This is a genomic window from Paraburkholderia phymatum (genome assembly GCF_038900715.1).
Classification (GTDB): Bacteria; Pseudomonadota; Gammaproteobacteria; order Burkholderiales; family Burkholderiaceae; genus Paraburkholderia; species Paraburkholderia phymatum_A.
The window spans coordinates 1-56,432 of the sequence record NZ_JAYMRZ010000017.1; the positions used below are offsets into that span (position 1 = coordinate 1).

General features: G+C 60.5%; 51 protein-coding genes and 5 pseudogenes (1 of these 56 running past the window's edge). 22 read left to right on the top strand and 34 right to left on the bottom strand.

Going from position 1 to position 56,432, the window contains the following annotated elements; translation table 11 throughout:
• Positions 1–127 (top strand): annotated as a pseudogene (locus tag VSR68_RS27210) (IS630 family transposase); the annotation flags it as partial.
• Between the two features lie 27 nt (positions 128–154).
• Here VSR68_RS27210 and VSR68_RS27215 read toward each other — a convergent pair.
• The 5 genes from VSR68_RS27215 to dsbD form a co-directional block, all read right to left on the bottom strand.
• The gene (locus tag VSR68_RS27215; protein ID WP_342933276.1) at positions 155–1,459 is read right to left on the bottom strand and encodes a cytochrome c; all 1,305 of its coding nucleotides are present in this window, start codon (positions 1,457–1,459) and stop codon (positions 155–157) included.
• Between the two features lie 32 nt (positions 1,460–1,491).
• The gene (locus VSR68_RS27220) at positions 1,492–3,270 is read right to left on the bottom strand and encodes a GMC family oxidoreductase (protein WP_342942816.1); all 1,779 of its coding nucleotides are present in this window, start codon (positions 3,268–3,270) and stop codon (positions 1,492–1,494) included.
• Positions 3,271–3,275: 5 nt separating this feature from the next.
• A complete protein-coding gene (locus tag VSR68_RS27225; protein WP_342933274.1) occupies positions 3,276–4,019 on the bottom strand; it encodes a gluconate 2-dehydrogenase subunit 3 family protein in 744 nt (247 codons plus the stop codon).
• Between the two features lie 218 nt (positions 4,020–4,237).
• Positions 4,238–5,098: a thiol:disulfide interchange protein DsbG gene (gene dsbG, locus VSR68_RS27230; protein WP_342942817.1), complete on the bottom strand. Its 861-nt coding sequence runs from the start codon at positions 5,096–5,098 to the stop codon at positions 4,238–4,240.
• Between the two features lie 74 nt (positions 5,099–5,172).
• Positions 5,173–7,050: a protein-disulfide reductase DsbD gene (dsbD, locus tag VSR68_RS27235; protein ID WP_342942818.1), complete on the bottom strand. Its 1,878-nt coding sequence runs from the start codon at positions 7,048–7,050 to the stop codon at positions 5,173–5,175.
• A gap of 187 nt (positions 7,051–7,237) precedes the next feature.
• Here dsbD and VSR68_RS27240 point away from each other — a divergent pair, with 187 nt between their 5' ends.
• Genes VSR68_RS27240 through VSR68_RS27250 form a run of 3 tightly spaced genes read left to right on the top strand, consistent with a single transcriptional unit; the run spans position 7,238 to position 10,153 of the window.
• The gene (locus VSR68_RS27240) at positions 7,238–7,903 is read left to right on the top strand and encodes a response regulator (protein ID WP_342942819.1); all 666 of its coding nucleotides are present in this window, start codon (positions 7,238–7,240) and stop codon (positions 7,901–7,903) included.
• The gene (locus VSR68_RS27245; RefSeq protein ID WP_342942820.1) at positions 7,903–9,339 is read left to right on the top strand and encodes an ATP-binding protein; all 1,437 of its coding nucleotides are present in this window, start codon (positions 7,903–7,905) and stop codon (positions 9,337–9,339) included. The genes VSR68_RS27240 and VSR68_RS27245 overlap by 1 nt, the downstream gene beginning before the upstream one ends.
• A gap of 10 nt (positions 9,340–9,349) precedes the next feature.
• Complete coding sequence (locus VSR68_RS27250) at positions 9,350–10,153, top strand: TlpA disulfide reductase family protein (RefSeq protein ID WP_342942821.1); 804 nt, start codon at positions 9,350–9,352, stop codon at positions 10,151–10,153.
• Positions 10,154–10,168: 15 nt separating this feature from the next.
• Here VSR68_RS27250 and VSR68_RS27255 read toward each other — a convergent pair whose 3' ends face one another.
• From VSR68_RS27255 to VSR68_RS27275, 5 genes are all read right to left on the bottom strand, one after another.
• Complete coding sequence (locus VSR68_RS27255) at positions 10,169–10,597, bottom strand: nuclear transport factor 2 family protein (RefSeq protein ID WP_342933268.1); 429 nt, start codon at positions 10,595–10,597, stop codon at positions 10,169–10,171.
• Positions 10,598–10,677: 80 nt separating this feature from the next.
• On the bottom strand, positions 10,678–12,243 hold the full coding sequence (locus VSR68_RS27260) for an MFS transporter (RefSeq protein ID WP_342942822.1): 1,566 nt from the start codon (positions 12,241–12,243) through the stop codon (positions 10,678–10,680).
• A gap of 56 nt (positions 12,244–12,299) precedes the next feature.
• Complete coding sequence (locus tag VSR68_RS27265; protein ID WP_342942823.1) at positions 12,300–13,613, bottom strand: MFS transporter; 1,314 nt, start codon at positions 13,611–13,613, stop codon at positions 12,300–12,302.
• Between the two features lie 76 nt (positions 13,614–13,689).
• The gene (locus VSR68_RS27270) at positions 13,690–14,613 is read right to left on the bottom strand and encodes a hydroxyacid dehydrogenase (protein WP_342933265.1); all 924 of its coding nucleotides are present in this window, start codon (positions 14,611–14,613) and stop codon (positions 13,690–13,692) included.
• Positions 14,614–14,635: 22 nt separating this feature from the next.
• Positions 14,636–15,835, bottom strand: coding sequence for a mandelate racemase/muconate lactonizing enzyme family protein (locus VSR68_RS27275; protein WP_342942824.1), 1,200 nt, complete (start codon positions 15,833–15,835; stop codon positions 14,636–14,638).
• Between the two features lie 405 nt (positions 15,836–16,240).
• Between VSR68_RS27275 and VSR68_RS27280 the strand changes: the two genes are divergently transcribed.
• Positions 16,241–17,185, top strand: a complete 945-nt coding sequence (locus VSR68_RS27280) for a LysR family transcriptional regulator (RefSeq protein WP_342942825.1) — start codon at positions 16,241–16,243, stop codon at positions 17,183–17,185.
• Here VSR68_RS27280 and VSR68_RS27285 read toward each other — a convergent pair.
• From VSR68_RS27285 to VSR68_RS27330, 10 genes and pseudogenes are all read right to left on the bottom strand, one after another.
• Positions 17,151–18,086: an amidohydrolase family protein gene (locus VSR68_RS27285; protein ID WP_342942826.1), complete on the bottom strand. Its 936-nt coding sequence runs from the start codon at positions 18,084–18,086 to the stop codon at positions 17,151–17,153. The genes VSR68_RS27280 and VSR68_RS27285 overlap by 35 nt on opposite strands.
• Positions 18,086–19,408, bottom strand: coding sequence for an MFS transporter (locus VSR68_RS27290; RefSeq protein ID WP_342942827.1), 1,323 nt, complete (start codon positions 19,406–19,408; stop codon positions 18,086–18,088). Before VSR68_RS27290 ends, VSR68_RS27285 begins: the two co-directional genes overlap by 1 nt.
• A gap of 201 nt (positions 19,409–19,609) precedes the next feature.
• Positions 19,610–20,023: pseudogene (locus VSR68_RS27295) on the bottom strand (MFS transporter); the annotation flags it as partial.
• Positions 20,020–21,300, bottom strand: coding sequence for an MFS transporter (locus tag VSR68_RS27300; RefSeq protein WP_342942829.1), 1,281 nt, complete (start codon positions 21,298–21,300; stop codon positions 20,020–20,022). The pseudogene VSR68_RS27295 and the gene VSR68_RS27300, both read right to left, overlap by 4 nt.
• Positions 21,297–22,343, bottom strand: a complete 1,047-nt coding sequence (locus VSR68_RS27305) for an amidohydrolase family protein (protein WP_342942830.1) — start codon at positions 22,341–22,343, stop codon at positions 21,297–21,299. Before VSR68_RS27305 ends, VSR68_RS27300 begins: the two co-directional genes overlap by 4 nt.
• Positions 22,344–22,355: 12 nt before the next feature.
• Positions 22,356–23,507: a porin gene (locus VSR68_RS27310; protein ID WP_342942831.1), complete on the bottom strand. Its 1,152-nt coding sequence runs from the start codon at positions 23,505–23,507 to the stop codon at positions 22,356–22,358.
• A gap of 44 nt (positions 23,508–23,551) precedes the next feature.
• Complete coding sequence (locus VSR68_RS27315; protein WP_342942832.1) at positions 23,552–24,931, bottom strand: MFS transporter; 1,380 nt, start codon at positions 24,929–24,931, stop codon at positions 23,552–23,554.
• Between the two features lie 55 nt (positions 24,932–24,986).
• Positions 24,987–25,913 (bottom strand): SMP-30/gluconolactonase/LRE family protein, encoded by a 927-nt coding sequence (locus VSR68_RS27320; protein WP_342942833.1) that lies wholly within the window; start codon positions 25,911–25,913, stop codon positions 24,987–24,989.
• Positions 25,914–25,935: 22 nt separating this feature from the next.
• A complete protein-coding gene (locus VSR68_RS27325) occupies positions 25,936–26,883 on the bottom strand; it encodes an NAD(P)-dependent oxidoreductase (protein ID WP_342942834.1) in 948 nt (315 codons plus the stop codon).
• A complete protein-coding gene (locus tag VSR68_RS27330) occupies positions 26,883–27,581 on the bottom strand; it encodes an RraA family protein (protein WP_342933255.1) in 699 nt (232 codons plus the stop codon). Before VSR68_RS27330 ends, VSR68_RS27325 begins: the two co-directional genes overlap by 1 nt.
• Before the next feature lie 166 nt (positions 27,582–27,747).
• On the opposite strand from VSR68_RS27330, the gene VSR68_RS27335 reads away from it, so the two are divergent.
• From VSR68_RS27335 to VSR68_RS27345, 3 genes and pseudogenes are all read left to right on the top strand, one after another.
• Positions 27,748–28,458 carry an IclR family transcriptional regulator gene (locus VSR68_RS27335; RefSeq protein WP_342942835.1) on the top strand — a complete coding sequence of 237 codons (711 nt, stop codon included), beginning with the start codon at positions 27,748–27,750 and terminating at the stop codon, positions 28,456–28,458.
• Between the two features lie 143 nt (positions 28,459–28,601).
• Positions 28,602–28,772: pseudogene (locus VSR68_RS42890) on the top strand (IS66-like element accessory protein TnpA); the annotation flags it as partial.
• 843 nt (positions 28,773–29,615) lie between these two features.
• A complete protein-coding gene (locus tag VSR68_RS27345) occupies positions 29,616–29,900 on the top strand; it encodes a helix-turn-helix transcriptional regulator (RefSeq protein ID WP_342943007.1) in 285 nt (94 codons plus the stop codon).
• Here VSR68_RS27345 and VSR68_RS27350 read toward each other — a convergent pair.
• Together VSR68_RS27350 and ribA are read right to left on the bottom strand one after the other, a co-directional pair.
• Positions 29,842–31,119, bottom strand: coding sequence for a tyrosine-type recombinase/integrase (locus VSR68_RS27350; protein ID WP_342942837.1), 1,278 nt, complete (start codon positions 31,117–31,119; stop codon positions 29,842–29,844). The genes VSR68_RS27345 and VSR68_RS27350 overlap by 59 nt on opposite strands.
• A gap of 221 nt (positions 31,120–31,340) precedes the next feature.
• The gene (gene ribA, locus VSR68_RS27355; RefSeq protein WP_342942838.1) at positions 31,341–31,982 is read right to left on the bottom strand and encodes a GTP cyclohydrolase II; all 642 of its coding nucleotides are present in this window, start codon (positions 31,980–31,982) and stop codon (positions 31,341–31,343) included.
• Between the two features lie 395 nt (positions 31,983–32,377).
• On the opposite strand from ribA, the gene VSR68_RS27360 reads away from it, so the two are divergent.
• Complete coding sequence (locus VSR68_RS27360) at positions 32,378–32,812, top strand: CBS domain-containing protein (RefSeq protein WP_342942839.1); 435 nt, start codon at positions 32,378–32,380, stop codon at positions 32,810–32,812.
• A gap of 346 nt (positions 32,813–33,158) precedes the next feature.
• On the opposite strand, the gene VSR68_RS27365 is transcribed toward VSR68_RS27360, so the two are convergent.
• Together VSR68_RS27365 and VSR68_RS27370 are read right to left on the bottom strand one after the other, a co-directional pair.
• Positions 33,159–33,488, bottom strand: a complete 330-nt coding sequence (locus VSR68_RS27365) for a DUF4148 domain-containing protein (RefSeq protein ID WP_342942840.1) — start codon at positions 33,486–33,488, stop codon at positions 33,159–33,161.
• 312 nt (positions 33,489–33,800) lie between these two features.
• A complete protein-coding gene (locus tag VSR68_RS27370) occupies positions 33,801–34,418 on the bottom strand; it encodes a DNA-3-methyladenine glycosylase (RefSeq protein ID WP_342942841.1) in 618 nt (205 codons plus the stop codon).
• A 404-nt stretch (positions 34,419–34,822) separates the two neighbouring features.
• On the opposite strand from VSR68_RS27370, the gene VSR68_RS27375 reads away from it, so the two are divergent.
• Both VSR68_RS27375 and VSR68_RS27380 read left to right on the top strand, forming a co-directional pair.
• Entirely contained in the window at positions 34,823–35,179 is a 357-nt protein-coding gene (locus VSR68_RS27375; protein WP_342942842.1) for a BON domain-containing protein, read from the top strand.
• 219 nt (positions 35,180–35,398) lie between these two features.
• On the top strand, positions 35,399–36,484 hold the full coding sequence (locus VSR68_RS27380) for an ionic transporter y4hA (RefSeq protein WP_342942843.1): 1,086 nt from the start codon (positions 35,399–35,401) through the stop codon (positions 36,482–36,484).
• Positions 36,485–36,551: 67 nt separating this feature from the next.
• On the opposite strand, the gene VSR68_RS27385 is transcribed toward VSR68_RS27380, so the two are convergent.
• The gene (locus VSR68_RS27385) at positions 36,552–37,427 is read right to left on the bottom strand and encodes a LysR substrate-binding domain-containing protein (protein ID WP_342942844.1); all 876 of its coding nucleotides are present in this window, start codon (positions 37,425–37,427) and stop codon (positions 36,552–36,554) included.
• Positions 37,428–37,701: 274 nt separating this feature from the next.
• Between VSR68_RS27385 and VSR68_RS27390 the strand changes: the two genes are divergently transcribed.
• The 3 genes from VSR68_RS27390 (at position 37,702) to VSR68_RS27400 (ending at position 39,988) form a co-directional block, all read left to right on the top strand.
• Positions 37,702–38,511 carry a transporter substrate-binding domain-containing protein gene (locus tag VSR68_RS27390; protein ID WP_342942845.1) on the top strand — a complete coding sequence of 270 codons (810 nt, stop codon included), beginning with the start codon at positions 37,702–37,704 and terminating at the stop codon, positions 38,509–38,511.
• 68 nt (positions 38,512–38,579) lie between these two features.
• Positions 38,580–39,335, top strand: coding sequence for an amino acid ABC transporter permease (locus VSR68_RS27395; RefSeq protein WP_342942846.1), 756 nt, complete (start codon positions 38,580–38,582; stop codon positions 39,333–39,335).
• Entirely contained in the window at positions 39,332–39,988 is a 657-nt protein-coding gene (locus VSR68_RS27400; RefSeq protein WP_342942847.1) for an amino acid ABC transporter permease, read from the top strand. Before VSR68_RS27395 ends, VSR68_RS27400 begins: the two co-directional genes overlap by 4 nt.
• 86 nt (positions 39,989–40,074) lie before the next feature.
• On the opposite strand, the pseudogene VSR68_RS27405 reads toward VSR68_RS27400, so the two are convergent.
• A pseudogene (locus VSR68_RS27405) lies at positions 40,075–40,221 on the bottom strand (helix-turn-helix domain-containing protein); the annotation flags it as partial.
• A gap of 232 nt (positions 40,222–40,453) precedes the next feature.
• Between VSR68_RS27405 and VSR68_RS27410 the strand changes: the two are divergent.
• Together VSR68_RS27410 and VSR68_RS27415 are read left to right on the top strand one after the other, a co-directional pair.
• Positions 40,454–40,852 carry a hypothetical protein gene (locus VSR68_RS27410; protein WP_342942848.1) on the top strand — a complete coding sequence of 133 codons (399 nt, stop codon included), beginning with the start codon at positions 40,454–40,456 and terminating at the stop codon, positions 40,850–40,852.
• 82 nt (positions 40,853–40,934) lie between these two features.
• On the top strand, positions 40,935–41,753 hold the full coding sequence (locus tag VSR68_RS27415) for an alpha/beta hydrolase (protein ID WP_342942849.1): 819 nt from the start codon (positions 40,935–40,937) through the stop codon (positions 41,751–41,753).
• Positions 41,754–41,843: 90 nt separating this feature from the next.
• Here VSR68_RS27415 and VSR68_RS27420 read toward each other — a convergent pair whose 3' ends face one another.
• Positions 41,844–42,797 (bottom strand): peptidoglycan DD-metalloendopeptidase family protein, encoded by a 954-nt coding sequence (locus VSR68_RS27420; protein ID WP_342942850.1) that lies wholly within the window; start codon positions 42,795–42,797, stop codon positions 41,844–41,846.
• A gap of 446 nt (positions 42,798–43,243) precedes the next feature.
• Here VSR68_RS27420 and VSR68_RS27425 point away from each other — a divergent pair, with 446 nt between their 5' ends.
• Positions 43,244–43,651 carry an SRPBCC family protein gene (locus VSR68_RS27425; protein ID WP_342942851.1) on the top strand — a complete coding sequence of 136 codons (408 nt, stop codon included), beginning with the start codon at positions 43,244–43,246 and terminating at the stop codon, positions 43,649–43,651.
• Positions 43,652–43,667: 16 nt separating this feature from the next.
• On the opposite strand, the gene VSR68_RS27430 is transcribed toward VSR68_RS27425, so the two are convergent.
• Positions 43,668–44,510 carry a DeoR/GlpR family DNA-binding transcription regulator gene (locus tag VSR68_RS27430; RefSeq protein WP_342942852.1) on the bottom strand — a complete coding sequence of 281 codons (843 nt, stop codon included), beginning with the start codon at positions 44,508–44,510 and terminating at the stop codon, positions 43,668–43,670.
• Positions 44,511–44,599: 89 nt separating this feature from the next.
• Here VSR68_RS27430 and VSR68_RS27435 point away from each other — a divergent pair, with 89 nt between their 5' ends.
• Complete coding sequence (locus VSR68_RS27435) at positions 44,600–45,187, top strand: NUDIX domain-containing protein (RefSeq protein WP_342942853.1); 588 nt, start codon at positions 44,600–44,602, stop codon at positions 45,185–45,187.
• 113 nt (positions 45,188–45,300) lie between these two features.
• Here VSR68_RS27435 and VSR68_RS27440 read toward each other — a convergent pair whose 3' ends face one another.
• Positions 45,301–46,452, bottom strand: a complete 1,152-nt coding sequence (locus VSR68_RS27440) for a porin (RefSeq protein WP_342942854.1) — start codon at positions 46,450–46,452, stop codon at positions 45,301–45,303.
• Positions 46,453–46,918: 466 nt separating this feature from the next.
• On the opposite strand from VSR68_RS27440, the gene VSR68_RS27445 reads away from it, so the two are divergent.
• The 3 genes and pseudogenes from VSR68_RS27445 to VSR68_RS27455 form a co-directional block, all read left to right on the top strand.
• On the top strand, positions 46,919–47,914 hold the full coding sequence (locus tag VSR68_RS27445) for a helix-turn-helix domain-containing protein (RefSeq protein ID WP_342942855.1): 996 nt from the start codon (positions 46,919–46,921) through the stop codon (positions 47,912–47,914).
• A gap of 55 nt (positions 47,915–47,969) precedes the next feature.
• The gene (locus VSR68_RS27450; protein WP_342942856.1) at positions 47,970–49,340 is read left to right on the top strand and encodes an undecaprenyl-phosphate glucose phosphotransferase; all 1,371 of its coding nucleotides are present in this window, start codon (positions 47,970–47,972) and stop codon (positions 49,338–49,340) included.
• 391 nt (positions 49,341–49,731) lie between these two features.
• Positions 49,732–50,154, top strand: a pseudogene (locus VSR68_RS27455) (transposase); the annotation flags it as partial.
• A 17-nt stretch (positions 50,155–50,171) separates the two neighbouring features.
• Here VSR68_RS27455 and VSR68_RS27460 read toward each other — a convergent pair.
• Positions 50,172–51,292 (bottom strand): IS3 family transposase gene (locus VSR68_RS27460; RefSeq protein ID WP_428983596.1). Its coding sequence is split into 2 segments (ribosomal slippage): positions 50,172–51,052 and positions 51,052–51,292, totalling 1,122 coding nucleotides; the frame shifts between segments, so codons are not numbered across the junction.
• A 131-nt stretch (positions 51,293–51,423) separates the two neighbouring features.
• Between VSR68_RS27460 and VSR68_RS27465 the strand changes: the two genes are divergently transcribed.
• A protein-coding gene (locus VSR68_RS27465; RefSeq protein ID WP_342942857.1) for an IS5 family transposase occupies positions 51,424–52,241 on the top strand; the annotation gives its coding sequence in 2 pieces (ribosomal slippage) (positions 51,424–51,772 and positions 51,772–52,241; 819 coding nt in all).
• Here the strand turns inward: VSR68_RS27465 and VSR68_RS27470 are convergent.
• The 4 genes in view from VSR68_RS27470 to VSR68_RS27485 are tightly spaced (at most 12 nt apart) and all read right to left on the bottom strand, a layout consistent with a single transcriptional unit that may run on beyond the window.
• Positions 52,236–53,489, bottom strand: coding sequence for a glucose-6-phosphate isomerase (locus VSR68_RS27470; protein WP_342942858.1), 1,254 nt, complete (start codon positions 53,487–53,489; stop codon positions 52,236–52,238). The two genes, VSR68_RS27465 and VSR68_RS27470, sit on opposite strands and share 6 nt — an antisense overlap.
• 3 nt (positions 53,490–53,492) lie before the next feature.
• Positions 53,493–54,710 carry a glycosyltransferase family 4 protein gene (locus VSR68_RS27475; RefSeq protein ID WP_342942859.1) on the bottom strand — a complete coding sequence of 406 codons (1,218 nt, stop codon included), beginning with the start codon at positions 54,708–54,710 and terminating at the stop codon, positions 53,493–53,495.
• The gene (locus tag VSR68_RS27480) at positions 54,707–55,675 is read right to left on the bottom strand and encodes a glycosyltransferase family 2 protein (RefSeq protein ID WP_342942860.1); all 969 of its coding nucleotides are present in this window, start codon (positions 55,673–55,675) and stop codon (positions 54,707–54,709) included. The genes VSR68_RS27475 and VSR68_RS27480 overlap by 4 nt, the downstream gene beginning before the upstream one ends.
• A 12-nt stretch (positions 55,676–55,687) precedes the next feature.
• Positions 55,688–56,432, bottom strand: the 3' end of a protein-coding gene (locus VSR68_RS27485; RefSeq protein ID WP_342942861.1) for a polysaccharide biosynthesis tyrosine autokinase. Its footprint extends 1,481 nt past the window's final position; 745 of the gene's 2,226 nt are visible here — the last part of the coding sequence; the start codon falls outside the window, past its right edge; it ends in the stop codon at positions 55,688–55,690.

Here is a 56,432-nt window from a genome sequence, read left to right on the forward strand (position 1 = left end):
ACGTATCGATCAATTTGTCTCCCACTACAACCAAAACTGCGAGCCATTCATGTGGACTGCTACCGCTGATTCCATCCTCGCCAAGCTACAAAGACTTTGTACGCGAATCAGCGGAACGACACACTAGTTTTTCGATTCACCGGATAACCCGATGTCATTTAATCGCCTTACGTACCTTGGTAACCTGCGCCTCGGTCACCGCGGGCGCTTGATTGCCCCAACTCGAACGCACGAAAGTCAAGACATCGGCGACATCTCGATCGCTTAGGCGCCAACCGAATCCCGGCATCGCGAAATGCGCTGGAGCCGCCTTCGTCCAAGGCATTTCATCTCCCTCCAGAACAATATGTATCAGCGACGTAGGATCACGCGAGTTGACAACGCTGGACAATGCAAGCGTCGGGAAGGTACCGTCGTAGCCGCTACCGCTCGTGCGGTGGCAGGCCGCGCAATTGTCGACGAATGTGTGTGCGCCGTTGCTGTGATCGGTACCCAAGCGCAGCGCTTGATATGCGGCGCGGTCGGCCGTCAGTGCCGTGCTCGAACCGTCGGCGGGTTTTAGTGTCTTCAGATACGCGGCGATCGCCTGTAGGTCCGCATCGGTCATATGCTGCGTGCTATCCTGTACAACCTGAGCCATGCCGCCAAAGGCCGCCGAGTGCGCAGTGCGGCCGCTTTTCAGAAACGCGACGATCTCCGCTTCCGTCCAGTTCCCGAGGCCGTCCCTCTGATCCCCCCGGAGACTCTTCGCGAGATAGCCATCGATCACGCCGCCCGAGAGGAATGTCTTACCGTCGTCAGTCAGCACCTTTTCTTGCAGACCGAAACCCCGTGGCGTATGGCATGCGCTGCAGTGCCCCAGTCCTTCGACCAGATAGCGGCCACGCAAAATGGGATCGTTCGAGACAGGCGCATCATCGCTGATCGCATCGGGGGCAAACGCCATGCGCCAAAAGCGCAGCGGCCAGCGCATTGACAACGGCCATGGAATGTCTGCCGGCTTATTCACCTGCGACACAGGCTGCACACCGTTCATGAAGTATGCATAGAGCGCCTTCACATCGGATGGCTTGACCTTCGAGTACGACACGTACGGCATGGCCGGATACAAACTCCCACCGTCTTTCGCAATGCCACGACGCACCGCATTGTCGAAGTCTTGGAATGTGTAACTGCCGATACCCGTTCGTTTATCGGGCGTGATATTGGTCGAATAGATTTTGCCGATAGGTGAATCAATCGCCAGACCGCCCGAGAACGGCTTGCCGCCCTTCGACGTGTGACATGCAATACAGTCCCCGGCGGCTGCAAGATAACGACCTCGCTCGATCAGCGCACGGTCGGCGCTCGTATCCAGCGGCTTCGCAATCTCTGTGTTTGCAGCCGGCGCGGACGTTGGCTCCTGCGCAAACGCAACCCATGCAGCACCCGCCAACACAACAGACGACACGACGGTCATCGTCACTCTCATCATTGTCATCGCGGTGCTCTTCAGGTTTGAACCAGCGCAGCGCCGGGATTTTTGAGGTATTGTTCGCGGATCGCCTTCGCCGAGTGATAAGCGAGCGCAACCACCACTCCCGTCGGGTTGTAGCCCATGTTCTGCGGAAATGCAGACGCACCCAGCACGAACACGTTCGGCACATCCCAGCTTTGCAAATATTTGTTCACTACACTGGTCTGGGGAGATGAACCCATGACTGCGCCGCCCGTCGTGTGCGTCGATTGGTATACGCGGGTGTCGTAACGCTGTCCCTTCTTGCGAATTGCACGGAAATACTTCTCCGGTTTCATCGCCTTGGCTACTTCCTCCATGCGTGTACCGATGTGGTCCAGCATCGCGTATTCATTGTCGTGCCAGTCGAACGTCATGCGCAGAAGCGGTTGCCCATACTTGTCGCGATAGGTCGGGTCCAAATCCAGGTACGCGTCGCGGTACGGCATCACCGAACCCGCAATGGCGATCGTCATATAACGCTGATAGGCGTCGCTGACCCCTGCCTTCCAGGCGCTACCCCATGTCGGAGTGCCCGGAACCGTCGGCGCCTGCTTGATCGGGCGCCCTCCCGTCCGGACATGACGAATGCTGGCGCCGCCTAGAAAGCCAAGCGGACCGTGATCGAACTGATCACCGTTCAGATCATCCATGCTGACGCCACCCGCGCCGGCGCCGACGAATGGGTTCAATTGCGTCCCCTTCGGCAGCAAAACGTTGATGCCGCCGTTCATTTGGTACGCATAGTTTCGGCCGACTACGCCTTCTCCCGTCTTCGGGTCGTAGGGCTTGCCGATACCGGAAAGCAGCAACAAACGCACGTTGTGCATCTGGAACGCAGCAAGGATCACCATGTCCGCCGGCTGCTCCACTTCCCGGCCTTGCGCGTCGATGTAGACCACGCCTGTCGCACGCTTCTTGTCCGCGGTGAGCAGCACCTTCGTCACCTGCGCCTTCGTACGCAACTCGAAGTTCGGCTTTTTCAGCAAGACCGGAAGAATCGTGGTCTGCGGCGACGCCTTCGAGTACATATAACAACCGAAGTCTTCGCAAAAGCCGCAGAAGTTGCACGGCCCGAGACGGACGCCATATGGGTTCGTATACGGCTGCGATGCGTTGGCAGCCGGCGCCGGATAGGGATGGAAGCCGACTTCGCGGGCAGCCTTTTCGAACAGGGACGCACCGAGTCCATTCTTGAGCGGCGGCGTCACGTATTCACTGCTTCGCACGCCCTCAAGGGGATTGCCGCCGGCTTGCAGCTTGCCGTTCAGATTGCCCGCCTTGCCGGACGTGCCGAATACCTTTTCGGCGAAATCGAAGAACGGCTCCAACTCCTCGTACGTCACACCGAAGTCCTGCACTTGCATTCCTTCGGGAATGAACTTCTTGCCGTAGCGCTGTTCATAGCGCGTGCGCAATTGAAGCTCTTCCGGCAATATCCGGTAGTGCATGCCGTTCCAGTGGAATCCGGAACCGCCCACTCCGGTACCCAGCAGGAACGAACCGTGTTGACGGTAGGGCACCGCCAGATCGTCAACGCCGTGGCGGACCGTCACCGTCTCCGCGGAAAGATCCTGAAAGAGCTCGCCACGCACCGCATACTTGAGTTCGTCGATGACCTTGGGATAGTTCGCGTCGGTAGGCGTATCGCGCATGGCGCCACGCTCCAGCGCGACAACGTTGAGTCCTGCGGCCGTCAATTCCTGCCCAAGAATCGCACCCGTCCATCCAAACCCCACAATGACGCAATCGACCTTATCTTTCTTGATTGCCACCGCATTTACCCCCGCCTACCATCGATCGACACAGGACCATACGGGTACTTGACCCCCGGCTGCTCGATCCAATCCGCAAAGTCGGCACGCGCCCCCGGAAATCCGACCAGTTTCCAGCCGATCATGTCCTTGTTCCCGCCGTAAATCGGGTCTGCCAGAAAACCTTCCTTCGTATTACCGAGTAGCAGCGAGAAGAAAGTTCGAGCCGGCACCGTATCGAAATGCACCTTGTTGTGCTCGATATCGAGGAGCACCGCGTCCTGCAGCTTGGTCTCGAGTTGAGAGAACGTCTTGCCGCCGTACCGTTTAGCGCAGTAGCCGTCGCATTCCTTGATGCCGTGACGATAGATGTCACGCGGCGTCATATTCATCTGATAACCCAGTTCTGGGGGCTGGTCAGGATGAAACGGGCCTTGCATGTACCAGAGTTTTCCGTGCCCATAGGCAGTCTCCATCTGGCGATCAATGTACTCGGGCACTCCGGCCTTCAATGCACCAGGGCCAAGGCCATCTTCGGGAATCAGACGGTCGACTGCCGATTGGACGAATGCCCATTCGGCATCGGCAAAAAAGGTGGGATGGTAGGCTGCCGAGTTCTGGCCGGCGCCTGAAACAGGCGCAGACGAAGCGTGATCGTTGTTTTCACTACATGCGGTTTGAAGGGTTGCGCCGGTCGCAACTGTCGCCGCGGGAACAATGGCCAACACTTGTCGCAAGAAGCGACGGCGCGGCTCCTCCTGGTGAGACATGGTCTATACACCTGATATTGGAATTGAACGCAAGACGCCCCGCAGCCTCGTATCAGTTCAACCAGCCCCAACTGCGCGCGAGTTCCACCTCGCGGCCTAGCAATCCGAGAAAAACTGGCGGCGCGCGACTATCCGACTGGTGCGCATTGTCCGAGATCTCTCCTTGGCAAACAAACCAGAAAAACTTTAAACAACAGATAGAAAAGCTTCCTCATCCACTACTGCGCTCCAAAAATGGCAGCAAGCTGAGAAGACGGCGCGCCCAAAGACGTCTGCAGCAGCCCGTGCGCGTCTTCCCAATAGAGCGCGGGCGTGGCGTCCGCGCCCAGTGCGGCCATTAGTTGCCCGTTCTCGTCCAGTTTCCGCTTCGTCGCGGCATCGATGGTCGCGAGCGGAGCAATCCCCGTCGAATCGAGCGACTTCATGTGCCCCGGAGCGTTGTTCGCATTGACGTTGTATTGCGTCGCCTCGTGATCGCGGAACGCTTGCTCCGGGTGCTGGGCAGCCAATAGCGCAGCTGCCTTTCCATAGCTCGTCGGCGTCAGGATGCCAACGATAATGTTGCGCACCTGGACCTTGCCCGCTTTCACCCACGGCTGCGAATCCGCCCACAAGCGACTGCAGTACGGACAATTCGGATCGGTGAACACGTAGACGATACGTTGGGCGGCCGGATTGCCGTCGACGATCCAATGACTGTGCTCGAGCTGCCCCCATACGCCACCGCTCAACCGTGTCCCGACCGCCTTCTCCAGCGGAGACTTCGTCAAATCGTTGGCTTGCGCATCGATCATCGTACCGACGATCACATACTTTCCATCGTCGGTGCTGTAGAACGCGAGGGGCTGCTGCCCTTTGAACGCCGCCCACCCTTTCATTCCGGGCAGCGCCGGTAACGTCGGTCCGACGATCTGCATGCCGGTTTCCTTGCTTAGCGTTTGGAGTGCAGCCGGAATCGACGTTCCGCCCGGGGGCCCGTTGCGGCCGCGCTCCGCGCCCATTGCCACCAAGGCCGAGGCCGCCGCAGTCAGCGTCAGAGCGCTCGCTGCATACATGATGAATTTGGTTCGCGAAGTCATAGTTTCCTTTTCGGTTCGTGGACGTTGGTCGTTAGGCGAATCTGCCGTCCCGCGCAAGCTAGCTGCGAGACGATTCATGAACCTGCTGAAAGTGCGGAAAGCAGTTGAGCGGTATCGGCTTCGCCCACTAGCCTGGATCGGCGACGCTCCTGCCCGTCCGGATCGAAGAACACCAAGGTCGGTGGTCCCACAACATCGAATGTCTTCATCAGCGCTTGTGCATCGGCATCCGGTTGAGTCACATCCGCCTTGATCAGCGCGATCGACCCGAGCGCGTCAATCGCCTTGGGATCGGTGAAGACCGTGCGATCGATGGTCTTGCATGAGGTGCACCAGTCCGCCGTGAAATCGACCATCACGCCGTTCCCTTTCCTTCTAGCATCGGCAAGCGCCGCTTGCATCGCGGGCAAACTTCGGACGGTTGTAAAATGCAGCTCATCGGCTGTGCCAGCAACGTGTGATGCGCGAGCCGATGGCGCGAAAACGGCGAGAGGTTGAAAAAGGCTCGTTGCACCCGCCAATGCGCCGACGAGCGCGGCACCCCCCCAAATCCCGCTGAACGCTGCCCCACTTCGACACAGTACCGCCGCCGCGATCGATCGCATCGATGCACGCGCGAGCGTCGCAGCAACGGCGAGCAGCCATGCTCCCCATGCCGCGAGAGCGACTTGTTCGGGCAGCACGCGATCGATGATCGTGAGGGAAGTAGCAAGCAAGGCAAAACCCATCGCGACATTCACGCGATTCATCCACGCACCGGGACGAGGCATGTATCGCGCACCCAAGGTGCCGACGACAAGAAGCGGAATGCCCAGCCCGATTCCGAGCGTCAGCAGCAAAAGCGCGCCCCAGCCGATATCGCCCGATCGCGCGATGTAAAGCAACGTTCCGGCGAGCGGCGCTGTCATGCACGGCCCCACCAGCAACGCGGAAAATATGCCGCTGACCGCGGCGCCGACTACTGTGCCCGGTTTCGCGCTGCCGCCACCCTTGGTTAACTTGTCGCGAATGCGCCCCGGCAACTGCAACGTATAGAATCCAAACGTCGACAGTGCCAACGCGGCCAAAACGACAGCGAACAACGTGTTGATCCACCACTGCTGCAGCAAGACTTGCACGTTGTGCCCCGCCAGTGCCGCAATCAGCCCGAGTCCCGCATATACGAGCGCCATTGCTGTCACGAATGTCGAACAGAGCACGAATCCCCTGCCCCGCGTGGCGCGCGCGCCGACCACGAGCGAAGTGACGATAGGCAGCATCGGCAGCATGCAGGGCGTGAATGCCATCGCTAACCCGAGCGCGAAAAATACGGCGATAGCGGCGGCAGGACTCAGGTGGTGCAATGCGTTATCGATTGAGGCGTCCGTCGCACCCAGCGTCGATTGAAGCGCCGACTTGAATCCAACGTTCTGCGCTGATGGTGTTTCGCCCGCGGAGTCGACGTGCGGGACCGCATCGTTGCCCGCGTTTTCGTTCGCGACGTTCGCATGTACCGCATCTTGTCTACCCGCCACGTCGATTTCGCGGGTCTGCGGCGGAAAGCACACGCCTGCTTCGGCGCAACCTTGCCACGTCACGCGGATACGGCGCGCCCCACCGATATCGACGCGCGCTTCCTTCGCGCCGTGGTAGATCTCGACCACCCCGAAATTCGGATCAGCCTTCTTCTCGCCTGGTTCGGACTCGGTCTTGAGCGCGGCTCCATCTCGAGCATCCACCGCCGCGATACGGTCCCGATACAAGTAATAGCCTGGCGCGATATTGAAGTCGAGCACGAGCGACCGGGAATCCGTGCGATCCATGGAAGTTGACAGCGCAAACGCCTTGTCAGGGGACAAGAGCGTGTTCGGATCGACGGCATGAGCGGCGATAGGCACGAAACCAGCAAAGCCGGCCGCACCGGCAAAGAGTCCGCGGGTAACCAGCTTTTGCAGCATTCCAGCGATTTTCATCCAATATCGTCAGTCGAGAACCAAGTGGAGAGATCGAAAGGCCAGCAGGCCGGTCACGGAAGCACGGCCCCTCGGCGAAGCTCGAGACGAGCCGACGATACGGCGACAGAGTTAACAGTGGGTTAACGCGCGATCCGTTACCATTGGCGGCTACTATCCAGTGCGGCCGTTGGTATAGACACATCCGATGTTTCGTATTCTCCTCGTCGAAGACGACCCTTCACTCGCTGTCGGCATCAGTGCAGGCCTACGCATGGCTGGTTTTTCCGTCGAGCGCGTAGGCTCCGGCGCGCGCTCGCATATTGCGATGGGGGAGAAGCACTTCGACCTCGTGCTGCTCGACCTTGGCCTGCCGGACCAAGACGGACTCGAAGTGCTGAAGACTTGGCGCGCGCGGGAAATCGTCACCCCCGTTCTCGTCGTAACCGCGCGCGACTCCATCGAACATCGCATTGAAGGCTTGACGTCCGGAGCCGATGACTACGTAATCAAACCATTCGACCTTGGCGAACTCATCGCACGCGTGCATGCGCTCATTCGGCGGGCGACGGCAGTTGGCATGGATACGCTGCAGCACGGGCGGTTGCGCTTTTCTCTATCGACCGGTGCCGCCTGGCTCGATGACGAGCCCGTCGCGCTGTCGCGCCGGGAGACGGTGCTCCTAAGTGTGCTATTGAGGCAACCACAAGCGGTATATAGTGTTGACCAGTTGCGCGCCTATCTCTACGGTTCGGACGACTGCATCGAAAGCAATGCACTCAGCGTTCACATTCACCACCTCCGGCGCAAGCTCGGCATGCAAGTGATCGAGACAGTGCGAGGTATCGGTTACCGCCTAGGGAACTTGAACTGATGCCCGATCTCGGAAGTCTACGATTTAGACTGCTCGCCATCATCGGCATCTCGACCGTGCTACTGACCGGCGCGACGAGCCTATGGATGTTCCGCGCGGTACAGACCGAGCTGACTCACACGCTCGACAGCCGCCTGACAGCGTCAGCACGCATGGTCGCCGGCATGCTGGCCACGCAACTGCAAGGCCCCCAAAGCCAGTTCGATAAGAGCGCGGCTGCAGCGTCGCCCGCTGCCGCGCCCGTCACCGATAGCTTGGCCTGCGAAATCAGCGTGATGAGCGGCGGCAAGGCCCTGCGTACGATCGCGCGCACCGTCAATGGCCCGAGCTGGGGCGACCTCGGGCCGGGATTCTCAACAGAAACGTTTTCCGGCGAACGCTGGCGCACCTATTCGCTTCTGGTCGGCAATTTGCGAGTCACGACCGCCGATCGCATGTCAGTGCGTTCCATGCTGCAGCGCGACCTGGCGTTTACGGCGCTCCTGCCGTTCTCGATAGCCTTTCTCGGCGTGATGGCGATGATCTGGATGGGCGTTTCTCGCGGTTTGGCACCACTCGAACGGATCCGGAAGATCGTGGCGGCGCGCAGCCCCGGCGACGATAATCCGATTTCGTTTCCGAATGTGCCGTCGGAGCTCGTGCCGCTCACCGACACCATTCAGCAGTTGGTATCGCGTATGTCGGCCGCCATGGCGCGCGAGCGCCAATTCACCGACGCCGCTGCACACGAACTTCGTACACCGCTTGCCGGCGTCAAGCTGCATCTACAGGTGCTGCGAATGGCCATCGATATCCGCTCCAGCCCCGCCGAGGTCGGTACCTCGCTCGATCTCGCGCAATCCGATGTCAGGCGGATGCAGCATGTCTTGGATCAGTTGCTTCGGCTCGCTCGAGTGGAGACATCGGCAAGCTCCGATTCGATCGAGGATCGTTGCGATGCGCAGACAACAGCTATGGGCGTGTTGGACGAGTTGGGTAGCGCGACTGGCGAGCAAGATCGCCTAGTCTTGTACAGCACCCTCGCCGAACCTGTCGATGCCGCAATGCCCGAAACGCTGCTCGCTATGGCGCTGCGGAATCTATTGGACAATGCATTGCGTTATTCGCCAGAACTCGCACCCGTTACTTTTACGCTATCGAGAGGTGGCGAGGACACGGTCTCCTTCATCGTCGAAGACAACGGACCGGGGATGACCGAGGCCCAGATTGCGGAAGCGCCCCGGAGGTTCTGGCGTGGACACAGCGATTCGGAAGGCAGTGGTCTCGGGCTCGCCATCGTCGCCGCGATCGCGAACCGTGTGCATGGCCGGCTGGTACTGGCTGACCGCGCCGACCGCGCCGGCCTGCGCGCGACCCTTCACGTGCCATGCGCGCAAGTACCCGTTCGCAACGGAATGTCCGCGCGATCGCGGGCTGCCCTTCCCCGCACGATTTGATTGCATCGCCATGTCGATCGGTTCGCTCGCCCTCCCCATCCCGCCGCTGATCTTCATGTTTAGCGTCGCGGTCGCATTGCTGGTTGGTTGGATGGCGGCGAGCCATCGCAGCGCGATCGACGCGGACATCTTTGCCATCGTTGCCGGCGGCCTAGTCGCCGCACGCGTCGCATTCGTGCTTCGATTGTTGCCCCTATACCGGCACGACTGGGGAGCAATGTTCGATATCCGCGACCTCGGCTTCGATCCGCTCGTCGGCATGGCCGCGGGTACGCTCATCGCCGCTTGGCGGCTACTACGAAGCAAGGCATCGCGATTGCCGCTCGCGCTGTCGCTGACGGCCGGCCTAATCTCCCACGCGTCGGCCCGGTCATTGATCGACGAGTGGCATGCTTCGCCGACCATTCCGCCGGTCGCATTGCAATCTCTAGACGGCGCGCCGGGTACTCTAGGAACGGACGGCATGCCCACGGTCGTGAACCTCTGGGCGACATGGTGCCCACCGTGCCAAGAGGAATTGCCCGCATTTGCCCAAGCTCAGGCGGAACATCCGGGCATACGTTTCGTGTTCGTCGATGAAGGCGAAGCGGCACAGACGGTTCGGCGCTATTTCGAGCGGCACTCGCTGCTGCTCGGCAACACGTGGCTAGACCAAAGTTCGACGCTCGCAGAGCGCGTTCGCACCGCCGGTTTCCCTGCTACGTTGTTTTACGATCGCAATGGCCGATTGCTGGAAACGCATCTCGGGCCATTTTCAGCCGCGACGTTGCACGATGCGCTGGAGCATCACTTCGGGTCGGCAGCCGCAAGGTAGGGCTGCCGATCCGCCTTAGTAGCTTGCTTTCGCCGGTTTGGCATCGATCTGCCACGTTTCGCTGACGATCCGAGCATTACGGTAAGTCAGGATGTAACGCACGCGGATCGGCTGCTTGCCCTCGAACATGACATTGGCCGTTACGCTAGCACCCTTCGGGTTCGCGGCCTCTTCGACTGCGTCGATCGACACCTTCATCTGCCCCTGGACCTTTGTGAACTTTTCCCACACGCCGCGAATCGCGTCGGTGCCCGTGTAGGTGCCGTCCAGCGGGCCGCCGACCCAATTGAATTGCGCGTTGTCGGCGTAGCCACGCATCAACTGCGCGACGTCGCCGGACGCGATGGCCTCGAAGTGTTGCTGCGCGTCGGACGACGGCATGTCGGCCAGCGCGGCGGTCGATGCGATTGCGACTACGGCAGCGAGTGCGAATTTCTTGATCATGAGATATCCGAAATATGAAATTGAGCGGACTGCGCGGTAGTAGACGTTCGCCGTCTCGCTTTATTCCATCCTGGGCCAAATTAATCCGCGATCGGCACGGACTGCGCGGAGCTACGTAGCTGGCTATTGGGCATTTTCAACGAGACCGAGAAGAGCAAGGCCGCAAAGATGGCGCCGGTCGTATATACGAGGTGGAAACTATGCCCCACGTCGCTGAGGGCCGATGCTACGCTGGCCCCACCCATGTCGACGACCTTGTCGGACGTACCATGGGCCGCCAGGGAAACGGACTTTGCGCCCCGCGCGGCCGCACTTGCCAAACTTCCGACGCCAGACGCTATCAATGCCCCGGCCAAAGTCGATCCGCTCGCGCCCCCCACAGAACGCAACACGAGTAGCGCGCCCGTCCCTGCACCGATATCCTCGGTGCGCAGTGCGTTTTGTGCGCTGGTCATCGATCCGATCAGACAAACTCCTACGCCGAATCCGGTAACCATCATTCCTACGATGACCGACCATAGCGGAGCGTCCAAGGGAAGCACTGACAGCAGCAGCAAACCGCAAATACTCTGCATCGACGCGATCCGCAGTGCGGCTCGCATTCTGCCGAAATGCTGAGCCCATTTACTTCCCGTTATGTTCCCGAGCGCACTCGCGAGCATGAACGGCGCAACATAGATTCCAGACTGACCAGCCGTATCGCCGCGAGCGAATTGAAAGTACAGCGGGATCGAAAACAGACAAAGGAATACCAGCACAGACGCGAGCGTCGAGACTGAAATACTGCTGACGAAACTCGAGCTTCTAAATATTTGAGGAGGTAGCAATGGATCGCGAGCGCGTAGTTCCTGGATGATGAGGCAGAACATCAAGACGACGCTTGCTCCGACCAGCCCGAAAATCTCTATCGAATTCCAGGCGTAAACGTTTCCACCCCACCCAAGCGCAAGCAGTGAGAGGGAAAGGGCCCCGGAAAGCAAAACCATCCCAACGATATCGAGCGTCGGCCGCCGTATCCATGCAGGTGCCGTTAGCCGACGCATTCCACTCTGGCAAACGAATACGGCTAAAAGTCCGAGGGGAAGATTGATCCAGAAGATCCATCGCCAAGAGATGCTCTGAGCCACCAACCCGCCGAGGACGGGGCCGCTGAGAGACGCGGTTGCCCATACCGCGGAGATATATCCCTGATAACGCCCCCGCTCGCGAGGCGCAACGACGTCGGCGATGGCGGCCTGAGTGAGCGCGGTTAGCCCCCCGCCTCCCAAGCCTTGAAGCGCGCGAAATCCGATGAGTTGTGGGAGCGACTGTGCCATGCCGCAGAGAACGGACGTTGTGACGAATCCAACGATGCACGTCAGCAGAAGCAACCGCCGCCCGTATAGGTCGGAGAGTTTCGCATACACCGGAGTGCTGACGGTCGAGGTGATCAAATAGGCCGCCACGATCCACGACAGTTGATCGTAAGAGCCCAGATCATGTGCCATCGCCGGAATAGCGGGGATGACGGCTGTCTGATCGAGGGCGGCGAGTAGAATGCATATCACCACACCGAACATCACCCGCACGATCTCTTGGTGAGAAAACGTGATGGACGCTTGGTCGACGACTTCTCGTTCGTTGGGTAACTTTAACGATTCCACCATGATTCCATTTCGTTGACGTTGCAAAGCTGCGCAGCCCATCCCGAGCGACCGCAAGTTCAATGTGGGGCGACCAAGTCCGGGGTGCCTCCGATGACTCTTTCGGGGATGGCTATCGGTGTGCGGACCACAATCAGATAAATGAACGCAGCCACAGTCGAGACAACTGCAGCGCTCAGGAAGGCACCGACGAACGAGTGCGTCTGGTCGACGACGATACCAGTAACAAGAGGCGCAAACGCACCGCCTAGGAATGCGCCGAATGCCATGATGCTTCCGAGCGAGCCGACGATATGGCGTGGCGCAACAACATTCACCAGCATCCAGCACGCGCCGCTCGCAACATAAAGAAAGAGGAAAGCAATCGACAGCAAGACTACGATCGACACAACGCTGTCGGCAAACGCGACGAATACGGTGAACACGGACGCCAGCGTCAACCCGACGCAAATCGGCCATTTCCGACTATTGATGGGTGTCACTCCACGCCTTGCGAGCGCATCGACAATGAAACCGCTAGAAAACATTGCGATCGTTCCAAATACATATGGAATCGAAAGAACCCAGCCGGCCTGGGCGATCGAAAGATGGAACCTCTGCTCGACGTAAGCAGGTAGCCAGGTCAGGTACAGCCACACCATGTACACGACGCCGATGAAACCCAACGTCATGCCGATCGTCGTTCGCGATCCCGCCAGACTACGCCACGCTGCGAAAGAGATGGCCCTTTGGCCTGTCCCTGGATTCTCTCCCTCTTCCAGGTAACGCTCTTCCTCTCGCGTAAGCGCAACCTCATTCCGGTTTCGATATAGCAGGTACCAAACGGCGGCGGTGACTGCGCCCGCTCCCCCCATGATCATGAACATCCCCCGCCATCCGAACACAAGCATCAAGCCTGTCAGAAACGGCGGCGCGATTGCAGGCCCTATCGTCGAGCAAGTCTGAAAGATGCCCTGTGGGCGCCCCCGCTCCCTCAGCGGAAACCAGTCACAGATGATCTTCGGAACCGAAGGAAAGAGCGGTGTTTCGGTGATTCCCAATACGATGCGTGCGCCCAACATGAATTCCATCGAACCGGCCAGGCCGCCGGAAAACTGCGCAAGCGACCAAAGCAGCATGCCGAGTCCAATCATGATCCGACATCCTAGCCGATCGATTAGCGCACCCATCGGGATCTGCGAAAACGAGTAGGCGAAGAGAAACGCTGAAAGCAGCACGCCCATCTGGGTCGCGCTCAATCCAAGTTCATCGCGAACCGCATGGTTCGCAATAGCAAGCGTACTTCGGTCCAGAAAGTTGATTGCTCCCGCAATTGTGAGAATAATGACTGCCGTTCGTTGCGTGCGCTTCATGAGCATCGTCTTTTGCGTCATCTTTCGTCTCCTTCCAGGCACTCGCTGATGTTCGTGGGCAGGTTTCTCGACCTTGTCTCCACGGAGAGTCTCTGCATCACGCTAGCTCGCGCAAAACCTCCAATACGCGATCGACAACGAGCTCGGTCACGCGAGCCTCGGACTCGCGGGTGACCCCGGCGATATGCGGCGTTAAGATCAGGTTTTTCAGCCCGCGATACTGAGGACTCGCAACGAGCGGCTCGCGCTCGAAGGCATCGATCGCGGCGCCTCCGAGGTGCCCGGTTCTAAGCGCCGCGACAAGCGCTTCGTCATCTACGATCCCTCCCCGTGCGGCATTAATCAGAACCGCTCCGGGCTTCATGCCACGGATCCGTGCGGTGTCCATCAGCGCGCGGGTCTGCTCTGTCAACGGAACGTGCAATGTCACGACATCGCTGCATGCGAGCAACGATTCGAGTGACAGTCGCCGATAGCGAACCCCGACTGGATCATTGCTGTCGCTCACGTCATGAACCACCACCTGCATGCCGACTGCTTCAGCAAGCTCGGCCGTTACGCGCCCGATGCTTCCGAACCCGACAACGCCTAACGTCTTGCCGGCAACTTCGCGTCCGAGGTTCAGCCTTTCTTTGGGCCATGCGCCATCGACAACTTCTTCTGTCGAATGGTAAGCGCCACGAAGCAGCATCATCGCCGCCGCTATGACGTACTCGGCCACGCTGCGAGCGTTCGCACCCAAGGCTGGAATCACCGCAATTCCGCGAGCGGAACAGGTAAGCGTGTCGATGTTGTCGAGTCCGACGCCGAGCCGTCCTACCACTTTGCAACGTGGCATCGCGCTCAACAGCTCTCCCTTCACTTGGGTGAGCCTTCTAACGATCAACGCATCTGCCGTTTCGACTGCGCGCAACAGTTCATCAGGCTTGCCTACCAGATCAGGGTCGTAATGGACCGAATGCTCGAGCGTGAGCTTCTCTATCGCATTGGGGAGAATGCTTTCTGGGATAACGATATGCATGAGCCTTCCCTCGATGACAGAATCAATTCTTCTTGTATTGCAGCAGACCACCCGTCACCTTCGGCGGCCGCGCGCGGATCGCCTCCTCGATCGGATCGGTTCCCCAGCCCGGTCGATCCGGAATCACGACCTGACCATGCTTGAACTCCGGGGCGTGCGTGAACAACTCCTCCTCCCAGGGCAAGCGATCCACGTCGATTTCCATGATCTGCAGATTCGGTACGGCCGCGGCAAAATGCAAATTCATGAAGGAACAGAGGTCGCCATAGAAGTTATGCGGTGCGACGTTCACGTCGTATGCATCGGCGACGGCGGCGATCTTGGTGGCCTGAAAGACACCATTCCATACAGCGTCGACAATTGCGACGTCGACGGCTTGATGCTTGAAATACGGCAGGAAGTTGCGCATGCCGAGGAGCGTCTCGCATGAGCTGATCGGATGCGGGCTGTGCGACCTGACATACGCCAGCGCTTCGGGGTGGTGCAAATCGATTTCAACCCAGAAAAGGTCGAAGTCGCTCAGTTCGCGCAGCACCTTGAGCAAACCATCCGGCTTCGCATTGAAGTTGAAGTCGATAAGGATCTCCATGTCCGGCCCCGCACCATCGCGTAAAGCTTCGAGATGGTGGCGGACATTTCTTATCAGTTTTTTGTCGACCGTAAGCTCAGGTTTGAACGGCACTGCAAAGCCGGGCCTCCAAGCGTAGGCATCGCCCTCATCATGAATGAACAAGTTCGTTTTGATCGCTTTGAAACCGCGTTCGCGCGCCTCCGCGGCGGTGCTCTGGACACCCTGCAAGTCTTTGACTGCCGGCGGATAGAAGGTCGGATGGTTGATTCTCCACGTCGGACAGTGGGACCAATATATCGGCGCACTATCGCGAACCTTCCCGCCCAGCAGCTCGTAGCACGGCACGTTCAGCGCCTTGCCCTTCGCATCCAAGAGTGCGTTCTCCAACGCCCCGATAGCTTGCCCGATGACGCTTCCGGGGGCCGGCCGCGTCAAGCAGTTGGCGAGTTGGACGAATCGCTCGTGTTCGTTGACGTCCAAGCCAATCAGTCGGCGCTTGATCTGATCGATGACACCCGTGACGCCTGGGGAGCCGAACCCTTCGTCGTACTCGCTCCATCCGACCACGCCCGAGTCCGTCGATAACTTTACGAAGTAGTAGTTTCGCCACCCAGCATCACAGGCAAGCGTCTCGACCGATGTAACCTTCATTGTGAGCTCCAAATTGCTATGTACTACGATCGCTCGACCCGCTACTTTGGCTTCCTTCTTCTCGCACTTTCAAGCCCAGATCAGATTTGAAGCCTCTCTGAACCGCGTTTCCGGCAAGGAGTCAATTTCACAAATCGAAGCGCATTTTTGATAAAGATTCACTACTCGACGTGCGCGTTACCTTTCAGCCGATCGAATTGCTCGCGCCATGCCGCGACTTGGACCGGCAGTGCCCGTAGGGTGCCCATCTGCCGCTCAAGTAACATCGCGAAACAAGCGTAGATCGGTTGATGAGCCGTGAAAAGCTGAACTTTTTTGATGTGAGATCAAGAAAAGGTGATGCTCCCGCGCATATCGATGTGTCATTCTTCGAGCAGCGAAAAGCCCACTTCGTCGAGAGCACCCATGATTCTTCGAGCCCTACGCGCCTTCCTGGCCTTCCATCGACTCGGCACGGTCGCCTCTGCAGCTCGGGAGGTGAACTTGTCGGCGGCAGCCGTGAGTACACAACTCAGACTTCTCGAAGAGCGGTTAGGGACGAGCCTCTTCGTGCGCACGAAGCGCTCGATGGTGCTCTCGTCCTCCGGAGTGCGATTGGTACCGTTGGCGGAACGACTGCTCGCCGACTATGAGGAAATGCTTTCGCTGTCGAGTTCCGAGACACTGCAGGGCAGGATTACCCTTGGGGTTATCAATTCAGTCTTGATCGGCATTTTTCCCGCGGTGCTGCTTCGGTTGAAATCTGAGCATCCCCGTTTTCAAATAAAGGTCGAAATTGGAACATCCCAGAATCTTGTGAGCAAAGTTGAGGCAGGTTTGCTCGACGCGGTCGTGGTTAATATGCCGCCGACTGCGCTCGACGACGATTTCGCCGTCCACCCGTTATATACGGACCCGGTTGCCCTCATACAGCCCGCCTCGATGACGTACGCGTCCTTTACCGAAGCGTTGCGGAATGAGCCTTATCTAGCGCTGGAAAGGAACACATGGGTCGGTCGCGCGATAGACCAATTTCTGATTAGGGAGGGCGTGACGGCTCAACCCGCCTGGGAGCTGGACTCGCAAATCGCCGTGCTTTCCGCGGTACGCTCTGGCCTCGGCGTTTCGATCTTGCCGTTGATCCGCGGGACCGATGTCGAGCAAGACCACGCGGTGAGGACGGTACGTCTAAGTGGGATCGAGCGAGTCGTTACGCTGATCGAAAAGCGCGTTCATCCTTACGCGCACTTGACTGCCGAGCTGATTCGCACCGTCATGGACGTATCGCGAGAGCACGACACTTCGACGCAGCAACGGACAAGGTGCCCGCGCTCTGCTAGGCGAACCGATACAACTTCGCCGGATTGGTGACGAATATCAGTTGCTGCCAATCCGCGCGCCCGATCCAGCCGGCGATAACATCCAGCATGCTCGCATCATCCGGCTTGTCAGTTTTTTGGGTCGGATGGGGCCAGTCAGTTCCCCACAGCATCCGCTCCGGCGCCATGTCGATCAGTGCTTTCGCTACAGGCGCGACATCTCCGTAGGCGGGCGCTCCCGTCTTGCTGTCGACGTATGGACCTGACAGCGTGATCCACGTGTTGCCCTTCTCAACAAGGCGTCGCGCCGTGCGTAAGGCATCCGACGACAGGCCGCCGGGTTGCGGCACGTGCGCTATATGATCAATCACAAGCGGACAAGGCAGCGCCAGAAGATGACGCTCCAGTTCGGGCAGGCGCGCGCCCTGCACGACCAGTTCGATATGCCATCCGAGGCCCGCAATGCGCGCGGCGAGTGGCGCGAGCATGTCGAGCGTCGTCTCGCCCGGATAGCTCAGGTTGAAGCGAACCGCGCGAATGCCCCCGCCATCGAGTTTGTGCAGTTCCGCATCGCTCACTGAAGCGTCGACGACGGCAACGCCGCGCGCATTGTCACCGAACTGCTCGAGGGCTTGCAGCGTGCAACGGTTATCCGTTCCGTACGTCGACGGCGTCACGACCACATTGCGCTTGACGCCGAGGCGCGTCTGCAGGAGCCGGTATTGTGCGACTGTCGCATTCGGCGGACGCAGCGTCGTGCCTGGCGCGACCGGGAAGCGGTCGTCGTAGATGTGCATGTGACAATCGACGGTGCCATCCGGCAGGCTGAACGCTGGCCGTTCCGTGCCGTTCGACCAGGTTTCTTCTGCGCAAACCAACTTCGGGAGCGCAGCGGTAGCCAGCGCGGCACCGGCGAAGGCCAGAAACTCACGTCTCGCAATGGGCCGCGTCATCAAACGGTCTCCGTCTTGCCAGCGACATGGCTCGCCTGTCCGTTACGCGTCAGCAACAGCAGAGTCGCGACGCTCACAAGCGTGAGAATGGCGAGCGGCATCAATGCGAGCGCATAGCTGCCCGTTGCATCCTTCACCCATCCGTAGACATTCACCATCAGGCCGCCACCGAGGAGGTTCGCGATTGCATTCACCGTCGCGAGACCCGCTGCCACGGCGCTGTTGGACAGCATGTCGGTGGCGAGCGCCCAGAAAGGCCCCTTGAACGAATACGCGCCGACCAGCACCGCGCAGAGCATGCAGATCGTCGGCAGCAGCGAGCCGCTCAGTGACGTCGCGAACAGGCCCAAGCCAATCAGCAGCATGGGCACGACCGTGTGCCAGCGGCGTTCGCCGAGACGGTCCGAGCGCCGGCCCCAGTACACCATCAGTACAGATGCGATCGCGTATGGGACGGAGTTCAGCAGCCCCGTCTGCATGACGGTCAGCCCAAACGACTTGAGCAGTTGTGGCTGCCAGACGGACAGGGTGCTGCCCGCCGCGGATGCGCACGCATCGACGAGCGCGAGACACAGCACGTAGCGGTTGCGGAACAGCTGTGTGAGCGGCAGCGACGGCACCTTTCTCGGCGTCTTGTGAGCGGTGGCAAGTTCATCGACGAGCCACGTACGTTCTTCGTCGTCGAGCCACTTCGCATTTTTTGGCTTGTCCGTCAGCATGAATAGACACGCGATGCCTAGCAGCACGGTCGGGACGCCTTCGAGAATGAAGAGCCACTGCCACCCGCGCAGGCCCCACAAGCCGTCCATCTGCAGAAGCAGTGCCGAGATCGGCGAGCCGATGAAGCTCGCGGCCGGAATCGCGACCATGAACGTCGCGACAATGCGCGCGCGATATGTCGGCGGAATCCAGTACGAGAGATACAGCAGCACGCCGGGAAAGAAGCCCGCTTCGGCGGCGCCGAGCAGAAAGCGCAGGACATAGAACGACGTCGCGTTATGCACGAGCGCGGTCGCCGCCGACACGATGCCCCAAGTAATCATGATCCGCGCGATCCAGATCCGCGCGCCGTACTTTTGCAGTGCGAGATTGCTCGGCACCTCGCAAAAGAAGTAGGAAATGAAGAACAGGCTGCTGCCGAAGCCGAACACCTTCGCCGACATGCCAAGGTCGTGATTCATTTGAAGGGAGGCCATGCCCACGTTGCCCCGGTCGATAAAGGCAAGCAGATAGCACACCATCAGAAAGGGAATGAGTCGCCAGACGACCTTTCGTATCGTCCGGCGCTCGATCGTGGACTTGTCCATAAATCCAGTTTGCATCGTCGTCTCCGTTTATTGTGCGCCTGCGCGCTGATTCGTGAATCGTTGCCATGCAATGACGGCGATGGCGCCACTGGCGAGCACCACCGCCATGACTGCGAACGTTTGTCGTACGCCTAGCGCTTCGGACGCGGTCCCAACAAGCAGATAGCCGAACGGCATCGTGCCGTTGTAGGCCATCCCGTACGTGCCGAACGTGAGCAGCAGGACCTGACGCGCGGGTGTCTCGACCGCACTGGACACGCCGATGGCGAGCGCATGCGCGAGCATCAGCTTCACGCCGAGCGCGCCGAGCAGCGACAGCGTGAAAAGACTGGCCGTCAGGACCAGCGACGCCGTGAGCACCCACAGCGTCGCGCGCTTTGCGTTGGCCGAACTGATCCGCGAACCGGCAATCGGCGCGACGATCAGCTGCGGTCCATACAGCAAAAAATTGAGCAGTGCGAGAATCGCCGCCGACCCCGACAGGTGATACACGAGCAGGTTCAGCGTGACATTCAGCGTCCAGCTTCCGAGCACGGACGCGACCTGTCCGCTCAGATAACGTGTCAGCGACGCCTCGGCAAGCGCCGGAAACAGTCTGCTGACGAAGCCGGTTTGCGCCGCCACCGTCATGACAGCGCCCTGCCGCGCGTTTCGGGCGCGAAGAATACGACGACGGCGGCGGCGATGAATGCGACGATGGTTGTCGCAAGTCCCAGCACGAATCCGGCGGAAGTCGACGCGAGCGCGCCGATGATCAGCGGCGCGATGAAGCCGCCCAGACGGCCGCCGTTGTACGCGAGGCCCATCAGAAATCCGCGCGACGCCGTATTGCCGATGATCTCCGCGAGGAACGGTCCCGCTCCCGCGAAAATGCCGTTCACGCTGAAGCCGGTCAGAAAGATCGCGACCATCAGCAACAGCGCGTCCGAAGACAGGATGTACACGCCCACGGCCCCCGCCCCGATCAACAGATAGGTGAGGAACATCGGACGTCGGCCGAGCCGGTCGACGAAGGCAGAAAACAGCAGGAATCCGCTGATCGCGCCGAACTGCAGAGCAAGCACGAACTTCAGGCTATGCACGAAGTCGAGATGCTTCACCGTGACAAGGAACGTCGGCGTCCACGTGAAGACGCCCCAGTACAGGTATTGCAAAAAGAAGATGAACCCGAACGCCGTCAGCAATCCACGCACATTGAGCTTGCCGCTGCCCGCCGCGTCAACGCGCTGAACCTGCGACTTCGCCTGCTTGCGCTCCAGCCAGATCGGCGATTCAGGTGTTTTTCTGGCGACCCAGAAGAGGATGAAGAACGGCAACGCACCGATCAGAAAAAGCAGACGCCAGCTGTTGCCGCCAACACCGTTGTTCACGCCGCTGACGATGCCTGAAATCGTGATGGCGAGAATCGCGCCGATGGGCAACCCCATCTGCATCAGCGCGCCGCCCTTGCCGCGCCGGCTCGCGTGCCATGTCTCGGCAATCAGCGCGGCGCCGGCCGTCCAGGTACCGCCCATGCCCAACGCGCCGAAGAAGCGCAATGTCGCGAACCAGTGCTCGTTCGGCGCGAACGCAATCAGCCCCGAGAACAGCGAATAAATGCCGACGCAGAGCAACGCGGTACCGACGCGCCCCAGCCGGTCCGACACATAGCCGAACAGAATGCCGCCGACGATCTGCCCCGCCGCCGTGATGCTCGTGAACAAGCCCAACTGCGCCTTGCTCAAGCCGAACTGAAGGGCGAGGGTCGGCAGCAGAAGCGAAAGCAGGAACGAGTCGTAGCTTTCGAATGTCCAGCCCAGTCCCGCGAGCGACAACGAACGCCACTCGGTGCCCGTGATATTCCTGAGTCCTTTGGCTTCGGCACCGTCAATGAATTCGGTTGTCGCAACCGTTGCGCTCGTCTTCATGTCTTGTCTCCGGGAATAGCGAGGCGATAAGTAGTCGCCGCCGTCCCGCTGAAGAGCGCGGATTTTTCATCGGCGGACATCGCGGACGCGAGTCGTTTGAAGGTGTTCCACAGCACGCCGTAACTGAACATCCCTTTGTCGACGGGAAAGTTGCTTTCAAACATGCAGCGATCCACACCGAACCGTTCGACGCAGGTGTCGAAATACGGCCGCCACGCAGTGGCCAGTTCCTCGGACGAAGGCGGCAGCTCGCTCGTGGCGAAGTCGAAGCCGAACACGTTCATGCCCGCACCGCCAAGCTTGATGCGCGTGTTGGGCAGGTTCGCGAGGCGGGCGAGTTTCTGCTTCCATTCGGCGTGAACAGCCACGCGTTGACCGGCGTACGGACCCACACCCAGCGGACCGCCAAAATGATCGATGACGACCGTCACGCGATCCGCCGCATGCGCGAGTTCATACAGATCGTCGAGTTGCGTGTGATAGACCCATACATCGAGCGACAACCCGAAGCGGCCGAGCGCCCTGACACCCTGCCGGAAAACCGGATTCGCCATCAGGTCGCGCGGCGGCGTCACGGGGCTCGAACTCACTTCGGGACTCGCATGCCACGCGAGCGGATTGCGAATGCCGCACAGACGTCCACCCGATACCTGCAGCATGGTTTCGAGCACGGCATCGAGTTCCGCTCCAAGCGTCAGATCCGCGCCGCCGACGATCGCCTCGCAGCAGCGCGCCCGTCCATACGCGCCGCTCGCGAACATCGCGGCGATGCCGTTGGCGAACTCCACTTCGCCGACGGGCTTCATCGCATCGGGACCGTCCTGGCGCAACATCGAGCGGCATTGCACGTAGACCGTCGACACGACCCGATGCCCGCTCGCCACATCCTTTCCGAACTCATCCGCGAGATACCGCCCGGTCTGGCGGTCCCACAGATGATGATGCGCATCGACAATCAGCAGCTCAGGCTCCAGAACCGGCTCACTTCGCAAGGCAAGCCAGTCCTGTCGAACCGGAAGATGGGGCGCATGGACTATCTGCACAACGCTCTCTCGTCAGAACTTTTGGCGCATGCCAATCGTGATGCCCGTCTGGTTATAGCCGGGCGCGACCGTACCGTATCCATTGACACCAAGCGTGGATTTGTCCTTGTTGTGAGCAAAGCCCGCCGTCGCGTAAACGTCGGTACGCTTCGACAGCAGGTAGTCCGCGCAAAGCACCGCCAGCCACGGGTCGGCACCCGTCGAATGCACGTCCTGGTAGTAACCGGTGGCCGTGATGATGAAGGCGGGTGTCACGGTGTACTGCGCACCCACCCAGTAGAGATTCGCAGCGCTGGCTTCCGAGCCGTTTGCAACGACGATCGGGTTCACAGGCAGGAACGCATTCGATGCACGCAGATAGCGGTAGCCCGCGAAGCCCTTCACGGGTCCGATTACATACGAAGCGGCTGCCGTCGCGCGACGCTCGGTGCCCGTGTTGGTCGCGACCGTGTTGCTGTTGCGCTGCTCGTACGAGACGCTCGCCGCGAACGGACCTTGCGCGTAGGTCAGCGCACCGCTGAAGAAGCGCCCCGTGATTTGCGCGCCCGGCACTTCGGCGCCGTAGCCCGTGTCATAGCGCGTGCTGTACATCGCCTGCGCCGTCAGCGGGCCGAACACGCCCGTGTACTTCGCCGAGTTGTCGATACGCCCGGCCATCGCGTAGTCGAGCGACAGCACCGAGTATCGCGAAGATGCGCCCATCGGGTCGAACGCAACGGCCTGTTCGTAGAGCAGCGAGTTCTGCCGGCCGAACGTCAGTTGCTGGCCTTTGTACGAAAGACCGACCCACGCCTGCCGGCCGAACAGCCGTGCCGTCGTCGTCGCGTTCGTACCCAGACCTTTGGTCGATTGCGCGGTCGTGCCGTCGTTGATGTTGAAGCCGTTCTCCAACTGGAAGATCGCCTTCATGCCGCCGCCGAGATCTTCGACGCCTTTCAGCCCCCAGCGCGAACCGGACAGATTGCCCGACACTTCGCGCGTTTGTGCGCCGCCAGCACTCGTATTGTTGATGTGCTCGATGCCAACGTCGGCGATGCCGTACAGCGTGACGCTGCTTTGCGCATGCGCGGCGCCGCACGACAGGCTGACGCCTGCGGCTGCGAGTGCGCCGAGCATCAGGCGGGCGTTCGTGTTGACGTTGTGGCTGGCTTTCTTGAACAGCATGGAGTCTCCAAACAGAGTTTATGGATTGGTTTTGAATGCGTGGATCACACCTTGTGCGCGGACGGCGCTTCGCCCGCGTCAGCGCCCGGATCGCCGAGCCACGCGATGGTCAGCGCACCGAGCAGCAGCACGCCCGAGACGGCGAGCAGCGGCATGGTGAAGCCGCCCGAGAACTGCTTGAGCGCGCCGATCATCGACGGACCGACGAAGCCGCCGAGATTGCCCACCGAGACGATCAGCGCAAGACCGCCGGCAGCCGCTCGCCCCGTGAGGAAGCCGGATGGAATGGCCCAGTACGTCGCCTGGAAAGCGAGGATACCGCTCACCGTGAAGCACAGCGCGATCAGCTTGAGCACGGGCGTGTCGACGAATGTGCTGGCGCATAGCGCGACGGCCGCCACGACCAGCGCGCCGGCCACATACGGAATGCGGTTGTGCGAGCGATTCGCGACGCGCGCCCACCAGAGCATCACGACCGCGCCGATTGCGTACGGAATCGCCGTGAGCCAGCCGACGACCTCGTGCTCGACGCCGAACTGCTTGATGATTTGCGGCATCCACAGACCGACGCCGAGCGAGCCGACGATGCCGCAGAAGTTGATGAACGCGAGCACGAACACGCGCCAGTTGGTCATCGCATCGCGCAGGTTGCTGCCGTGACGCGCGCCGATGTCGCCCTGTTCCAGCGCGAGACGCTTCGCCAGCGACGACTTCTCTTCTTCGCTCAGCCACTTCGCCTTTTCGGGGCGATCGGCCAGCACGAACAGACAGGCGATACCGAGGATCACAGCCGGCACACCTTCGATCAGCAGCAGCCACTGCCAGCTGCGCAACCCGTGCAAGCCGCCGAGTTCGAGCAGCGCGCCCGAAACGGGCGAGCCGATCATGTTCGCAACGGGAATGCCGACCAAGAACGCGGCCGTCACTTTCGCGCGCCACTTGCCCGGAAACCAGTGCGTGAAATACAGGTAGATGCCGGGCGTGAAGCCCGCTTCGGCGAGACCGAGCAGGAAGCGCGCGGCGGCAAAACTCTTCGGACCGACGACGAACGCCGTCGCCATCGAAAAGAGACCCCACGTGATCATGATCCGCGCGATCCATACGCGCGCCCCGACCTTCTGCATGATCAGGTTGCTCGGAATCTCGAACAGGAAATAGCCGACGAAAAACAGCCCTGCGCCGAAGCCGAACTGCTCGGACGTCAAACCGAGATCCTTGTTCATCGTCAGCGCGGCGAACCCGACATTGGTCCGGTCGAGATAGCTGATGACGTAGCAGATAAAGATGAACGGCAGGATTCGACGGAACGCTTTAGCGAGCGTGCGCTCGCTGGCCGCGTAGTCCTCGCTCGCGATGCCGGGAACGGGCGGCGCTTCTGCGTGCCGCGTGGCGCCGTCGGCGCGCAGGGTTTGCGACATGGTCATGTTTGCTCCTCCATTACGCTTCTGTCGGCGCAATGTATTGATGTGTGGCGGGCGCCTAGCGTCGCTGGGCCAGCTTCGGAAGCGGCCCGGCAATCGTCATTTCAGCTTTGAGAACCGTCCCCGAAACGGACTCGGTCATGAACAGCGTCTTCATGTCCGCGCTGCCGAAACATAGATTCGTGAGCGAAGCGCCTTCCGGGCTCGTCAGGATTTCGACGGGCTCTGCGCGATGGTTCAGCACCCACGCGCGGCCAAGCCCAGGGTTCGCGACGAAGAGCCGCCCTTGCGTGTCGATGGTCAGTCCATCGGGGCCGCTCGGTCCGTAGGACGTGAAGAACTGTCCGACCTTGCTGACGGAACCATCCGCCTGAAGCGGCACGCGCCACACGCAGTTGCCGCGCGTCATGCCGACAAAGAGAACCTTTTCGTCGGGCGACAGCACGAGCCCGTTGGGGCTCGGGCAATTGCCGAGCAGCATGTCGAGCTTGCCGTCCGCCGACAGCCGGTACACACGGCCCGCCGGATCGTGCAGCCCCGTTTGCCCCTGATCGGTGAAGTACAGGTTGCCGTTCGAATCGAACGTGAGGTCGTTCACGCCCCTGAAGCGCTCGGAGTTGCGTCGCTCGAGAAACGGACGCACTTCGCCGCGCGCGACGTCGAGCAGCATCAGGCCGTTGCGATAGTCGGTGATCAGCAGATGCGCATCGTCAAAGCGCTTCATGCCGTTCGGCTCGCCGTCGTACTGCACGACGAGTTCCCACTCGCCCGAAGGCGAAATCCGGAAGACGCGGCCGTGCGGGATGTCGGTCACGAACAGATAGCCGGCCGGGTCCCACACGGGGCCTTCGAGAAACGAGTCCGTGGCGAGGCCGCCGCGATTGGCACGCGCCCAATCGGTCTGGACGTCGGCTTTGCGGAATTTGTCCGGCATACGCGTGAAGACTTCGGCGATGCGTACTTCGGGCGAGATGAGATAGAACATGATAGGCCTTCTCGTGCGTACTTCAGGCTGCGTTGCGGGCGTGTTCTTCGACGACGGCGAGAACATTGGCGGCGGCGCCCTTGCCCATGTTCACGTACGCGGCATCGCTCACGCCGCCGATATGCGGCGACAGGATCGCGTTCGGAATCTGCTGGAACGGGTGCGGGTTCGTCATCGGTTCGACGTCGAAGCTGTCGAGACCGGCCGAACGCAACTGGCCGCTGGCTAGCGCCTCGGCGAGTGCGGCTTCGTCGATCAGACCGCCGCGCGCCGTGTTGACAAGAATCGCGCCGCGCTTGAATCGCGCGAGCGTGTCGCGGTTGAGCATCTGGCGGTTCTCCGCCGTCAGCGGGCAATGCAGCGAGACGATGTCGGAAGCGGCGTACAGCTCGTCGAGGGGCACCAGCTTCACGCCTGCGGGCGCTTCGTTCGCACACGGATCGAACGCGAGCACGTTCATGCCGAAGGCCGCGCCGATCGCTGCGACGCGTCGGCCGATCGCGCCCAGTCCGACGAGACCGAGCGTGCGTCCATCCAGTTCGGCGGACTTGTGCGTGGCCTTGTCCCAGTGGCCTTCGCGCATGCGCGCATCGAGTTGCGGCACGGACTTGGCGCACGCGAGAATCAGCGCCCACGCGTGCTCCGCGACAGCGGCGGCGTTGGCGCCCACGGCCGCGCGCACCGCGATACCGCGCGCGGCTGCCGCGGCCTGATCGATCACGTCGATGCCGCTGCCGTGCTTCGAAATCACCTGCAGGTTGTCGGCGGCGTCCATGATGCGGGCGTTGACCTTGCCGTATCGAACGATGATCGCGACAGGCTTGTGCTGCGCGCACAGTGCGACGATGTCGTCTTCCGTCGGCTGCTTGCCCGCGAACACGACGTCGAACCGGGTCAGCATGTCGAGCGCTTGCGGCGCGAGATCGGCAGCCGTCACAAGGACGACGGGTTTATGCGAAGCCGTCTGCATCACAGCGCCTCGCCTTCCGCCAGCATGCCTGCTGCACGCAGTTCTTTCTCGATCCAGCCCGGACGCACGTCGCCCTTGTGAATCGCCGCGATGCGCGCCGTTTCCATGTCGAGCTTTTTCTGCGCGAGATCGATGATGCGCGCTACGTCGTTGCGCGGAATCACGACCACGCCGTCCGCGTCGCCGACAATGAGATCGCCCGGGTTGATGGCCGTGCCGCCGGCCGAGATCGGCGCATTCACGAGGCCCGCGACGCTCTTGGTCGGGCCGCAGGGATTCAGGCCGGCCGCGAAGATCGGGTAGTCGCCGCCGGCGAGTTCGTGCGCGTCGCGCACCGCGCCGTCGATGACGATGCCCGCTATGCCGCTCGCCTTTGCCTGGGTCGCCATGATTTCCCCGATCAGCGCGCACGACAGATCGCCCTTGCCGTCGACGACGATCACGTCGCCCGGCTTCGCGATCGAAAGTGCGGCGTGGATGGCGAGGTTGTCGCCAGCACGCACTTCGACCGTGACGGCCGGACCCGCGACTTTCATCGTCGGCGACAGCGGCTTGACCCGGCCATGCAGCGTGCCGCGACGGCCAGCGACGTCGGCGAGGATGGCGGCCTGATAGCGCGCAGCTGCCTCGACGAGTTCCGGTGACACGCGCTCGATATTGCGATTGATGGCGGAAGTACCTGCGGACGTAGTGCTCATGGATTTCATCTCAGTTCGTGAGTTGTACTCTGTACAACGATGGTGTACCAGATGCAATCACTATAGCTAGCGACGGCGCGCCGAGCCACTAGCGTTTACCCGTTTACGGTATAAACCATCGTTTTACTGTGTACAATGCAGCGGAAACGAATGACGGGAGACGGGAATGGGAAACGACGGAGTCGTCGCAGTCGAGAAAGCGCTTTCGCTGTTGGACTGCTTCAGGCCGGGGGCCGAGTCACAGTCGCTTGCGATGCTTGCGCAGGCGTCCGGCATGCACAAGACGACGGTCTATCGATTGATGAACTCGCTGGAGCGAATGGGCTATGTGGTGCGCGCGCAATCGGGCAGCTATTCGCTCGGACATCGCGTGCTGTACTTGGGCAAGCTGTACGAGCAGTCCTTCCATCTGTCCACGGTGGTGGAACCGGCGCTGCATGCGCTCGCCGCGCTGACGAAAGAAAGCGCATCGTACTACGTTCCCGACAACGGGCAGCGGCTTTGCCTGTTTCGGGCCGAGCCGTCCGAAGGTCTGCGTGAAACGCGGCTCGCGGGAACGACGCTGCCGCTCGACGACACGGCCATCAGTCAAGTGATCCGTTTCTGGGGACTCGGCGAACCGATCTACGACAGGCCGCCCGCACTGCCGATCTTCACCGCGGGCGCGCGCGACGTGCACACAGCCGCGTTCGCGGTACCGATCTTCGGCGCCGGCGACAAGTTCATGGCGGCGCTGACGTTGTCCGGTCCTGCATCGCGGCTGAGCGCAGCGCACGCGTCGGGCGAACTCGATCGTGTGCAACTGGATGCCGCTGCAGATCTGTCTCGAAGGCTGGGTGCGAGTGCGGCGTTCTGCGAGAAGATTTACGGAGCGTGAGCGCTGCGCTTGCAGAACAATCATTTGAGGCGACGTATTGGAGAGCGACGCGATGCTCGTACGCGCGAATTAAAACGCACTTAGAATTGCAAGCTGAGCGAGCGCAGGCTTGCGTCCACAACTGCAAGTTCCGGACGCAACCAATGACAGAGAACGAGGTTGATTTCATTCCGCTGCGGGTGACCGGCGTGACTGCGGCAGGCAAGAGGAAGTTAGACGCCGAGGGCAAGCGCAAGTTGATTGACGCCTGCCTACAGTCCCGTGCGTCAATTGCCGGACTTGCGTTGAAGGCGGGTATGAACGCAAACCAGCTGCCATACGTCGCCAGCTCCGCGACGAGTTCGCCGGGGACGTCACGCGATGACTCCCGCTGCCGGCAGGGCGTCACCGTCCGTAGCATTGCACTTTCGCAACGATTCGCTGATCCATTTTGACCCAGCCTCAATCGAGTACATTGGCGAGTGCATCGAATGTCTATGCGACTAGCAATTCCTTTTGTGATGAAGCAATGGACGGAAAGCATGAGTCCTTTCTTGGGCGGTCGAACGATTGCGCAGAGAGCTACAGAGAATCCGAACGAAGTGATTGATTAACGGGAGCACGGAGAGTTTTTCGGTCTGTTATCGTCTATCTGGGAATAACGTGAAGGTAGCGAAGACTAAACGCCTTGTCTTTCTCGAACGGCCTAATATGATAGGTGTTTGTCGACGCAACACCCTAGCGCGTGAGTTACCAGTGGTGCTCATTTGTTGCATTCGCGGTCGTGCTTCGTCTCTTTGTCTGGACCACCGCGGGTCTTTTTGACTGGAAGCCCTCTCTGCCCCTCGCCTTGGGAAGAAGTCGGTCCCCGCAGGTCTACCGATTCTTTTGCTTTCACGAGATCGTCGTGGAGCAGCCCGTCGAGTTCCGAATGGTCCGACAGATCCTGTACACGCCAGTCCACCGCCTAATCCGGCCACATGGAGCGCTGAGCCCATGCTCGACCTGGTGGCATCCAATGTGGGCCGAATCTGGAAAGCTTGTCGTTCGCTGCCCGATGCTTCGCGGGTGCAGAGCGTTCGGCATCGCGAGCCGTTCGAGCAAAACCCAATTACAAAACGTTGTTCATTGGTCAGCGCCCCCCAAGAGAGGATTGCAGCATGCCCGCACCGACCAGTATGAAACCGCTTTATCTCGATCTTCCTGCCGTTGCTGCCGCTGTCGCTCTTTCAGAGACGAGTGTGCAAAAGCTCGTTCGCGAAAACCAGTTTCCAAAGCCCCGAATGCTATCCGGTCGTCGCGTCGCCTGGCTCACGCGCGAGGTCGAAGCGTGGGCCGAGGAGCGGCCCGTATCCGATTTGCTCCCTCCTCCAAACACCGGTCACAATAATCGGCACCGCCGCACTACTTCCTCGAAGGATACGTCGCAGCGATCTCCTCGAGGCGATGCGACAATCGCGTAAGCCAATCCCGCCGCTCCCTATCGTAGGTGTGACGGTTATAGATTCCAACGACGCCTGGCTGTACATGGCCGAGTACCGCCTCCCCGATTTCAATTGGACAACCGAGCGTTGCCAGAAGCGTTCGCGTCGTTCGCCGAAGATCGTGGGCCGACCAGTGCGTAACCGGCAGACGAGGTCGGTCGTGTTTCGGCGCAATCTTGCAATAAGGCTGGTGGTAGTAGACGCCGTGCTGAATCACAGTCTGGTTCATCGCAGTGCCACGCGATGACGAAGGAAACAGGAACGTTCCCTTGGCCTGATCTAGCCGCCGACGCACAACGACTTCGGCACGACCGATGAGCGGCACTCGTAAGTCTGTTGCTCGCTCGTTATGAAGTCCCTTGGTCTTGTGCTTCGGGACGGTCCACCACAGGCCGTCAGCCTCCTCGGCAATTTCAGTTTCCTCCATGGCGACAATTTCGCCGCCCCTTGTGCCGGTCCAGAGGTAGAGCGTCAATGCGTCAGCAACGGTCAAGCTGAAGTTCGGTAACCACCGGATCAGCGTGCCAATTTCATCTACCGAGAGGACGCGCTTCTGTGTCCCCGTATATTTCCCCTCGACCTTGCGCCCTTTGCTTTTCAAGCGCCCTCTCAGAACCTCCCGCCACCAGTTCGCAGTGTCCTCTGGAAGGCGGCCAGCATCGAGCGCGTAATGCCAGGCGCAACCAAGCTCCATGCGAAGCCGCGACGCGAGCATGGGCGTGGCCCGATACGATTCGAGGAAATCGAACGCCTGGGCGCGCGTGAGGGTCGCAGCGCGCATATCTGCGATCGGATCCAGCATCGCCTTGAAGATGCGAGCGACCTCTATCGCCCCCTTCGCCTTGCGGTTCACCTCCACGTACCCTTCGAGATAGTCGCGACAGAGCTGCCTGACGGTGTAATCGTCCGGCGATGGACGGGCTGCCGCCCGCTCTTTCTTTCGACGCAGTGCGGAGAGCTCGGCTCCAGTGTCGCGCTCGATGCGGTTCGTTTCCCATGCAGCGATTGCTGCTGCAAATGCCATCGCTGGCCATTCGCCAAGTTTCACTTGGCGCATTCGGCCGTCAACCGGTGACTTGTAGCGATACGTCCACGACTTCCGGCTCGTCGAAGCCTGCAGACGTAGTCCCGGAAACCCCTCAAAGGTCATGTGCTCGCCGCTCGGCAATCTAGCGGCGACGCGTGCATCAAAGCGCATAGTTCCCTCGGCGTAGGTTTTTTCGAGAGAAGGATACGCGGCGTAGGTTTTCTCGGCAACGGCGAAAAAACCTACGCCAGGACAGCAAGTTTAGGTGAGTGGAGACGAGCGTAGGTGCGGCAATGACGACATCGCAGATCGCAATATTCTCTTTTTAATTCAGTGACTTGCCTACGATATCTGACGCGTTTGGACGATTCTAGCCGGTGCTGGATTTACGGCTATTCGTTTTCTTCGAAATAGTGCCCAAACTTCACCTGTTTCGTGCGGATATAGCGCTCGTTCTCTTCGCGCATCGGAATCGCCAGTGCGACCCGCTCGCACACGGGAATGCCGTGCTTCGACAACGTGTCGAACTTCTTCGGGTTGTTGCTCATCAGGCGCACGGACGTCACCTTCAGCAGCCGCAGAATGGCAGCCGCCGAATCGTACTCGCGCGAGTCTTCGGGCAGGCCGAGGTCAAGATTCGCTTCGACGGTATCGCGGCCCTGCTCCTGCAACGCATACGCGCGGATCTTGTTCGACAGTCCGATGCCGCGTCCTTCGTGTCCGCGCAAATAGAGCAGCACGCCGCAACCTTCGGCTGCGATATAGCGCAGCGCGAGATCCAGTTGTTCGCCGCAGTCGCAGCGATACGAGCCGAGCACGTCGCCCGTCAGACATTCCGAATGCAGGCGCGTGAGCACCGACTGTTTGTTCTCGACATCGCCCATCACGAGCGCGACGTGTTCCGCGCCCGAGTCGTTCACACGAAACACATAGGACGTGAAGATGCCGTAGCGGGTTGGCAGCGTGGCCGTCGCGTCGAGCGCGACGCATTCGCCGGTGGTGGCGCCGTCTGCGTGCGACGGCTCGTGAGACATGGGCATGGCGTTAGCGGTATTGCGGACATGAACCCGTGAACTAACGGGGATGAGAACCGGGCTAAAAAGAAACCGGCGAACAAAGTACAGAGCGGAGTTTACCGCTAAACGGTGAATTCTACCTGTCGCGCTCCTCGATGGTGCGCGCGGGCGCCGCGGCGCATCCGCCATCGCACGAAATGGAACGAACCAGGCCGGACGAACAAGATACTCATCCAACGCGTTGCCGTTTGCATGACATGCGTGCCGCTCCCCACGAAACCAGGCGAAGCGAGCGTCGCCGCAGCCGCCGTCGACGCCTATACTTGATCTGCGCTTGATCTGCGCTTGACGTGCCCCTCCTTCACCCCAGCGCGCCGCGGCCGGGCGTGCTGCACTGCAAACGGAGCCGCTCCATGACTAGCGTTGCACAAGTACTCAAATCGAAGCCGAATCAAGACGTCTATACGATCGAGGCATCCGATTCCGTCTACAACGCCATCAAGCTGATGGCTGAAAAACAGATCGGCGCATTGATCGTCAAGGAGCACGGGTCGATCGCGGGGATCGTCACCGAACGCGACTATGCCCGCAAGATCGTACTGATGGACCGCTCGTCGAAGACGACGGCCGTGCGCGACATCATGAGCAGCGCCGTGCGCTTCGTGACGCTCGAGCAGACCACCGACCAATGCATGGCGCTGATGACCGAGCGTCGCATGCGACACCTGCCCGTCATGGAAGGTGACAATCTGATCGGCATGGTGTCGATCGGCGACCTCGTGAAAAACATCATCGCCGAGCAGCAGTTCACCATTCAGCAGCTGGAGCACTACATTCACGGCGCGTAGAAGCGCTTTCGCCCTCCGCTTTTCGCCCTCCGCTGTCGCACTCTGCGTTTAGCGGTCGCGACAGCGGCATTTGACGCGCGGCGATTGACACGCGGCGTTTGACCCGCAGTCCGCAATGCGCTGCGCGTCACTCCGTCCGCTCGCGCCAGCAAAAAAAGCCCAATCCGCGAGGTTGGGCAAAGCCACCTTGCGGCGGCGGAGGTTCAAGCTTTCGTCGACGGCGACGCGGCCGCAGGTCTCTGAACCCCGCGCCGCGTCGCCATCGCGATGTTTGTCACGCGCGCTTCATTGTTCTTCGAAAGCACGCACGCAGGGCCGCACTTCGCGGCCCCTGACAACACGACGATTAATTGCCGAAGTAGACGTTTTGCGCGGGGCTCAGGCGCTTCGCGCCGCCCGCTTGCGACGAACCGTTGGTCGCCGCGCCATAACCCGTGTCGGCGGCGGGCGCTTGCGCGACAGCGCCGTTCTGGGCGTGGACGCGTGCCTCGGCAGCCTCGATGTCGGCCGGATAGGTCGCATCGTTAGCCCGGGACGGGTAATAGCCTACCTTTTCGAGCTGGACCAGCTCGGCGCGAACCTGTGCGCGGGTGACGGGCTGGTTCGACTGCGCGAACGAAACGACGGGAGCAGCGAGAACAGCAGCGATGGCGACAGCCTTGATCAGCGATTTCATGGTAACGACCTCCGATGGTTGTTTTATCAGCCGCTTCACACACCGTGTGTGAAGCAAGTAAGTTCAGTGTAACCATCGGTGGACCGAGGGAAAACCCCTATATGGGAGATACTTAATTGCGCTGATTGCAAAAGTTCTCAGCGGATCTTGCGAACCGCCCGTCGATTCAAGGGACGGAATGCCGCAATAATGACGGGGCCACATCGGCACATGCGCGGAAATGTGGAGAGCGTGACGACTTCCACATGCCACATGCCGCGGCACACGGGGCATCGACGGGCCTTCGAGAAACGCGGCGCCGCGCCGCGCGCGTCATCCCGCTGACAGCAGCTTGCGCGGCCCGCTGACGAACGGGCTGCCCGGCTCGTAGAAGCGCAACAGACGATGCGTCTCGCGCGCAATGCCGATGCGCGTCGTCACCGCGAACGGCACGCGCTTTCCGTCGATCGCGCCGAGCCACAAGCCGCGCCCCGTGCAGAGGTCGGCGCCGTCAAAGCCCAGATCGATGCCCAGCGCGAGCGCGAGCCTGCCGGGCCCGCGCGCGAGATCGCGCAGCTTCGCATCCGGCCGGCGCGCCTGCATCCATTCGATGCCTTCGACGGGCTCCAGCGCGCGGATCAGCACGGCGGCCCCCGTCCCTTCGCGCTCGCTGACCACGTTGATCACGTTGTAGATGCCGTAGGTGAGCCGCACATACGCGTGCCCGCGCTCGAGGAACATCGAGCCGTTATACGCGCGCCGCCCCGGCCACGCGTGATTGGTCGAATCGCCGACGGGATACGCCTCCGTCTCGACGATGCGCCCTGCCACGCGCCCTTCGCGCAGATCGTGGACCAGGTATTTACCCAGCATGAAGCCCGCAAGGTCAACCGTATCGACGGGTAGATCGTTGCGACTAAGAGGAACGATAGGAAGCGTTGTCGTGACCATGCGAGGATTCGTCGGTGGCAAACGGGCCGGCCGGGTCGGTCGCTTGGGCCACGCCGTTTGCAGCATGATGACGCGCCGCCCGTATCCATGCACGATGCACGCAATCCGGCACAGATGACGTCGACCGGCGCCCATCCGTTGTACCGATGCCTCATCCTGATGACCCCAAGTCTTCACCATGGAACCAATTGAGGTATCGTTACTGTCCGGCCAGCCGCATCGGTGTTCCGGCCTGCCCTCCAGATCGGCAGCCACCCGATGCCTATCCAACCAGCAGCATCTTTCCAGCCGTTTTCATCGCGAAGTACCGGAGTGGTAGTGCACAGGTATCACGTATGACGGCCCGCTCGCCGGGTGCGTTCACGCGCGACACCATCGCAAATCATGACAACAGGAGAAAGTGTATGAAGGCGATTCAGGCAATCAAGTTGGTAGGTGGCGCGCTCGTGGTTCTGGCGTCGATCAACGCCTATGCTCAGGCAAGCGACGTCGACATGACCAACCAGCCCAGCGCGAAGCAGACCCAGAAGGCAGCGAAGTCGGCTGACCGCGCGCTGGCGAAGAAGGTGCGCGCTGCGCTGTCGAAGAGCAAGGACATCAGCGTCTCCAACATCACGGTCCGCGCGAAGAGCGGCGCGGTGACGCTGCAGGGCTCGGTGCCGGAGCAGCCGCAAGTCGACAAGGCCACGCAGGTCGCGCAAAACGTGGCAGGCGTGACATCGGTGAAGAACGCGCTGACGATCCGCCCCGTCGGGCAATAATGTTCGACGCAACGCCTCCGGGGCTCGCGACGCGGGCGCCCGGATCATGCACGACACACCGCTCTTCGCCGCGAGGAGCGGTGTTTTTCTTTGCGCGATGCGCATCGCGACCCGGCCTGTCATACACGCGGCGAACCGAACTGCTTTAATTTCAGGTACGCGCGGCTGATGAGGCTGCGCATCCGCGACCCGGTCATCGATAAACGGACTGAAACGCACATGGCATCGACATCGCCCGTACTGCCTCGCTGGACGATCGCGGCCCCGCTGCTCGCGTGGATCGTGCTCGGCGGCGCCTATGCGCTGCCCGGCAACGGGCTGATGGCGGCGCTCGCGGCCATCGCGCTCGGGGGCTCCGTGTTCGCGGGCGTGCATCACGCGGAAGTGGTCGCGCATCGCATCGGCGAGCCGTTCGGCACACTCGTGCTCGCTATCGCCGTGACGGTGATCGAAGTGGCGCTGATCGTCTCGGTGATGCTGTCGGCCGGCCCGGAGAAAGCGGAACTCGCGCGCGATACCGTGTTCGCCGCCGTGATGCTCGTGTGCAACGGCATCGTCGGCGTCTGCCTGCTGTTCGGCGGACTGCGCCATCGCGAGCAGGGCTTCCAGATTCGCGGCGCGAGTGCGGCGCTCGCCGTGCTCGCGTCGCTGTCGGGGCTGTCGCTCGTGATGCCCAACTACATCAGCGTCACGCTCGGACCCGCGCTCACTGCCTCGCAACTCGCGTTCGCGGGCGTATCGTCGCTGGTGCTGTACGGCGTCTTCGTGTTCGTGCAGACGGTGCGCCACCGCGACTACTTTCTCGCCGACGACGCCGGCGACGAAAACGCGCACGCCGCGCCGCCCAGCACGCGCATTGCGCTGACGAGCAGCGTATTGCTGATGGTGTGCCTCGTCGCCGTCGTGCTGCTCGCGAAAGTGCTGTCGCCCGTCGTCGAGCGCGCCGTGCTCGAAGCGGGCGCACCCGTTGCCGTGGTCGGCATCGTGATCGCGGCGCTCGTGCTGCTGCCCGAAGCGCTTGCCGCCGTGCGCGCGGCACGGGCCAACCGTTTGCAGACGAGCCTCAATCTCGCGCTCGGCTCGGCGCTCGCGAGCATCGGGCTGACGATTCCGACCGTCGCGCTGGTGTTCATCTGGATGAACCGTCCGCTCACGCTCGGCATCACGGGCAGGGACACCGTGCTGCTCGCGCTGACGCTTCTGATCAGCACGCTCACGCTCGGCACGGGGCGCACGACGATCCTTCAGGGAGCCGTGCATCTGTCGCTGCTGGCCGCCTATCTGTTTCTGTCTTTCGTGCCTTGATGCAGCCGGGCATCGCGAACGCGGCCTCTTGCGTTCGCGACGCGCAAGCAGGCACGCAGGCCGCCGCTCAGCCCGCCCAGTGCCGGTCGATCCAGTCGCGAAACAGATTGACCTTCTGCTGATGCGCGACGCTGTCCGGATACACGAAGTAGTAGCGCGCGCCCGTCGCGAGCACGGCATCGAACGGACGCACCAGACGCTGCGCGGCCACGTCTTCTTCGATCAGCGCGAGATCGCTGATCGCGACACCGAAGCCTTGCAGCGCGGCGTTGGTGGCGAGATCGAGCGTATCGAAGCTCGGGCCGTGATCCGCGTCGACATTGCGCGCGTCCACGTATTCGAGCCACATCTTCCAGTCGCGATGATCGCGCGTCGGATGCAGCAGCGTGTGGCGCGCGAGGTCGGCGGCGCTCGCGAGCGGCTTGCCCTGCAACAGCTGCGGCGCGCACACGGGCGTCAGCCGCTCTTCGAAGAGCGGCACCGACTGCACGTCCGCGCCCGCCGACGTGCCATAGACGATCGCCGCATCGAACGGCTCGACCTGGAAGTCGACATCGTGCTGCCACGTCGTCGTGATCTGCACGTGAAGATCGGGATACTCGGCCTGGAACTGCATGATCTTGGGCAGCATCCAGCGCATCACGCAGGTCGGCACCTTCAACGCGAGATCGGTGCGCTGGCGCGTGAGGCGCAGCGATATTTCTTCGATCCGCGCAAAGCTCTCCTTGACGGCCGGCAGCAGCAACTCGCCTTCGGCCGTCAGCGTAAGGCCTTTCGCGTGGCGCTTGAAGAGCGGGAACCGGTAGTAGTCCTCGAGCGCGAGAATCTGGCGGCTCACGGCGCCCTGCGTGAGACACAGGTGCTCGGCCGCGCGCGTGAAGCTGCGATGGCGCGCCACTGTCTCGAAGATCTGCAAGGCGTTCAGGGGCGGAAGTCGTCGCATGGGCGTGGGTCGCATCAGTAAAAATCATCGGGCGTGCTTCTTTGACGGACAACACGCGGCCGATCATCCCCAAGCATACGCGATCCAAAATTCTCCGCGGACCGTTCCTCATGCGCGGCGCTCATGCGGCTTCGGCTTCGGGACAACCCCTACGGCATGAGCGCACGTCATGCCGCCCATGCGCAGATTTCGATTGTTCGCGGATTTTGGCAAACCTAGAGTGACCCTCACCCGTAGTCCCTGCTGCCCCAACCTTCAACGAAAGGATGCACCGATGACCCTCGCCGCCCTCTCCCGCCGCCGCTTCTCCCGCGCGTTCGCGGCCTTTGCCTTGACGGGCGCCGCGTTGTCCGCGTTCGCCCCGCTCGCGCACGCGGATGCGCTCGACACGATCACGAAGGCGGGCGTGGTGCGCGTCGGCGTGTTCGAGGACTATCCGCCGTTCGGCTCGATCGGCCCCGACATGAAGGCGCAAGGCTATGACATCGACGTCGCGAACCTGATCGGCAAGTCGCTCGGCGTGAAGGTGGAGCTGGTGCCCGTGACGGGCGACAACCGCATGGCCTATCTCGCCGATCACAAGGCGGACATGCTGCTCTCCGTCGGCCAGACGCCCGAGCGCGAGAAGGTGATCGACTTCTCGCAGCCCTACGCGCCTTACTATCTCGCCGTGTTCGGTCCGAAGTCGCTGAAGGTGAAGGACGCGAACGATCTAGCGGGCAAGAGCATTTCGGTTGCGCGCGGCACGCTGGAGGACCTGAGCGTGACGAAGATCGCGCCGCCGTCGGCGAACATCAAGCGCTTCGACGATCCGAACGGCGCTATTTCTGCGTTTCTTTCTGGTCAAGCACAGTTGATGGTCGTCGGCAACGATGTGGGCGCGACGATACTCGCGCGCCATCCCGCCAACGATCCCGAGCAGAAGTTCTCGCTGTTCAGTTCGCCCGATCACGTCGGCCTGAACAAGAACGAGCCGCGCCTGCTGAAGAAAGTCGACGAGACCATCGCGCGGGCCCGCAAGGACGGCACGATGAACGCGATCTCGCAGAAGTGGCTGCGCGCGCCGCTGCCGGAGAATCTCTGAGTCCTTGCGTTGAAGTCCTCTCGCGTTGAATTCCACTTGATCGCCGATGTCACGATGAGCCGCATACGATGAGTTACACGTTCGATTTCAGCAGCTTCGACATGTATGCGGGCATGCTCGTGCGTGGCGTCGGCGTGACGCTCGGGCTCACGGCCCTCTCGACGGTGCTGGGCGGCATCGTCGGCATTGCGGGCGCGGCGGCTGCCGCGTCCGGTCCGAAATGGGTGCGCGCGCTGATCGCGACGTATGTCGAGCTGATCCGCAACACACCGTTTCTCGTGCAGCTGTTCTTCGTGTTCTTCGGGCTGCCGAGCCTCGGCATCCACATCGACGAAATCGAAGCCGCGATACTCGCGATGACGGTCAATCTTGGTGCGTACGCAATCGAAATCGTGCGCGCCGGCATCGAGTCGATTCCGCACGGACAGGTTCAGGCCGCGCAAGCGCTCGGCCTCGAGAAGCGCCAGGTGTTTCGCCATGTCGTGCTGCCGCAGGCGGTCGCCAACGTGTTCCCCGCGTTGCTGAGCCAGGTGCTGATCGTGATGCTCGGCTCGGCTGTCGTGTCGCAAATCTCGGTGCCCGATCTGACCTACGCGGCGAACTACATCCAGTCGCGCAACTTCCGCTCGTTCGAGGCGTATGTGATCATCACCGCGACGTATCTGGTGCTGTCGATCGTCTTGCGTCAACTGCTGAACCGGCTCGGCAAGGGACTCTTCGCGGGACGCGCGGTCCGCTCCACGGATGCGCCGCGCGGCCTCTTTCGCAATCTCTTCGCGTGGCGCGGCGCACGCCCGGCGCCGTCGACGGAGCGCTCGTCATGATCGAATTCACGCTGTGGGACATCGCGCGCAATCTGCTGCTCGCCGCGCGCTGGACGGTGCTGCTGTCGCTGATCGCATTCGTGGGCGGCGGCATCGTGGGGCTGCTGCTGCTCGCGATGCGCGTGTCGCCGTTGCCGTGGCTGCGGCGCATCGTCGTGCTGTATGTCGAGCTGTTCCAGGGCACGCCGTTGCTGATGCAACTCTTTCTCGCGTTCTTCGGCTTGCCTTTGCTCGGCATCGACGTGTCGCCGTGGGTCGCCGCGACCGTCACGCTGACGCTCTACACGAGCGCGTATCTCGCGGACATCTGGCGCGGCTGCGTCGAAGCAGTGCCGCGCGGGCAATGGGCCGCGGGCGCGAGCCTCGGCATGACGTTTGGCCAGCAGTTGCGCTATATCGTGTGGCCGCAGGCGCTGAAGATCGCCGTCGCGCCGACGGTCGGCTTTCTCGTGCAAGTGGTCAAGAGCACGGCGCTCACGTCGATCATCGGCTTCATCGAACTCACGAAGACGGGCACGATGATCACCAATGCGGCGTTCCGGCCGTTTCCGATCTATGGAATGGTCGCGCTGCTGTACTTCGCGATGTGCTTTCCGTTGACGTGGTACGCGCGCGTGCTGGAGCGCAGACAGAAGGTCGGGCAGCATCGCTGACGTCCTTTCGTTGCGAGGGCGCATGCTTTGCGTCCGACCATCGGCCAAGACCCGTGTTGTGCTCGCCCGTCAGATTCGACGCGAACCTGCGCGTGACGGGCCAGCCACTTGTAGGCCGTCTTGGGACTGACGCCAAATCGCCGGCACCGTTCGCGCCGGTTGACGCCTTCCTGCAAGGCGGGCTGAACGAATTCCAGGCGCAGGTTCATGGTGTCTCTAGGGTTCCATGGCATGAGCGGCGCCGGCCGAATGACTCGCCCAAAGTGTTACCCATGTCCCCGCACACCCGTTACTCATGTCTCCGGCCCATACAATGCAATCAAAAACTGAGGCCAACCGATTGTAGTGGCACGTAAAAAAACGAGCGTGCGGACTGCCCGCCGGGGCGATCGCTCGATACCGATTGCACCCGTGTCCGATGTCGCGTGTAATAGCCGTTGCAAGCTCTCGCCCTGGAGTCGAACGATGAACGACCAACGCGCCATTCAGTTTCTTGCGGACATTCGCAAGCCGCTGCTCGTGCTGCACAAAGCGATACTCGATCACGAGCGCGCGTCGTATGAAAAGGAGTTCGGGACTGTCACGCCCGCGGCGTTCCTGCAGGTGTTGATCAACGGATCGGGCTTTCGCTGGCTGACGCCGCTATCGACGGTGATCGCCAACGTCGACGAGATTCTCGACAACGACGAAGCAACTTCCGCCGAACGCATCGCGGCCGTGGAGTCGACGGTCGGCCTTTTCTCCGACGACGTGCCGGGCAATCTGTTTCTGCCGCGCTATCGGCAGATCTTGCAGAACAGCCCCGAGATACTTCATGCGCACGGACAGGTCGCGCCGATCCTCAAGTCGGTCGGAGGGACGTGACCCATCGCTGTCTATCGTGATACGTCGTGATCCATCGAAACGGATCGCGCTCGCGCGGTTCGCGAAAAGGAGTTCAACACCGATGAAGCAATGGACGCTCGATCAGACCTTCACATACCGAGATCAGGCCGTTCGCTATCGGACCTTCGGCGATGGTCCGCCGATCGTTCTGATTCACGGCACGCCGTTTTCGTCGTGGGTATGGCATCGCATCGCGCCGCATCTCGCGCATGAACGCAAGGTCCATGTCTACGATCTGCCCGGCTATGGACAGTCGGAAATGCGTGAAGGCCAGGACGTGTCGCTCGGCGTGCAGAACGGCGTGCTGGCCGCGCTGCTCGCGCATTGGCAGCTCGATGCGCCCGATGTCGTCGCGCACGATTTCGGCGGCGCGACGGCGCTGCGCGCGCATCTGATCGATGGCTGCGAATATCGAAGCCTGACGCTGATCGACCCGGTTGCCGTCGCGCCCTGGGGCTCGCCGTTCGTGAGGCACGTGCGTGAGCATGCGGCGGCGTTCGCTGGCCTGCCCGCGTATATTCATGCGGCAATCGTCGATGCATATATTCGCGGCGCGGTCTCTCGAAAGATTTCCGATGAAGCACTCGCGCCCTATGTCGAGCCCTGGCTCGGGGACATCGGGCAGCCAGCCTTTTATCGTCAGATCGCGCAGATGGATCAGCGCTATACGGATGAAGTGGAAGCGCGCTATCCGCAGACGCGCTGCCGCACGCAGATTCTGTGGGGCGAAGACGATCGATGGATTCCCATCGAACGCGGGCGGCATCTGGCGAGTCTCGTGCCCGGCGCGCGTTTTCAGGCCGTGCCGAACGCCGGACATCTGATGCAGGAAGACGCACCCGAGGCGATCGTCGCCGCCGTGATGCGCTGGATCGGCTGAGCAACGGGCGCGAGCGTAGCAAGGCCCCGGCGAACAGCGTTCGCCGGGGCCTTCAAACTCATACTCCTTGCGCGCGTTGATACGGCGCGATCAGCTCCGTTGATGCGGCAGAAAAGGCATCGGATCGATTGGCTTGCCGTCGTGGCGCAACTCGAACAGCACGGACACGCGCGAGTTGTTCTCGCTGCCCATCTCGGCGATCTGCTGTCCCTTGCGCACGATGTCGCCCGTCTTCACGAGCAGCTTGCGATTGTGCGCGTAGGCCGTCAGAAAGTCCTTGTTGTGCTGGACGATGATGAGGCTGCCATACTCGTTGAGCCCCGTGCCCGCGTACATCACCTTGCCGTCGGCCGCGGCGCGGATCGGGTCGCCTGGCTTGCCGCCGATTTCGATGCCGCGCGTCTCGCCCGGCTGGAAAGCCTCGACGACGCTGCCCTGCGCCGGCCACATCAACGACACGCTCTTCGCGTGACGCGACACTTCGGCGTTCACTTCGCGCGCTTCGGCGGGGCTGGGCGCGGGCGCGGCGGCCGAAGCCGTCGTGCTCTGTGCGTTGTTGTTCGCGCCAGTGCTGCCATTCGAATCGCTGCCCGTCGCGCTGCCAACCGTCGCGCCCGATCCATTGCCCGCGTTCGTATTCACGCTCAACGTCGATCCGTTCGAAGCCGGAGAAGATGTCACTGGCACCGCGACCATCTTGACGGCATCCGGCGACGACACCTTCAGCGACTGACCGGCCCGCAATCGTGCATGCGGCTTCAGATGATTCCACGCGACGATCTGCGCGACCGTCACGTTGTGCCCGCGCGCGATGCGGACAAGCGAATCGCCGCGCCGCACCTTGTACATGACGGGCGGCACGGGTTGCGCGACCATCTGCGTCGCGGGTTGCGCGGGCGTTGAATTGGCGGCCGTCTGGTTGCTCGCGGCCGCGTCATTGTTGTTCGCATTCTGCTCACTGAAGTGCGCGCAGGCACCCAGCATCAACGCGAGCGCAAGGCTCGCGAAACTGGCCCACGTCTTGCCGAGTCCACTCATCGACATCTGCTCTCCGCATTGTTCGTTAAAGACCGGATGCGCGCTTCTGCCTGTCCAGCAGGTGTCGACCGACACTTGCGAACGGTCGCGCAGCATGCCGCCTTGTTGCGGCTGCAACCTTCCGGCGCTGTGCCGGAATCAGCCGATGCCCTGCCGGAGCCGCGTCAAACGTGATGCGATCTTCCGTCAAAAGGGCCAGATTAACCGTCTAAAATGAATCCGCATTGTAGAGTGCGTGCGCCGGAAAAGCGGGCGGCCCGAACACTCTGATACAAATGAAATGTTTAACGGCGGTTTTGTTGCTTGCCCCGCGCTGCGACGCCCGTCGCGCGGGCATCCAGGCATCATGGGCAACCGCTCAATCTCATATCGGCATGACGCGCGCGAAACTTGAGACGCGCGCCGTTGATATCGCCGTTATCACCGTCGTTGCCCTTTGTGGAGACGAACCCATGACAGGCCCTGTCGATTCGAAAACCATCAGCGTGTCGATCGCGCGCGATTGGCGAGAAGTCTATGCATTCATGGAGCACCCGCTGTCGTTCGCGCAGTGGGCATCGGGGCTCGGCAAGCCGTTGCGCGGCGAAGGCTCGCAGTGGACTTTCGAAAGCGCCGACGGCCGCCCCGTCAGCGTGCGCTTCACGCCGCACAATCCGCATGGCGTGCTCGATCACTACGTGACGACCGAACACGGTGACGAGATTTACGTGCCGATGCGCGTCATCGCAAACGGCGACGGCGCCGAAGTGCTCTTGACGCTGCTGCGCACGCCGGACATGAGCGACGCGCGATTCGCCGCCGACGCGCAATGGGTCGAGCGCGATCTCGCTGCGCTGAAACGTTTTCTCGAGAAGCGCTAGAGCAAGGCGATCCGCTTCATGCCCGCACGATCGTCACGCCGAGCGCATCGAAGGGCGCGGTCGCTTCGCGAGGCGTGTCCTTCTCGACGACGATCGTACTGGCCGCGTCGATGTCCGCGATCTTGTAGGCGGATGCCGCGTTCAGCTTCTCCGACGACGCCAGCACGACCGTCTCCGCTGCGTGTGCGGCAAGCGCGCGCTTGATGTACGCCTCTTCCAGATCGCCCGTGCTGAGACCCGCCTCGGGATGAACGCCCGTCACGCCCATGAAGTAGAGATCGGCGCGAATGTGGCTGAGCGCTTCGATGGCAGCCGCGCCCACCGTCACCATCGAATGACGGAACAGCCGCCCGCCGATCAGCACGACTTCGAGCGCTTCGTGTTCAGCCAGTTCCACCACGATGCTCGGACTGTGCGTGACGATCGTCGCGCGCAGATCGACGGGAAGATGGCGGGCCAACTGGATCGCCGTCGTGCCGCCGTCGACGATCGCAATCTGCCCCGCCGCGATCATCAGCGCGGCGGCCCGTCCGATCGCCGCCTTCGCCTCCGAGCCGATCGCCCGGCGCTTCGCGAGATCCGCCACGGCCGGTGACGACGGCAACGCGCCGCCGTGCACGCGCTGCAACTTGCCCTCCGCGGCAAGCTCGCGCAGGTCGCGCCGCACGGTGTCTTCCGATACGCCGAACGATGCGCTCAGCGGCTTTGCCAGCACCTGGCCATCGCGCTTGAGCGCATCGAGGATCAGTTTCTTGCGTTGAGAGGTCAGCATCCGTTTGCCTGAATAACCCTCAGCGATAGCCGTCCGCTCGGCTATGCACGTTTTTTCTTGATTTTGCACGAATCTGCACGATACCATGATTCGACCGTGCGGTGTCGCGGTACATCAGGGCCGCGTCCTGACGGAATCGCCGCCCAATATCCGGGCATTCGAGAAAAGGAGTCCGCATGAGCCAGACCGCTGAACGCGTGCGTATCGTCAACGTGCAAGTGCTATCCGACGACTGGTATGTGCTGAAGAAGACCACCTTCGACTATCGGCGCGCCGACGGCAGCTGGCAGCGGCAGAACCGCGAGACCTACAACCGCGGCAACGGCGCGACGCTTCTTCTCTATGATCTGCGGCGCAGGACCGTCGTGCTCACGCGCCAGTTCCGCTTCCCCGCGTTCGTCAACGGCCATGATGGGATGTTGATCGAGACGCCCGCCGGGTTGCTCGAGGAGGCATCGCCGGAAGAAAGGATTCGCGCTGAAGTCGAAGAGGAAACGGGTTATCGCGTGCAATCGGTGCGCAAGATCTTTGAGGCGTTCATGAGTCCGGGCTCGGTGACGGAGAGGATCTTTTTCTTCGTCGCCGAATACGATGCGCTCGCGCGCGTGGGGCGAGGCGGCGGAGTCGTCGACGAGGGCGAAGACATCGAAGTGCTCGAATTGCCCATCGACGATGCGCTGGCGATGGTTGCGCAAGGCGAGATCATGGACGGCAAGACCATCATGCTGCTGCAGTATGCGGCTTTGTATTTGTTTCGGGTGTGAGCTTGCGCGCTCGCAATCCCGGCGCCATGAAAAAAACCCGCCGCTCTTCGAATAAAGCGCGGCGGGCAATGCGTGGAAATCTCACGACACGAATGTCGCTTGCTACATGACGCTTAGAACTTGTGGCGGATCGCCGCGCGGAACGCGAACTGGTTCGCCGTCGACGATGGAGCCTGCGTGCCGAGGATGAACGCGTTGTCCATGATGGAGTTCGTCTTGTCGCCCGCGATCTTCTGGTACATACCCTGCACGTAGAAGTCCGTGCGCTTCGAAACGTTGTAGTCCGCCATCAGGCCCACCGAGTGGACTTTCGGCTTCACGCCGCCCGTCGATGCGTCGTAGTTCTCCATCGTGTACACATATTCACCGCCGACGAAGAATGCCGGCGTGATCTGATACTTCGCGTTCAGTTCGAAGTTCTGGAACTTTAGCGTGTTCAGCGTCGCGCCCGGCGCGATGATCGCGGCCGGGTCGGCCAGATAGCCGTTGCCCGTCGGGTTCTTGTAGTTCGAGTTCGTGTATGCGAAGCCGACCGTCGCCGAGCCAAACGTGTAGTTGATGCCCGCGCCGAACACGCGCATGCGTTGCGCGAGGAAGCTCGCGTCGTTGGTTGCGATCGCGCCGCCCGTCGTCGCGCCCGCGTTGTTCGCCTGCAGATACGCGGCGGCGAGCAGCAGACCGCCCGTCGTGTATTGCGCGCCGAAGCTGTACTGACGGTCGTTGGCGAAGTTCGTGTCGTTGCTGAAGCTGTACGTGCCGCCGAACTGGAAACCCGCGATGTCGGGACTCGCGTACTTGATCGTGTTATTGACGCGGAACGAATTGTCCGTGTTGTCGTTGTCGAACGGATGCGAGAACAGATACCCGGACCAGTTGCCATTCGACGTCGTTTGCGCAAGGTAATCGACGACGGAATCGTATTGACGGCCGAACGTAACCGTACCGAACTTATCGTTCGACAGACCAACGTACGCCTGACGGCCAAACATGCGGCCGCCTTGGCCGAGCCGCCCGCTATTCAGGTCAAAGCCGTTTTCCAGCTGGAAGATCGCCTTGTTGCCGCCACCCAGGTCCTCCGCGCCTTTCATGCCCCATCGGCTGCCTTGCGCGTAGCCGCTTTGCAGCTCGACTACGCTGTTGCCGCCGACGTTGTTCGTATAGTTGATGCCCTCGTCGATCACGCCATACAGCGTGACACTGCTTTGTGCAAAGACGGGAGTAGTGAATGCGGCAGTGGCGGCCAGTGCGATGACCTGTTTTTTCATTGAATGATCTCCGTTTGTTGGTGGAAGTGTGATCCGTTGTTTTCCGCGTACTACGATCATTTATTCGTCATGCTAATTATGACAAACCTTTCAGAAGCGATACACACACGCGTTCATAACTCAAAGCGCATGCAGCGGACGAGATCCTGCCCGAGCTAATCCGTGCAGTCCAGTTGAAGCATTCACGAGCGTGATATTCGTTGTGAAATGCCCACGAGAGATGCGCCAATTCGTGCGATTGAATGGGTTTGTCGGATTAGTTCTAAAGAGACATGACCCGCGTTCGTTAAATGTTTCTTCTCAGAGACAGTCGCAAGGTGAATCGGAATTGTCTGATTTGATGTATCGAATCGTCTTTGTATTCTCTGCGCCTCTATATGGCGTACGTTGAAGCTCGTATTGAACCTCGCCTCACACCCCTCGTTACCATGCGCCACGGCGCCGTCACGCAGCAGGGAATGCATTGATGAAGATGACTCACTGTCCTGATTCATACAGTTCACGCCATGCCGTGCCCAATCCGGGTTTTAGTCGCCCCGTACACCCTATTGGAATCCTCGTATCCGACGGGTTCTCGATGTTGCCTGTGGCAGAAATCGTCGACGTCTTCGATAAAGCGAATCATGTTCTCGCGGCTACACAGCGTGATGTGCCCGCCTATCGCACCGCCTTTATTTCCCGCCACGGCGGTTGTATATCCAGCTCCGCTCACATCGATGTATTGACACAATCGGTCAAACTTTTGGGTAAAGCGCGAGCACTCTTCGTCGCTAGCAGTGAAACGGTCGTCGACGTCGCCCGGGATACGCACTCCGGTGGATGGCTTCGCGACGCGACAGTTGAAGCAGACGAGATCTTCGTAATTGGTAACGGCGACGCGTTGCTGTCAGCGATGGGGCGCTGGTCTACGGCGGGCAGCCAGACTCCTACAAGCGACTTGCGCGCTTTGGACTCTGGGAATGTCACTGCTTCACACGCGTCCATGTCACGCAGCGGAATCCGGCAGGCATTCGAAATCATCCGACGGGATTTTGGCGTTTCGATTCTACGTCGTATTCTGGAGTTGCTGCCCGATACAAATCGGCCAGAGCTCGCATTGGTTGCAAGCGATAACGGCAAATCGATCAGGCAGAAGATTCAGGAAAGCGCGCAGTGGATCACGCGCAATTGCGACAAGTCGATTTCCATTACGGTTGCTGCGCAGACAGCTGGGATGAGTGAGCGGTCTTACTTGCGGCACTTCCGTGCGGAAATGTCCGTTAAGCCTTCTGAGCATCTGAGGCGCTCGCGCGTGGAGCTGGCCGCGTTGATGCTCGAATCGAGCGATCTGCCTGTCGACAAGATTGCAAGACGCTGTGGGCTAACGAGCGGGGAATGTCTTGCGCGGTTGTTTCGGCAGGTCTGGCATATCTCACCGACGGAATATCGGAGTCGATTGCGTTCTGCTGGCGAAAAGACATGAGCCTTTTTGTCGGGAAAGAACTGCGTATTCTGAATGTCATCGGCCAATACAAGCGATGCTGACACCTATTTCAAAAGCTACCGACTTTCTGTGTATTTCGGGAGCCGCTTATATTTCGCATGGCATTGTCTTTCATGACAGTTCAAGGTTTTCAAATATCGATGGTCTTTTGGGTCTTATTGGACTCACGCTTCCATTCATCACGTTCCGGTTGACCAGGGTATATCAACCTTTCCGTTATGAATCGGTGCTTGGGAGCGTAATGCGCGTTCTCCTCGCCTGGCTGTTGGCTCAATTAACTCTGGCGTTACTCTCACGCGCCTATCCAGGCGGGGAATTGCGAGGACAATGGTTCTTTTGGTGGACGGGAGTGGCCGCATGTGCGCTTGTTGCTGAGCGTTGCGTGATCCACTATTTGCCCTTCGTGCTGCGGACATGGCGATTCTCACCGACGCACTTCGCAATTGTCGCACCTTCCGGTGCGACCGGTGATCTTCTTGCCCGGATCGCTTCGCTGACGGGGAAAGCCTTCGTTCCGGAGGCGATTTTCGATCCGTCTCTTCAATGCGACACAACCATCAACCACATCCCGGCCGTGCGCGACATACATACACTCAAACAGTTAATGCGGAAAAAGAAGCTGCGAGAGATATGGATCATCAATCCATCATTTGGTCCGGTTTTTATTGAAAATCTGTTTGAAGATTTTCGGGATGAGTTCATAAATATTCGTATGCTTCCGTTATTTGAAGGAAGCGCACTCATGGAACCTTTGATTGAAGATTATCGCGGTGTTCCGATATTGAATTTTATGGCCATTCCAGAAAAAACTTTCGATTTCCTACTCAAAAATATATTTGATCTCACGTTTTCACTTTGCGTCTTGTTGGGCATTTTTCCTGCACTGCTAGCAATCGCTATTGCTGTGAAAATTTCATCTCCCGGTCCAATTCTGTTCCGACAATATCGCAAGGGAATGAACGGAGAGGTTTTTTCCATCTATAAATTTCGTACGATGTTCCATGGAGCAGACAAGCCAGGTATAGTCGTTCAGGCGCGCAGAGGGGATACACGTGTCACACGAGTAGGACGCTTTCTGCGAAGTACAAGCCTTGATGAACTGCCGCAGTTTCTCAATGTTCTCAAAGGGGAAATGTCTGTGGTCGGCCCACGACCTCATGCTGTGGAACACGATGAGTATTACAAGGACCTGGTTCAGGACTACATGTTTCGATACCGGATCAAACCAGGAGTCACAGGCTGGGCACAGGTCAATGGATATCGGGGAGAGACGGCTGAAATTGAGAAGATGGAGGCAAGGATCAAATGCGACATTTTCTACATCCGGCATTGGACCTTTTGGATGGATATGAAGATCATCGCGTTAACAATAATCAATGGATTTATGGGAGAGACCGCTTATTAGTTCTTGAAAGACATGCATGCGTCTTGACCTTACTCTCCTAACCTCAAAAGTCTTGTCCTGAAGTCTCGTCCTGTTTGGTGACAGGATGTCGAGCATGGTGACGGCGGCCTGCCTACACGAAGTCATGTCGCGAACAAGGCGAGATACATGGACGAGCAGATCGCATTCATGCTCATGTAGTTCAAGCGTGGCACGAGCGTCGAGAAGATGTGCCGGCAGATGGGTAACACCGACCGAATTGACCCGTCGTTGCGAATTGATGCCCGCGACGACGGATTCAGAAGAGCCGGAGATCCCGGTTCCGAACAGGACTGGTACTGAGTCACACTTAAGGCGAGAGTCAGCCTAGACCGTGTTAGGAATTTTTTGTAGAACCTGGTACCCTGGAGGGATGACAAGAGAAAAGCGCAAACCCTACCCGACAGACGTGTCCGACGAAGAGTGGAGCTTCGCGGCGCCGTATCTGACGTTGATGGATGAAGCAGCACCGCAGCGCAAGTACGAACTGCGAGAAATGTTTAACGCGTTGCGCTGGATCGTGCGCGCTGGTGCGCCATGGAGAATGATGCCCAACAACTTTCCTGCGTGGGAGCTGGTGTACCAGCAGACCCAGCGCTGGCTGCAGGCGGGCTGCTTTGAGAACATGGTCTGCGACTTGCGCTCGATCATCCGTGTGGCGCAAGGACGGCAGGGCCAGCCCAGTGCCGTGATTCTGGATGGCCGGACAATGCAGTCCACCTGCGAGAGCGGTCCGCGCGCGGGCTATGACGGCTACAAGCGCAAGCGTGGCAGCAAGGTCCATATTGCAGTCGACATGACCTGCCCCTGGTATTAGTCCGGACCGCTGTTAGAGTCCGAGGTTAGAAACTGCTTCGCTTCATGTGCCTGTGCGAATTGCTCAGGCGTCAGATATCCGAGCGAGCTGTGAGGCCGTTCGGTGTTGTACTCGTTTCTCCATTCTTCAATCAGGCGCCTGGCATGACGCATCGAGACGAACCAGTGCTCATTCAGGCATTCGTCGCGGAAGCGTCCGTTGAAGCTCTCGATGTACGCGTTCTCGACGGGCTTGCCTGGCCGGATGAACGACAGCATAACGCCGGCTTCGTAAGCCCATGCATCCAGCACCTTACCGGCGAATTCCGGGCCGTTGTCTACCGTGATGGATGCAGGCAATCCACGCATCTCGCCTAACCGTTGCAACACGTGCTTTACGCGCAGCCCCGGCAGTGAAGTGTCGACCTCGATAGCCAGACATTCCCGTGTGTAGTCGTCGACCACATTCAGACAGCGAAACCGCTGGCCGTAAGCCAGTCCATCAGAAACAAAATCCATCGACCAGCTCTGGTTCGGGCCTGTCCGCACCGGCAGCGGTTTTCGCTCGACGGCGGCAATGCGCTTGCGTCTGCGCTTACGCACGCTCAACCCTGCCTTGCTATACAGACGCCACGTCCGCTTATGGTTAACCAGCCAGCCTTCGCGACGCAACAGCACATGAATACGGCGGTAGCCGTATCGACGTTTCTGCGCGGCGATTGCCGTCATCCTGTCCGTCAGCTCCGCGTCGTCGGTGCGGCGCGATTCGTAACGGAACAGTGAACGCGAAATTCCTACCAGCCCGCAAGCCCGGGTGACACCCATCGCGCGTTCGGTCATCAATATCCCGACCGCCTCGCGTTTGGCTTGCGGGCTTGCTACTTTCGCGACAGCAGGTCCTTCAGCGCGGCATTGTCGAGCATCGACTCTGCCAACAGGCGCTTGAGCCTGTTGTTCTCCTGCTCCAGTTCTTTCAGGCGCTGCGCGTCCGCGACGGTCATCCCGCCGAACTTCGCCTTCCAGTTGTAGTAGGTCGCCTCCGAGATACCGTGCTTGCGGCACAGTTCTGCCGGCTTCAGGCCAGCCTCGGCCTCCTTCAGGATGCCAATAATCTGTTCTTCGCTGAATCGCTTCTTCATTGTCGTTCCTTTTGGGAACGAACTCTACATCGTTATCGGACTAAGAGACGGTTTCAAAAAGAGTTCATAGGGGCTGTTAACCCTTAACGCAACCTGTTAACCTCGATCGTCGTATCAACAGGATCGAGGAGATGGGCAAACCAATCATCGACGACGAACTGTGGGCACTGATCGAGCCACTGCTACCACCAGCGAAGCCACGGCGCTTCAAGCATCCGGGCCGCAAACCGGTACCGGATCGGGCTGCGCTGACCGGCATCTTGTTCGTGCTGAAGACCGGTATCCGCTGGCGAGATTTGCCAGCGGAGATGGGGTGCGGCTCCGGCGTCAGTTGTTGGCGCAGGCTACGCGATTGGCAGCAAGCCGGTGTATGGGATCGATTGCACCTAGTGCTCCTGGCGAAGTTGAGGGCGGTCGACAAGATCGACTTCTCGCGCGTGGTCGTCGACTCATCGTCGATTCGCGCAGTTGGGGCGGGCGAAAAACTGGCCCGAATCCCACTGATCGAGCGCGACCAGGATCCAAGCACCACCTCGCCACCGACGCCCACGGAACGCCGATCGCGGCAATCCTGACTGGCGCCAATCGTAACGACGTCACCCAACTTGTTCCGCTGATTGAGGCCATCGTACCGATTTGCGGCGTGCGTGGGCGGCCTTTGAGCCGTCCCGGCCGCGTCTACGCTGACCGGGGTTACGACCACGACAAATACCGACGCATTCTTCACGAGCGCAGTATTCCCACCAGCATCGCGCGACGCGGCCACCCCCACGGCAGTGGCCTTGGAAAGATCCGTTGGGTCGTCGAACGTACACATGCCTGGTTGCACAATTTCCGCCGTCTACGTATTCGCTTCGAACGTCGCGCCGACATTCACGAAGCGTTTCTCAAACTCGGCTGTTGCCTGATCTGCTGGAACACCCTTCAGCGAGCTCAACAGTCTTTATGAAACCGTCTCTAAAAGCCACATGAGCCCGGACACATAAAGCAGCATACCCGGCCAGCCGAGCACGAACGGGATGTTCATCACGCCGCTATCGAAGTTGCCATACTCGCCAAGCCTGCCGTCGTTGGCGAGCTTTGTGGACGTCCCCGTCGCCCCTAGTCCCTCGCCCGTTAAGTCAGAAAATGCTGTGCGTGCAAACTTCTCATAGAAGTCGTTACGTGCCGCATAGCTCCGGTCATCGTGCAGATTGACAATGCTCTGCAGTCGAACCTGCATCCTCTCGACAATAGGGCTGACCATAAGAAGAGGCATTAAGAAAAACGCTAATACCATCGCGGTTACAGCGATGCGCATTCGCATCTTGTTGTCTGATTTTGCCAGTTGAACCAGCATCGCGATAACCCAGCCGCCCCACGCAGAACGCACGAGACTCAGACTCAACGACAGCAAACCGAACGCCCCAGCAAGCCATCGCACTCTATGGTTCGCGGCCATTACGTAGACAAGCGCGCCCATCATCGCAAACGCGAATGGGCCCGACGAGTTCATTGTGCTAAACACTCGCACACCGAACGGGACGGAGTCGCCCAGTGAGTTCATCTGCGAGTACCTCATCCAAAACACATCCCAAGGCGGCATCACGCAGAACTGGATGAGGCCGTAAATGCCCGTTACCAATATACCTCCAATAAAGGTTCGGACGATTGTCTCCCGGTACTCCGCATACTGCCGTGAATATGCGAGGATATGAAAGCCAATCAGGATCGGATAGACCCAGTTCGCAAGGTCATACAACGCCGCAAGCGGCCCGCTGGACAGAACACCGACCATGAATGCATACCCGAGCCCCGACAGCACGAGCAGGACGGGCAAGCCACGTCTTTGCGCGAGCACCGGATAGAAGCGGATCAACGACAGCCCGCTGATCATCGTGACGGCAAGCGGTGCGACCTGGATCGGGCTGGTCGGCGTGTACGCACCATTGGTCCAGTCAACGAGACGTCGCACTTCGGGACTAAGGAACCACAGCCACCACACATAGCCCACGTACTTCACTGGACTCCTAATGTATAACCAGAAACCTACCGCAATCGACAGCACCGGAAACGCGAGTGTTAGCACCGTGCCTTGGTGCGTGACGATCAGCGTACCGGTTACGATCCATAGCAGCGTAGGCGGCATCCATCCGCTGCGATCAACCTTGACGATGCGCAGAGCATTGTCGATGCCGATGCGTCCAATCGACGACATTGCTCACCTCCCCCCATCGTTCTCTGACGACATCTGCCCGTGGATGTTCGCGTTCATGTTTGTATTCGTCTTAGGCTTCGACAGATCGGCGTCGACATTCTGTCTGTCCGTATAACAGTTGCCATGCTGCGCCGTCTGCGCGCGGCGGCGCAACAGCTCGCGCGTGATCCGCACGTGCTGCTGCGCGTAGTGCTGCGTCGTGTGATCGCGTGACGCAAGTTCGCGCGCTGCCAACTGCACCTGTTGCAGCGCTTCATCGGGCGATGCTGCCAGGCTGATTAGCGCGTCGCGCAATGCATCGGCTTCGAACGGCGGCACATACGCGGCGGCACGCGCCGAAAAATAGTCCTGCAACCCGCCGACATTCGTGACGACCATCGGCTTGCCAACGGCGGCCGCCTCGAGCATCACCGTAATACCCGACGCGTGCGAATTCGGCCGCAGCGGCACGACGATCACATCGGCCCAGTCATAGAGTTCGCGCTGCTTCGCGAGCCCCGCAGCGGGCGCGACATTCACGTTCAGCGCGCGCAGCGAGCGCGGAATGCGTCGCCGCGTTGCGAGCCGCACGGTAAAGCGCGGATCGTTGCCCAAAGCACGGATCAGCGTCTCCCAATCGCGGTCACGGTCGTTGCCAATCGCGGCGATGCGCAACGGCATGTGCGGCTGCCATTGCTCCGGCGACTGCACGGGGAAATCACGTACGTTTAGCCCATAGAAAACCTGAGTCGCGTCCCGTCCGAAGTATTGGCCGCATAGCTCGGCGTTGTCGCGCGCGTGCGTTGTCAGCAGATCGGCGCGATCGATCAGCTTGCGATAGAACCGGCGGCGCAACAGGCCATAGTCTGGCCACTTGTCGAGCAGCCACACGCTTTGCGCGACGAGCAGCGGCTGCCTTTCGCGTTTCATGCGCCCGCCGTGCATCAGAAGCATCAGCGCGACGGACAGCCATTCGTGCTCGGTATGCGTCCAGATCACATCGGAGCGCAGCATTGCGTCGCTGTTGCGCAGCGTGTGGATCAGATCGAAGCCGAGCATCGCCTTCAATGCGCGGCGCACGAGCCGCACCGGCTTGCTTTCCTTTGCGTCCTGCGAATAGGTGAGCTGGAACTCGGCGGATTCGGCATGGTGATAACCGTACAGGCAGCCGATGTTCTCGCCGTTGCGATAGCAGCGCGGATCGGCGCCATAAAAAAGATGCACGTGAACTCTGGTCGTCATGCGTGCACTCCCTTGCCCGTACCCGCGCCCGTCCCGCCGCTTTGCGCAAGCGCGCGGCGCGCCTCGCGCGCGCCTTTGCGCACGGCTCGCCAGCGCGCGAGCCTCTTGCGCCCCTTTGTCGACGTCAACGCAAACAGTGCATGCACGGCGCCCGGATAGACGCGCGTGCCGATCAACGCATACCACCACCACGCCACTTCGCGATGCAGCGGCGGCAGATGATCGCGCAAGATCAGATGGAGGTTGTATGCGGCGTTGCGCACGGCCGTCATCGTCTGCGCGTCGCGGCCATCGTCGTCGAAACGCTCGGCGGGGAAATGATCGACGGCCACGCGCGGATCGTAGACGAGCTTCCAGCCCGCGTTCTTCACGCTCAAGCTGAACGCCATGTCGTTGTGGACCTGCGCGCCCGTGCCGCGCAGGCGCGCGTCGAAACGGATATGGCGAATCGCGTCGTGCCGGTAGCTCATGTTCGCGCCCTTGAGCAGATCGACTTCGCGCGCTTCGCCCACGCCCAGATGATGATTGCCGATGATCTTGCCCGACGGCGTCAGCTTGCCGACGAGACCGCGCGAGCCGTAGAGCACGCCGCCCTGCTGATGCACCCAGTCGCGTCCGCCGAGTGCGCCCAGGCGCGGATCAGCCTCAAATGCAGCCTCTATACGTCGCACCCAATCGGAGCGTGGCGCAGCGTCGTCGTCGGTAATCGCAATTATGTCGCCAGAGACAGCATCGAGACCGCGATTGAGCGCCGCAACCTGGCCCGGAGCATCACTCATCGCGATTTTAAGAGGGAGCCCCTCCACTACCCTCTGATCTTCCAAACACACCAGGGTAGCGTCATCACCCGACCTCACCACCACTATGACTTCATCGCAGACGCGCTCCTGTGTCTTCAATGCGCGCAGACACCCTATAAGGCGTTCCGTTCGACGATAAGTCGGAACAAGCACCGAAATCTTCATCTCTTTTTCCGGTCAAACCGTTGATGTATCCGTGCTCACATAACGATGGACGGCACCGTAACCGTAGCGTCGATAAGATGACATCCCATTGAGAATCCCGCCTTTCAAATCAATACCGGCCACTTTGAGACGCTTGATAGCATCCGCGATCTCTGCTGATCGGTGCATGCCGGATCGCATCACGAGGAAACTCACGCCAGCGTGCTCACCGACGAGGGATGCGTCCGTCACCGCAAGCACTGGCGGCGTATCGATAAGGATCACGTCATAACGCGTTTCAAATTCGTGCAGGCAGTGCGAAAAATTCTTCGACATCAACAACTCCGCCGGATTCGGAGGTCGCTGACCGCACGAAATGAAGTTAAGTCCGTCAAAGTTTGTGTGCCGGATTGCCTCATCGATTCCAATCCTGCCAGTCAGGAGTTCAGATAGCCCCCTTTCTCCCCTACCATCCATATAGCGATGGAGTACTCCTCTGCGCATATCCGCATCGATCACCAATACCTTCTTGCCCGAGTTCGCAAGCAGGACAGCAAGATTGACCGAGAGGAAACTCTTGCCAACACCAGGTACCGGTCCTGTCAGCATGACAATTCGATTGGGCGCATCCATCATCGTGAATTGCATCGAGGTACGCAGACTTCGGAGGCTCTCTACGCACACATCCGCCGGGTTGGAGTGTGCCAACACTGAATAAGGCCGCACGTTTCCGTCTATGACGCGACCTTCAATCTGAACCTGTCGCTCGCTTAACGGC

What these genes read in the sequence shown, in the direction of transcription:
- VSR68_RS27215 (WP_342933276.1), bottom strand. Translation starts at nt 1,459, where the DNA reads ATGACCGTCGTGTCGTCTGTTGTGTTGGCGGGTGCTGCATGGGTTGCG.
- VSR68_RS27225 (WP_342933274.1), bottom strand. Translation starts at nt 4,019, where the DNA reads ATGTCTCACCAGGAGGAGCCGCGCCGTCGCTTCTTGCGACAAGTGTTG.
- dsbG (WP_342942817.1), bottom strand. Translation starts at nt 5,098, where the DNA reads ATGACTTCGCGAACCAAATTCATCATGTATGCAGCGAGCGCTCTGACG.
- dsbD (WP_342942818.1), bottom strand. Translation starts at nt 7,050, where the DNA reads ATGAAAATCGCTGGAATGCTGCAAAAGCTGGTTACCCGCGGACTCTTT.
- VSR68_RS27240 (WP_342942819.1), top strand. Translation starts at nt 7,238, where the DNA reads ATGTTTCGTATTCTCCTCGTCGAAGACGACCCTTCACTCGCTGTCGGC.
- VSR68_RS27245 (WP_342942820.1), top strand. Translation starts at nt 7,903, where the DNA reads ATGCCCGATCTCGGAAGTCTACGATTTAGACTGCTCGCCATCATCGGC.
- VSR68_RS27250 (WP_342942821.1), top strand. Translation starts at nt 9,350, where the DNA reads ATGTCGATCGGTTCGCTCGCCCTCCCCATCCCGCCGCTGATCTTCATG.
- VSR68_RS27255 (WP_342933268.1), bottom strand. Translation starts at nt 10,597, where the DNA reads ATGATCAAGAAATTCGCACTCGCTGCCGTAGTCGCAATCGCATCGACC.
- VSR68_RS27260 (WP_342942822.1), bottom strand. Translation starts at nt 12,243, where the DNA reads ATGGTGGAATCGTTAAAGTTACCCAACGAACGAGAAGTCGTCGACCAA.
- VSR68_RS27265 (WP_342942823.1), bottom strand. Translation starts at nt 13,613, where the DNA reads ATGACGCAAAAGACGATGCTCATGAAGCGCACGCAACGAACGGCAGTC.
- VSR68_RS27270 (WP_342933265.1), bottom strand. Translation starts at nt 14,613, where the DNA reads ATGCATATCGTTATCCCAGAAAGCATTCTCCCCAATGCGATAGAGAAG.
- VSR68_RS27275 (WP_342942824.1), bottom strand. Translation starts at nt 15,835, where the DNA reads ATGAAGGTTACATCGGTCGAGACGCTTGCCTGTGATGCTGGGTGGCGA.
- VSR68_RS27280 (WP_342942825.1), top strand. Translation starts at nt 16,241, where the DNA reads ATGATTCTTCGAGCCCTACGCGCCTTCCTGGCCTTCCATCGACTCGGC.
- VSR68_RS27285 (WP_342942826.1), bottom strand. Translation starts at nt 18,086, where the DNA reads ATGACGCGGCCCATTGCGAGACGTGAGTTTCTGGCCTTCGCCGGTGCC.
- VSR68_RS27290 (WP_342942827.1), bottom strand. Translation starts at nt 19,408, where the DNA reads ATGCAAACTGGATTTATGGACAAGTCCACGATCGAGCGCCGGACGATA.
- VSR68_RS27300 (WP_342942829.1), bottom strand. Translation starts at nt 21,300, where the DNA reads ATGAAGACGAGCGCAACGGTTGCGACAACCGAATTCATTGACGGTGCC.
- VSR68_RS27310 (WP_342942831.1), bottom strand. Translation starts at nt 23,507, where the DNA reads ATGCTGTTCAAGAAAGCCAGCCACAACGTCAACACGAACGCCCGCCTG.
- VSR68_RS27315 (WP_342942832.1), bottom strand. Translation starts at nt 24,931, where the DNA reads ATGACCATGTCGCAAACCCTGCGCGCCGACGGCGCCACGCGGCACGCA.
- VSR68_RS27320 (WP_342942833.1), bottom strand. Translation starts at nt 25,913, where the DNA reads ATGTTCTATCTCATCTCGCCCGAAGTACGCATCGCCGAAGTCTTCACG.
- VSR68_RS27325 (WP_342942834.1), bottom strand. Translation starts at nt 26,883, where the DNA reads ATGCAGACGGCTTCGCATAAACCCGTCGTCCTTGTGACGGCTGCCGAT.
- VSR68_RS27330 (WP_342933255.1), bottom strand. Translation starts at nt 27,581, where the DNA reads ATGAGCACTACGTCCGCAGGTACTTCCGCCATCAATCGCAATATCGAG.
- VSR68_RS27335 (WP_342942835.1), top strand. Translation starts at nt 27,748, where the DNA reads ATGGGAAACGACGGAGTCGTCGCAGTCGAGAAAGCGCTTTCGCTGTTG.
- VSR68_RS27345 (WP_342943007.1), top strand. Translation starts at nt 29,616, where the DNA reads ATGAAACCGCTTTATCTCGATCTTCCTGCCGTTGCTGCCGCTGTCGCT.
- VSR68_RS27350 (WP_342942837.1), bottom strand. Translation starts at nt 31,119, where the DNA reads ATGCGCTTTGATGCACGCGTCGCCGCTAGATTGCCGAGCGGCGAGCAC.
- ribA (WP_342942838.1), bottom strand. Translation starts at nt 31,982, where the DNA reads ATGTCTCACGAGCCGTCGCACGCAGACGGCGCCACCACCGGCGAATGC.
- VSR68_RS27360 (WP_342942839.1), top strand. Translation starts at nt 32,378, where the DNA reads ATGACTAGCGTTGCACAAGTACTCAAATCGAAGCCGAATCAAGACGTC.
- VSR68_RS27365 (WP_342942840.1), bottom strand. Translation starts at nt 33,488, where the DNA reads ATGAAATCGCTGATCAAGGCTGTCGCCATCGCTGCTGTTCTCGCTGCT.
- VSR68_RS27370 (WP_342942841.1), bottom strand. Translation starts at nt 34,418, where the DNA reads ATGGTCACGACAACGCTTCCTATCGTTCCTCTTAGTCGCAACGATCTA.
- VSR68_RS27375 (WP_342942842.1), top strand. Translation starts at nt 34,823, where the DNA reads ATGAAGGCGATTCAGGCAATCAAGTTGGTAGGTGGCGCGCTCGTGGTT.
- VSR68_RS27380 (WP_342942843.1), top strand. Translation starts at nt 35,399, where the DNA reads ATGGCATCGACATCGCCCGTACTGCCTCGCTGGACGATCGCGGCCCCG.
- VSR68_RS27385 (WP_342942844.1), bottom strand. Translation starts at nt 37,427, where the DNA reads ATGCGACGACTTCCGCCCCTGAACGCCTTGCAGATCTTCGAGACAGTG.
- VSR68_RS27390 (WP_342942845.1), top strand. Translation starts at nt 37,702, where the DNA reads ATGACCCTCGCCGCCCTCTCCCGCCGCCGCTTCTCCCGCGCGTTCGCG.
- VSR68_RS27395 (WP_342942846.1), top strand. Translation starts at nt 38,580, where the DNA reads ATGAGTTACACGTTCGATTTCAGCAGCTTCGACATGTATGCGGGCATG.
- VSR68_RS27400 (WP_342942847.1), top strand. Translation starts at nt 39,332, where the DNA reads ATGATCGAATTCACGCTGTGGGACATCGCGCGCAATCTGCTGCTCGCC.
- VSR68_RS27410 (WP_342942848.1), top strand. Translation starts at nt 40,454, where the DNA reads ATGAACGACCAACGCGCCATTCAGTTTCTTGCGGACATTCGCAAGCCG.
- VSR68_RS27415 (WP_342942849.1), top strand. Translation starts at nt 40,935, where the DNA reads ATGAAGCAATGGACGCTCGATCAGACCTTCACATACCGAGATCAGGCC.
- VSR68_RS27420 (WP_342942850.1), bottom strand. Translation starts at nt 42,797, where the DNA reads ATGTCGATGAGTGGACTCGGCAAGACGTGGGCCAGTTTCGCGAGCCTT.
- VSR68_RS27425 (WP_342942851.1), top strand. Translation starts at nt 43,244, where the DNA reads ATGACAGGCCCTGTCGATTCGAAAACCATCAGCGTGTCGATCGCGCGC.
- VSR68_RS27430 (WP_342942852.1), bottom strand. Translation starts at nt 44,510, where the DNA reads ATGGTATCGTGCAGATTCGTGCAAAATCAAGAAAAAACGTGCATAGCC.
- VSR68_RS27435 (WP_342942853.1), top strand. Translation starts at nt 44,600, where the DNA reads ATGAGCCAGACCGCTGAACGCGTGCGTATCGTCAACGTGCAAGTGCTA.
- VSR68_RS27440 (WP_342942854.1), bottom strand. Translation starts at nt 46,452, where the DNA reads ATGAAAAAACAGGTCATCGCACTGGCCGCCACTGCCGCATTCACTACT.
- VSR68_RS27445 (WP_342942855.1), top strand. Translation starts at nt 46,919, where the DNA reads ATGAAGATGACTCACTGTCCTGATTCATACAGTTCACGCCATGCCGTG.
- VSR68_RS27450 (WP_342942856.1), top strand. Translation starts at nt 47,970, where the DNA reads ATGCTGACACCTATTTCAAAAGCTACCGACTTTCTGTGTATTTCGGGA.
- VSR68_RS27470 (WP_342942858.1), bottom strand. Translation starts at nt 53,489, where the DNA reads ATGTCGTCGATTGGACGCATCGGCATCGACAATGCTCTGCGCATCGTC.
- VSR68_RS27475 (WP_342942859.1), bottom strand. Translation starts at nt 54,710, where the DNA reads ATGACGACCAGAGTTCACGTGCATCTTTTTTATGGCGCCGATCCGCGC.
- VSR68_RS27480 (WP_342942860.1), bottom strand. Translation starts at nt 55,675, where the DNA reads ATGAAGATTTCGGTGCTTGTTCCGACTTATCGTCGAACGGAACGCCTT.